A 56,571-nucleotide genomic window follows, 5' to 3' on the forward strand; every position below is an offset into this window, starting at 1 on the left:
GGACAGCTCGCGGACGTTCAAGCCGTGTGGTCCTGGCGCCCCGAAGCTGGCGCCAAGCCTCGCGCGATGCGATCCGTGACAGGACGTGTCGCCGCGGTGACGGGGGCAAACAAGCCGGTCCCCGGGGAGAGCACGGAGCAGACGTCAACCCATCGCGCAGGGAGGGCCGGGATGTCCCGGCTGAACCTGTGGTGACCGCCGCGTGCATTCTCTTTCGCACGCGGGCCATGGGAGCAGCCAGCTCCCGGCCTTCCCTGCGCCCTCGGCAAGTTCAGAGGGTTCTGTTTTGATCAACTCGGGCGCGACGGCGCTGCGGGCGTGTTGGTGCGCATCATGATGAGCTCGCCGAGCGGACCCCCACCCCCGACCCCTCCCCGCAAGGGGGAGGGGAGAAGAGAGAGCGAGCCTCTTGCCACGATTGCGCGCAGACGGGCGGAGAAGCTGGGATTCGACTAACAAAGCGGCCCAGGGTTGGCCCTTCCCCCTTGCGGGCAGGGGGCGGGGGGTGGGGGTCCACGATGCACACCGTCGACGATGCGCGCTACTACAAAAAGTCCCGACCCAGGCGTCAACGCGTGAGCTCAGAATCCTCAGATCTTCAGCTCACGTCCCGTCACCCGACGGAACGCCTCGAGATAGCGCTGGCTGGTCGCATCGACCACGCTCTGCGGCAGCGGGGGCGGCGGGGCGTCGCCGTTCCAGCGGCCGGCCTTGCGCTCGGCATCGAGATAGTCGCGCAGCGGCTGTTTGTCGAAGCTCGGCTGCGGCTGGCCCGGCTGATAGGCGTCGACGGCCCAGAAGCGCGAGCTGTCGGGCGTCATCACCTCGTCGATCAGGATGATGTTGCCGTCCTTGTCGCGACCGAACTCGAACTTGGTATCGGCGATGATGATGCCCTGCTCGCGGGCGAGCGTCTCGCCGAGCGTATAGACCGCGCGCGTCATGCTCTCCAGCGTATAGGCCGTATCGTCGCCGACCACCTCGCGCATCCGGGCGATGGTGATGTTCTCGTCATGGCCGGTCTCGGCCTTGGTCGCCGGGCTGAAGATCGCGGGCTCCAGCTTCTGGCTCTCCACGAGGCCTGCCGGCAACGGCTCACCGGCGAGCGTTCCGCTGGCGGCATATTCCTTCCAGGCCGAGCCGGAGAGATAGCCGCGGATCACGCATTCGATCGGAAACACGGTGGTGCGCTTGCACAGCATCGCGCGTCCCAGAATCTCCTCGCGATGCGGCTTCAGCTCGGGCACCGCGGCAATGATCTCATCGGTATCGGCCGAGATCATGTGGTGATGCACGACGCCCTCGAGCGCGTTGAACCAATAGGCCGAGATCTGCGTCAGCACCGCGCCCTTCACCGGGATGGTCTCGTTCATCACGACGTCGAACGCCGAGATCCGGTCGGTGGTCAGCAGCAGCACGCGGTCGTCGCCGACGGCATAGATGTCGCGGACCTTGCCGCGGCCGATCTTCGGGAGCGGCAGATTGCTGGCGAGAAGCGTGGTCATAGCAGATCTTTCGAAGATAGATGTCTTGTCGCGTCGGAGTGCGATGGCTGTTGCAAAATCCCGGTGGCAGCCGGAATCTCGACCTCACCTCTCCCCATCGGGGAGAGGTCGATCGCGAAGCGATCGGGTGAGGGGGCTTGGCGCGATCGAACGACCGCAACCCCTCACCCGGATTGCATCTGTCGATGCAATCCGACCTCTCCCTTCGGAAGAGGTGGACCGCCCGCGTCGCGCCAGAGCGACCTCGTTGAGGGAAATTGTAGCCTATTCCGGCAGCGGAATGAACTCGTGCTCCTGGGGAACGGCGGCGAACCGGCCGGTTTTCCAGTCCTGCTTGGCCTGCTCGATGCGCTCCTTGCTGGAGGAGACGAAATTCCACCAGACATGGCGCGGCCCTTCCAGCGCGTCGCCGCCGAGGAACATCATCCGGGTCGGCTTCACCGTACGGACGCTGATGGCGTCGCCCGGGCGGAAGATCAGCAGCCGCGGCCCCTCGTGGCGCTCGCGCGCGATCTCGACCTCGCCGTCGACGATGTAGATCGCCCGCTCTTCGTGATCGGGATCGAGCGGCACCACCGTGCCGGCCTGCGCCGTGACCTCGACATAGAACCAGGGCGAGACCATCGTCACCGGAGAGGCCTTGCCGAACGCCTTGCCGGCAATGATGCGCGCCGAAAAACCGGTGTCGCTGACCGTCGGCAGCGCGCCTGCCGCATAATGCTGGAAGCTTGGCGCGATCTCCTCGGATTCGACCGGCAGCGCGATCCAGCTCTGCAGGCCGAGCATCTGCTGGCCATTCTGCCGCTGCAAGTCGGGCGTGCGCTCGGAATGCGCGATGCCGCGGCCGGCGGTCATCAGGTTCATCGCGCCGGGCTGGATCTCCTGGACGTTGCCCTCGCTGTCCCGATGCATGATGGCGCCGTCGAACAGATAGGTGACGGTGGCAAGGCCGATATGCGGATGCGGCCGCACATCCATGCCCTTGCCGGAGACGAACTGCACCGGGCCGAAATGATCGAAGAAGATGAACGGGCCGACCATCTGTCGGCGGCCATGCGGCAGCGCGCGCCGCACGGCGAAGCCGTCGCCGAGGTCGCGGGTGCGCGGCACGATGACATGCTCCAGCGCATCGCAGGAGGTGGGATCGCCGAATTCCGGATCGATCGATGGCTGCCAGCTCATGGGAGGCTCCTGCGATATGGAAGCCCGAGCTTAGCAGCTTTGCCGAGGCGACGGCAGGGCACGAGGTCGCGGTGTCCCGGTGATTTGAATGGAGGCGCGGTCCGGCCTAGAGTTCCGGCGCCGACAATGGACCCGTGATGATGCCGCTCGAAAGCCTCGATCTCGCACTCCGCGCCGCCGCCATCGCGCTGCTTGCCGTGCTGGCAGCGTCGTTGTGGCGGGAGCTCAACACGCAGACGGTCGGGCGGCTTGCGATCGCGCTGGCGGTCGGCTCGGCCGCGCATGCGGCGACGTTCAACATCGGCGGCAGCGCGGCGCCGTCGCTGGCATTCGCGCCGCTGATTGCGGTCGCGACGGCTGACGTCGTCGTGCTCTGGCTGTTCTGCCGCGCGCTGTTCGATGACGGCTTCAAGCCGCGCTGGTTGCATGGCCTGATCTGGCTCGCGGTGTTCGGGTTCAGCCTGCTGAGCTGCCTCTTGCTCGGTCCCGCCGGGCATGCGAAGCTCGTCATCGTCGCGAACAATCTGCTGGCGCTCGGCTTCGTCGGCCTGACCCTGGCGCAGACGATCCGCTCGTGGTCGGCCGATCTCGTCGAAGGCCGGCGGCGCGTCCGCGCGTTCGTCGTCGTGGCGGCGCTCGCTTACGGCGGCGTCAACGCGCTGCTGCAGATCGCAAGCGCCGGCGGCGGCCCGTCGGAGCTGGGCAATGTGGTCAATGCGGCGATGTTCCTGGCTGTCGTGGGCGCCGTCGCGCTGATGCTGCTGCGGGTCGGCGCCGGCGACCTGTTTGCTCCCGAGGCGGCGCAGGCCGTGGTGATCAGCGAGGCCGCGCCTGCCGCTATCACGCGCACGGCTGAGACGGCTGCCAATCGCAAGCTGGTCGATGCGCTGATGCGGCTGATGGCGGATGAACGGATCTACCGCCAGGAGAACGTCACCATCGGCATGCTGGCGAACCGGTTGGGCATTCCCGAGTACCGGCTGCGGCGGCTGATCAATGGCGAGCTCGGCTACCGCAACTTCAACAGCTTCCTGAACAACCACCGCATCGAGGAGGCCAAGGCCGCGCTCGCCGATCCCGCCCAGGCCGAGGTGCCCGTCATCACCATCGCGCTGGACGCCGGGTTCCAGTCGCTCGGCCCGTTCAACCGCGCCTTCAAGGCGGTCACCGGGGTGACGCCGACGGAGTATCGGCGTACCAGGCGGTCCGCGGCGTGAGCGGTTTGACGTTGAGATCAAAGGAGAATTCCGAAATCGGCAAGGGTGTTGCGAATTCCAGCTGGGGTCCATTTCGAAATCGGCGAGCGCTGCGGCCGGAGCTGCGGTCTGGTCGAGCAGGTCCATCTGCCGGAGATTCCCATGACCCGCCGCCGCCTGCTGCTCGTCCTCCTCGCGTCTACCACGCTCACCGCCCTGGCGGTCGGCGCCGCCCGTGCCCGTGATGTGCCCGAGGTCGCGACCGGGTTCATTGCCAGCACGGTGTGCTCGGAGACCTTCGTCTCGAACCAAGACCCGGACCGCGTGCTGTCCGAGACGCGGGCGGCAATGCCAGGGGCCGGCCTGCTCACCTGGGCAATGGACGTCCGGGTGGATCGCGCCGCCAGGGACGTCACCGTGAGCCTGCTCGGGCTCGGCCGCAGCCATGCCGTGTATCGCGACGGGCTCGGCTGCCATATGGACCATGGCGAAGCGCAGGACTGGCCGACGTTCCGGCCTTCTCCTCCGCAGCCCGCTTTGCTGCCCGAGATCGCCGCGAAGCGCGTCGTGGCGCCGGCTACGCCGGAACTGGCTGCGGCGCTCGACCGGGCCTTCGCCGAGCCGGACACGCCGCCGTTCCGGCGGACGCATGCCGTCGTCGTGCTCAAGGACGGCAAGGTGATCGCCGAACGTTATGCGCCGGGCTTCACGCTCGACACGCCCTTGCTCGGCTTCTCCGCGACCAAGTCGATGACCGCGACCCTGATCGGCATCCTCGTCCGCCAGGGCAAGCTCGCGCTGCATGCGCCCGCGCCGGTGGCGGCGTGGCGGGACGACAAGGATCCGCGCCATGCCATCACCGTCGATCACCTGCTGCGCCACACCGCCGGGCTCGCGCTCGGCAGCTCGCTGCAGGCCTCGCTGCTGTCGGCGCTCGAGCCGGTCAACCGCATGAAGTTCGTCGAGTCCGACCGCGCGGCGTTTGCCGAATCGATGCCGCTCGAGACCGCGCCGGGCGCGGTCAGCAACTATCACGACGGCAACACCGTCATCCTCTCTCATCTCATCCGCGACGCTGCCGGCGGCAGTGCCGCGGATGTGCTGCGCTTTGCGCAGCGCGAGCTGTTCGATCCGCTCGGCATGCGCAACGTCACCATCGAGTTCGATGCCGCCGGCACGCCGGAGGGCTCGAGCCAGATGCTGGCCACGGCGCGCGACTGGGCGCGGCTCGGGCAGCTCTATCTCGACGACGGCGTCGTCGCTGGCCGCCGCATCCTGCCGGCCGGCTGGGTCGATTACGTCGCCACGCCGACCCCCGGCGCCTTCGTCGGCCTCGGCGCCGGGTTCTGGACCAATCGCGGCGACAGCTTCGGCGCCAACTACCGCATCTCGCATGGCTGGCCGCGCGACGCCTTCTTCGCCAAGGGCACGCTCGGCCAATATGTCGTCATGATCCCGTCCGAACGCCTGGTGATCGCGCGCTTCGGCCGCACCGTGAACTGGCCGCCGGAGATCGACGGCGTGGCACAGCTCGTCAGCGACGTGATGGCGGCAACGCGAGGGGAGTGACGCATGCGCTACGCTCTCCCCAATGCGGTGGCCTGCTCAACGCGATCGAACCGCTCCAGCGACAGGATCGCGTCCGCAAAGCTCTGCGCACGGCTGCTCAGTACAGGGCGCGCGAGGGTGATGAACTTGTCGCTCATCGCCTGCGCTGTCGGGAACGAGGTCGGCTCACCCGACGGATCGTCGTGCAGCCGTTCGTGCACGCCGTCCTCCGTGGTGATCGTCACGCGCGCGCCGAACGGATGGCTGCGGCCGACCTCGAGTTTGTCGTCCTGCACGACGTCGAACTTGTCGGCCAGCGCATTGATCGCGCTGTCTCCCAGGCGCGTGTAGTCGTCCCAGCCGAAGCGGCCCTGATCGAGCGCCAGTGCGCCGGTGAAGAACATCGAGAACTGGCCGCCGACGATCGAGGTCGGGTGACGCTTGGTCGCGGCATCGCCGGTGAGCGTAATGCCATTGCGATGCAGGCCGACCTCGACGCGCTTGACCTGGTCCGGCGTCAGATTGTGCTCGCGGCGCAGCGCGATGATGGCGTCGATCGCGGCGTGCGTGTAGCGGCAGCTCGGATACGGCTTCACGCCGATCTTCATCGTCTCATAGGTGCTGCCAAGCCCCGCAACCGCCTTCTCATGATGCGGCGTGTCGGTGTAGCCGACCAGCAGGCCGTGCTTGCCTTCGACGGACTCGATCGCCCCGACGAAATCATTCTTGGCGAGCGTCGCCGCGATCACGCCGTTCATCGCGGACGCGCCGACCTGATAGCGCTTGTTCCAGGCGCCGTTGACGAGAAATTGCAGCGAGCCGGCGGCCTGGCTGCCGGAGACGCCGAAGGCGTAGATGAGCTGCTGCTCCGACAGGCCGAACAGCTTGCCGGCCGCAGCGGCTGCGCCATACGTGCCAGCCGTCGCGGTGGGATGGAAGCCGCGGGCGTAATGTGAGGTCGGGTCGAGCGCATTGCCGAGCCGGCAGCATACCTCGTAGCCGGCAACGATCGCGGTCAGCACCTCGCGCCCGGACGCGCCGACCATTTCGCCGACGGCGAAAGCCGCGGGCACCACGGGCGCGCTCGGATGCAACGAGGAATCGGCGTGCGTATCGTCGAAGTCGAGCGAATGGCCCATCGTGCCGTTGAGCAGCGCCGCCACGGCCGGCGTCCACGTGCGGGAATCGCCGAAGACGGTGGCCTCTCCCGCCGCATCCAGCTTCAGCGCCGCCAGCATCTTGACCACCGAGGGCGTCGATTCCGCCTCGCGCCGGGCGCGGATGGCGCTGCCGAGAAAGTCGAGCGTCAGCACCTTGGCGCGGTCGAGCACCTCGGGCGGGATATCGTCGTATTTCAGCTCAGCGACATAGGCGGCGAGCGTTGCGGTTTCCTGGGCCATCGTGTTTCCTCAGCGTTGTTGCAGGCAGCCTAGGCAGACTGATTCCGCCTTTCAAGCCGGTCGGCCCCGGTGGGGACCAGCCATGCCAGCCGCGCTGGTCCGTTCGAGGTGAGTGACTGATGGCATCGTTCAAGGAGCTGTTCGGCCGGGTGCGCGCCCGCAAGGCGCAGATGTCGCTGGCCGTCCGCGGCACCGTCGCGGCGACGCTGGCCTTCGCCATCGCCACCGCCTTCCAGCTCAAGCTGCCGCTGTGGGCGGTGCTGACCTCGCTGATCGTGACGCAGGGCAGCGTCGGACGCTCGCTGAAGGCGACGCGCGACTACATGTTCGGTACGATCGGCGGCGCGATCTATGGCGGCGCCATCACCGTGTTCATTCCGCATTCCGGCGAGCTGCAGCTGCTGGGCATGCTGATCCTGGCGGTGACGCCGCTCGCCTTCATCGCGGCGATCAATCCCAGCCTGAACGCGGCGACGGTGACCGCGGTCATCGTGCTGCTGGTGCCGACAATGGGGCATCTCGATCCGCTGGGCTCGGCGATCGACCGGGTGTTCGAGGTCGCCGTCGGCGCGCTCACCGGTCTTGCCGTGTCGTTCCTCGTGCTGCCCTCGCGCGCGCATGTGCAGATGCGCAGCGCCGCCGGGCGGCTGCTCGAGCTGATCGCCGCCGCTTTCACCGAGTTGCTGGCCGGCCTGTCGCGCGGCCGAGACAACGACGCGCTGCATCGGATCCAGGATGGCATCGGCGCGGCGCTGACCGAGTTGAATGCGACGGGCGCCGAAGCCGAGCGCGAGCGCTCGGCGCGGTTGTCGTCGGGCGCCGACACCGGGCCGATGCTGCGCACGATCCTGCGGCTGCGCCATGATGTCGTGATGATCGGCCGCGCCAGCGTGGTGCCGCTGCCCTCGGAGCTGCAGGCGCGTTTGTCGGCACCTGTCAGCCGCGTCAGCGACGCCATTGCCGGCTATCTGCGCGGCTGCGCCGGCGCCATCCGCAACGGCTCTGGTCCGCCGGCGATCTGGCCTGTCCATGTCGCGCTCAAGGCCTATGCCGAGGCGGTCGCCGCGGTGCGCAGCGACGGTCTGACACGAGGCCTGCCGGGCGATGCCGCCGAACGGTTCTTCGCGCTCGGCTTCTCGCTGGACCAGATGCGGCAGAACCTGATCGACCTCGAGCGCGTGGTGGCCGAATGGGCCGGCGCATCGACCGGCAAGCCGCACCGGCCGGAGCCCGAGGAAACGTCGGATACGGCCGGCGCGTGAGCTCATCGTGACAGCCTGAGAAAGCGCAGCACCAGCAGCGCCGCGTAGATGCCGGTGCCGATCGACAGCCCGATCCAGATTCCGGTCGCGCCGAGCGCGGTGTGGAGACCGAGGATGTACGAGGCGGGAAAGCCGATCAGCCAATAGCCGAGCACGGCGAGCAGCAGCGGGATGCGCGTATCCTTGATGCCGCGCAGCGCGCCGACCGTGATGGTCTGCAGCGCGTCGGTGATGAAGAAGGTGGTGCCGACCAGCAGCAGCGTCGCCGCCAGCGTTGCCGTCGCTTGCGCATCGGCAAGGCCGGAGCCGAGGAATAGCTGCACGATCTCGAACCGCGCGAGGATGATGCCGAGCGTGAACAGCACCGCGAGGCCAAGGCCGAGCAACAGGGCCATCAGGCCGGCGCGGCGCCCGCCGTGTGCATCATTGCGCCCGGCTGCGTGACCGACGCGGACCGTCGCGGCCATGCTGATGCCGAACGGCACCATGAACAGGATGGCCGTGATCTGCAGCGCGATCTGATGCGCGGCCAGCGCCGGCGTGCTGATCAGGCCCATCAGGATCGCCGCCGCGGAGAACAAGCCGTATTCGAGCAGGAACGACAGCGAGATCGGCGCGCCGATGACGAGAAGCTGCCGCATCAGCCGCCAATCGAGGCGTCCGAGCTGCGAGAGCACATGGTAGTCGCGGAACGGTGGGCGGAACGCCGCGAACCACAGCCCGGCGAGAAAGGTGCCCAGATTGACGGTCGATGTCGCAACGCCAACGCCGGTCAGGCCAAGCTGCGGAAATCCCCATTGGCCGTACAGCAGCGGGTAGACCAGCAGCGCGTTGAGCGGGATCGCGCCCAGCGTGATCCAGAGCACCGGCTCGGGCCGGTTGACCGCGCCCATGAAGCTGCGCAGCGCCAGAAACCACAGCATCGGCGCAATGCCCCAGGCGAGCCCGGACAGATAGTGTTGCGCGAGATGCGCCACCCCCGGGGCCTGGCCGAGCGCGAGCAGGATGGCCTCGCCGTTCAGCGCGATCAGCATGATCGGCAGCGCGATGAACAGTCCGGCCCACAGCCCGACGCGCAGCGCGCGCCGCACCAGCGCCGTATCGGATGCGCCGAACGCCTGCGCCGCGAGCGGCGCGACCGCGGACATCAGGCCCATGCCGAAGGTCGAGCCGACGAAATACACGGTGCCCGCCAGGGCCGCCGCTGCGACGGCGTCGCCGCCGACACGTCCGATGAAGGCGAGATCCGTCGACATCATCGCGATCTGCGACAGCTGCGTCAGCGCCATCGGCGCGGCGAGGCGGATGGTGTCCCAGAGTTCGAGCGTGAGAGAGGGTGGTGTTGGCGGCGCGTGGCCGGTTGCCGTTGAGGAGCTCATGCGCGCGGCTATAGCAGTCCCCGTGATGGCATGCACATCATGCGGGCAGGTTCCGTCCCGGGGATGTGCGGCGTAGGAGCGCAGACCGACGAAGCAGAAGTTCATCCAGGGCGTGACGCGCTTCGGCATTGCACAGATGCTGCGTTCGTGAGTCCGCAATCTCGCGACGCATTGCGCCCGAGCTTTGCTCGATCGACGGCCCTCGGAACTGAGAGGGCGCAGGGAAGGCCGGGTGCTTGACCACACCCATGGCCCGCCTGCAAAAGAAGTAGCAGGCGGCAGTCACCACAGGTGGGCCGCGCATCCGGCCTTCCCTGCGCAATGGTTGGAACGGCTTATACGTACTCTCCCCGGTGCGCCGGGCTTGTTGGCCACCGTCGCCGGCGGATCGCCCGCCGGCTTGACCTCAGCGTCGGGAGGCCAGGACCATACGATTTCGCCGTACACGGCCGCTCATTCGTCCACGTGCCAGCCTCGAGCGGAGCCCGAGTGCACGCTGTGAGCCGCCGTACCCATCGCATCCCCGCCCTCCACGGTCCGTGACGATCGCGAAGCGTCCCTCTCATGAGGACGGGATGCGCGCATTGTTTCCGATTTTCGGAATCAAAGCAAGCAGATTTTTCGGGTAAACCGATCTTGCTTGAGGCATGTCGCTGCGCCGGCTGACGAATTTCGTCTATTCTCGCACGTAAAATTCAGCCTGCCTGCCGTTTGCCTGGAGCTATCTTCGTCGCAGGTTGGTGCGGGAGGCGCAGCGTGAGTCGCCGTCCCTCATCCGCGTGGAGCCTTGCGTCGGCGCCGTCGGGACGGCCATTGCCGCATGGAGTGAGTTGACCATGGCCATCGTGCTTGTACCGATCCTGGATGAGCTGCCCGCTGATTTCGCAAGGCTCGAGCTGGACGCAGCGGCCGATGGTCATGCCAACATGGCGCGGCTCTCGGTCGAGTTCGCCCGGACGCCAGCCATGTTTCACCACGTGATCGCCGCTCATGTCGGCGGGGCGCTGGCCGGAATTGGCGCGATCACCGACGAGCCGGCAGCGGCGGAGCACCCGGCGTGGCGCATGCGGCGGCTTTACGTGCGACGGGACTTCAGGCGGCGCCGAGTGGCGCAGACCATCGTCGCAGATTTGCTGCGCGCGGCCGCCAGCAAGGTCGTGCTCGTGACGGTCCATACGGGCAGCAACGTCTCGGCGCGCTTCTGGGAGGCGATGGGCTTTGATCCCGTTGCGGATCGCGGCTGGTCGCATCAACGGCGACCATGAGCGTCGAATGGCGCAAGCTGCAGCGGCAAGGCGCGGCGCGCCTTCAAGTCCAGCCGAATGTCGTCAGCACGTCGCGCGCCTGATGGTCGAGCTCTTCCTGTCGTTCGCTCTCCGTCGGCGCATGACAGAGGCGCGCCAGCTCCGGGCGGAATTGCGCGGCGACATCCTCCGGAAGCGACGGCATGATCCAGCCGAGGATCCAATACTTCCACACCTCATCGTCCGTTCTCAGGACATGCCAGATGTGCGGCGCCATCGGTGCGCCGATCGCGGCGAGAAAGGGCGCGAGAATGTGAGCCACGGGCCAATTGCCGTCCTGCAGCCATGCCGTCAGCTGCGGCAGGATCGGCGCAACGGTGGGATAGCCGGCCTGGACGGCCGCGCGGGCGCGATCGAGGTCATGCTTGCTGCGCGGAATGAGATCGTGGACGTCCTGCATGGGGACCTCGGCTAGCGGCGCTCTGTGCCGACGGAATCGGAATTGTCGTCATCCGAGCGACGCGCGCGGAGCGTGGTGATGGCCTTCTCCGCCGCCTTGCGAACATGGCCGTCGCGATCGGCGCACAGCGCGTCCATGATGGGAATCGTCGTCGGGCCGCCGAACGCGGCGGCCAGTTCGCACGCCCATGCGCGATGCCGAGGCAGGTCGTCGCCGCGCAAGTCCTCGAACAGCTGCCGCCAATCGGCGGCCGTGGCCTGTGCGCGCAACACCCATGCGGCCTCGCGCTTCACGGCCAGAACGGCATCGCAATTGTAGATGCGACGGACCGCTTCAAAGTCCGTTGGCCGCCAGATCTTGCCCAGCGCTCGGATGGCGACTTGTCGCGTGGCTGGGGACGGGCTGCGCAGCAAGCGCGCCACGGCGTCGTGGGCCTCGTTCCATGCCCTGTCCTTGATGACCTCGCAGCTCGCGCGCACGACATAGTCGGACGTGTCGGTGAGTGCGGTCAAGACGACGTCGCGCAGGCCCTGCCCGTTCGGGTGCCGGCCGATGATCTCGATCGCGGTCCGACGGATGAACTGGTCGGCGTCGGCTGCGGCTGTGCGCAAGGTCGCCAGCGACGCGGCGTCGTCGCGCGTAACCAGCGCGCGGAGCGCGTCGTGTGTGAACGAAGCTGAACGGGCACCTGTCATGATCTTGCAGAGAGTGGATGACGTCGACACGACGATACCCGCTGATCGCGGCGCAAGGCAGGCTGTTTGTGCTAGAGTCAGGTGTCAAAACCAGGGGGATGAGCGTGCGCGGCGCGAAGGGGGGCAAGTCCGGGCTCGGGGACGCGGAGCCGTCTCGGCCCGATCTCAACGCCTGGATCGAGGCGCTCGGTGCCGCGCCGGGTGGCACTGTGACCGAGGATCAGATCCTCGCCTGGGTCGAGGGGCCGCTGCGGCGGTTCTTTCCGTTTCAGCGCTTTCTCGGCGCCTATGGCCGGCTCGTCGGCGGCCGCATCCGGATGCGCAACCTGGTGACGTCAGGCTATCCCCATGGCTTCGTGGCGGGCCTTGAGGAGAGCTTCGATCTCGGCGCGCGCGGCTGCTTCGCATGGTGGGTACAGAACCGCGCGGCCTTCATCCTCGATCCCGCCGATCCGCCGCCCTTCGCGACGGCGCGCGAGCTCGACGAGATCAAGGAGCTGTCGCTCGGCGTGGTCGCCGGCCACGGCGTGATCGATCCGTTCGCCAATGCCGGCACCTATCTCAGCTTCGCCGGCGTCGCGGCCGATCAGAAGCAGCATTTGCGGATGTCGCTGAACCTGATCGCGCCGGTGTTGCACGCGCTGTTCCTCGCGACCGAGCAGGTGGCGGCGCAGGGGATCGACCTGGGAAAGCTCACGGAGCGGCAGCGCGAGCTGGTCGATCTCGCGCTGATGGGCCTGCCCGACAAGACCATCGCATCGCGCCTCGGCATCTCCGAGCACACCGTCGGCAATCATTTCCGCGTCATCTATGAGCGGCTCGGCATCAGCAAGCGCAGCCAGCTGATCGCGGCCCTGAAATGATCGCAGCCGCGGCAGCCGTGAGCGGCCTAGTACGTCCGTGTCATCGACCTGGGCGGCCTGCGGTGCTGTCGTAGCGGCACCATGAGCAGGCCCGGTGAGCGGGTCTGCAAGCCCAGGTGATCCGCTCATGACCCCGCTCGTGATTCCTCCGCTGTTGACCGTGGCCAGTGCCGCCGCCTTCATGATCCTGGAGCGGATCGCTCCGGGCCGCGAACTGCCCAATTCGCCCGGATGGTATGGTCGCGTCCTCATCGTGATCCTGTCGCAGCTCGCCATCACACTCCTGACCGGCAGGCTGTGGATGCAACTGCTCGACGGCGCGTCGCTGCTCCAACTGGGGCGGCTCCATTCGCCGGCGCTGCAGGGGTTTGTTGCGTGGCTGGTCGGCACCTTCTTCTTCTACTGGTGGCATCGCATCCGCCATCTGAACGGCTGGTGGCTGCTGTTTCATCAGGTCCATCATTCACCGCGACGCATCGAGACCATCACGGCGTTCTATAAGCATCCGATCGAGATGCTGGCCGATAGCGCGCTCGCCGCGTTGATCCTGTTTCCGCTGCTCGGCTGCTCGCCTGCCGGCGCGCTATGGTTCAATCTGTTCGCGGCGACCGGCGAGTTCCTCTATCACGCCAATTACAAATCGCCGCGCTGGCTGAAATATCTGGTGCAGACCCCGGAGCTGCATTCGCTGCACCACGAGCTCGATGTGCATGCCGGCAACTACGGCGATCTGCCGATCTGGGACCGGCTGTTCGGGACCTATCGCGATGCCGATGAGTTCGCGACGCGGTGCGGGTTTCCCGGCGACAGCGAGCGGCATCTTGGGCGCATGCTGATGTTCCGCGACGTGTATGGAGATTCGCAAGGTGGGTAAATGCGCGCCGCGCTCTGTCGGCCTGCGTGCGATGACGCTCGCGCCGTGCCCATCAAGATGAGGTCGTGCGCCGCCTCATGGTGGGCACGAGTCTGCTGTCGGCGGCGCTTTGCCCATCCTGCCGCTGCGTTATTGTCGGGACAACCGTTCGAGATCATGACGGAGGAGGGAGCAGGGTCGGGCGAGATCAGGTGGTCACCGCGACCTGCCGCAGCGTGGCCTTCACCACGAGGCGGTGAAACGGTGTGATGACGGTGAGATAGATGCGGCCGAGCGCGTTGTGGGTCTGGACCAACGTCGTCGCCGTCACCTGCGAGCTCGCGCCGACCGTCGCAACGTCGACCAGAACGCGGAAGTCCAGATGCTTGTCGTCGAAGCCGAGCACGAGTTGTCGTGGCGTTTCGTTGATCACCGGGAAGATCCCGATCATGGGACGCGGACGGCGTGCGTCCGCGCCCGAGGTCTTCAAGCCGAACGGCCGGACGAGCGCATTGCGGAGTTTCAGGAGCGCCGCCATCCACCAGGGCGTATGGCCCAGCATTCGTTCGGCCGCGTTGCGGGCATTGAGGGCCGCGCCGTCGATGGTGATGCGAAAGGCGTCGGCGAAGTCCGCACCGGCGAGCCATCGATCACGGTCGACATCGGGCGTGATCTCGCTGATGGTCATGTGCCCTGAGCCTCACGTATCGTGTTTGGTTCTCGATGCATCAGCGCTAGCAATGACGCGGAGAGAGCAAAGCGAACGTCTACCGCCCGCGCTCCGGCACGCGGGTGATCTTCGCGCCGAGCGCGTTCAGGCGCTCGTCGATGCGCTCGTAGCCGCGTTCGATCTGGTCGGCGTTGTCGATGATGGAGGTGCCCTCGGCACACAGTGCGGCGAGCAGCATGGCCATGCCGGCGCGGATGTCGGGGGAGACGACGCGGGCGCCGCGCAGGCGGCTGGGGCCGGCGACGATGGCGCGGTGCGGGTCGCACAGCACGATGCGGGCGCCCATCGAGATCAGCTTGTCGACGAAGAACATCCGCGACTCGAACATCTTCTCGAACATCAGGATCACGCCCTCGCATTGCGTGGCGGTGACGATCGCGATCGACATCACATCGGCCGGGAAGGCCGGCCAGGGCTGGTCCTCCAGCTTCGGCACGTGGCCGCCGAAATCGTCCTTGATCTTCATGGTCTGGTCGGAGGGCACGATGAGATCGTCGCCGGCGACCTCGCAGACGATGCCGAGCCGCTCGAAGCCCATGCGGATCGAGCGCAGATGCTCGGTGCCCGCACGCACGATGCGCAGCGGCGAGCGCGTCACAGCGGCCAAGCCTATCAGCGAGCCGACCTCGATGTGATCCGGCTGGATCGCGTAGGACGCCTGGCCGAGCGTGCTGGCGCCGTGGATCACCATGGTGTTGGTGCCGATGCCTTCGATGTTGGCGCCGAGCGCGACGAGGAAATGCGCGAGATCCTGGACGTGCGGCTCGGAGGCGGCGTTGCGCAGGTATGTCGTGCCATGCGCGGCGACGGCCGCGACCAGTGCGTTCTCGGTCGCGGTGACGCTGGGCTCATCGAGGAAGACGTCGGCGCCCTTCAGGCCGGAGGCGCGCAGCTCGATTTTATCGCTCGCGGTGACGGTGGCGCCGAGCTGCTCGAAGGCGAGGAAATGCGTGTCCAGGCGACGGCGGCCGATGACGTCGCCGCCGGGTGGCGGCAGCGCCACCTCGCCGCAGCGGGCCAGCAGGGGACCTGCGAGCAGGATCGAGGCGCGGATGCGCGCGCACAGGTCCGGATCGAGATCGGCGGCGCGGATCTCCTTGGCGTGGATCGCGAGCCGGTTCCGGCCGCGCCATTCGGCTGACGCGCCGACCGAGCGGATCAGCTCGACCAGCGTCTCGGTGTCACGGATGCGCGGCACGTTGTCGAGCGTCACGGGGTGGTCGGTCAGCAGCGCCGCGGCGATGATCGGCAGCGCGGCATTCTTGTTGCCCGACGGCTCGATCGCGCCCTTGAGCCGGTGACCGCCCTCGACGATGTATTGAATGGGCGCCATGCGGTGATGATCCGTTGTCGAAGCGTGTGGCCGCTGCCCTTGCCGGCTTCGCGACGGCGTTCGGGCACAAGGTGTCCAGCGGGATCAACCCGTTCCGCAATCCGGCGACCGCGAACCTGGTTCACAGCCCGCCGGGGTCCTCATGAGACCGACTCCTAGCGCCAATTCCAAAGCGGAATCAATGCCGGAAAATCGCGGCGGGCCACTTTGCCACGGCGGCGCGGCGGAGGCCCGCGGAACGCGCCATGTTCTTGACGGCCGGTTTGGCGCGGCCGATGGTCGGCTCCCGCCGCTGCGGCAGGAATGGAGACACGCTGGAATGGCCGATGATCAAGCTGATGTCTGGACCTGCTCGCCGCAGCGACTGGCGCGCGCCAACATCCGCCGCTATCTCGACTGGCTCGCTTCGCGGGGCCGCAGCTTTTCCGGCTATCACGATCTCTGGCAGTGGTCAGTCGACGACATCGCCGGGTTCTGGCGTTCGATCTGGGACTATTTCGAGATCATGGCCGACGGCGAGATCGGCGAGGTCGTCTCGCGCGATCCGATGCCGCGCACGCGCTGGTTCACGGGGACGCGGCTGAACTTCGCCGAGCACGTGCTGCGCCACGAGTTGAGCGGCAACCCCGATCGGCCGATGCTGCATCACGGCTCGGAGCTGCGTCCGCTGACGACGGCGAGTTGGAGCGAGATCGCGGGCCGCGTGCGGCGGCTCGCCACGTCGCTGCGCGAGATGGGAATCGGCGAGGGCGACCGGGTCGTCGCCTACATGCCGAACATTCCAGAGGCCGTCATCGCGATGCTGGCGACCACCGCGATCGGCGCTGTCTGGTCCTCGGCGGCGCCGGAATTCGGCGCGCAGACGGTGATCGACCGCTTCTCGCAGATCGCGCCGAAGCTCGTCTTCGCCGTCAACGGCTATCGTTATGGCGGGAAGGATTTCGACCGCATCGGCGATCTCGAGGTCATCCTCGCGGCGCTGCCAAGCGCCGAGATGCTGGTCATGCTCGACTATCATCCGGCCGCCCGCAAGGCGACGGAGTTTCGTGGCCGCATCCGGGCGTGGCCCGACCTGCTCGACGGCCCGGCGATCGCGCGCGGCGCATTCCACTTCACGCGCGTCGCGTCGGATCATCCGCTGTGGGTGCTGTTCACCTCGGGAACGACCGGCCTGCCGAAGCCGATCGTGCACAATCACCACGGCATCGTGCTCGAGCACTACAAATCGGCAGCGTTCCATTTCGAGATCGAGGCGCAGGGCACGCTGTTCTTCTACTCGACGACCGGCTGGATGGTCTGGAACACGCTGATGTGGGGGCCGCTGATGAACGGCTCCTCTGTGCTCTATGACGGCCATCCGAGCCATCCGGATGCACGCCTGGTGTGGCGCCTCGTGGAAGCGGCCGGCGTGACCGTGCTCGGCATCAGCCCGAGCTACATCCAGCTGGTGCGGCAGCAGGGCGTCGTCCCGGGCCGCGAGTTCAATCTGGAGCGGCTGCAGTCGGTGATGCTGGTCGGCTCGCCGTCGACGCCGGAGGTGTTTCGCTGGGTGCACGAGGCGGTCAAGCCCGACGTCTGGGCCTCGTCGCAATCCGGCGGAACGGAATTCTGCTCCGGCCTGCTGGCCGGCTCGCCGCTGCTGCCGACCCATGCCGGCGAGATCCAGGCGCCGGCACTCGGTGTGGCCGCGGTCGCGTTCGATGATGGGGGCGAAGAGATCATCGACGAACCCGGCGAGCTTGTCGTGCGCGCGCCGATGCCGTCGATGCCGCTCTGCTTCTGGGGCGATGCCGATTTCGCCCGCTATACGGACAGCTATTTCGGCGTCTATCCCGGAGTCTGGCGCCATGGCGACCGGGTGCGCTTCAATGCGGGAGGCGGCTGCCAGGTGCTGGGCCGCTCCGACGCCACGCTGAACCGTCATGGCGTGCGGATCGGCTCGGCGGAGATCTATCGGACGATGGAGGCGATCCCCGGCATCGCCGACAGCCTCGTCATCTGCATCGAGCAGCCGGACGGCGGCTTCTACATGCCGCTGTTCGTGCAACTCGCCGAGGGCATCGCGCTGACGGACGCGCTGCAGGGCGAGATCCGGCAGCGGCTGCGTCACGAGCGCAGCCCGCGGCACGTCCCGGACGTCATCATCGCCGTGCCGGAGATTCCGATGACCCTGACCGGCAAGAAGATGGAGGTGCCGGTCCGCAGGCTGCTGCTCGGCGACGCTCCTGACAAGGTCGCAAGCAAGGATGCCACTCGCAATCCGGCGGCGCTTGACTGGTTCACGCAGTTCGCGGCGGCCCGGCGAGGCGGATGACAGGGGCGAGCGTCACTCCTGAAGAGAAACAGGCCCGACGTTGGAGCGTCCCCGCGCCTACACGTCCACGTTTGCGGACAGCGAATTGTCCTGGATGAATTCGCGGCGCGGCTCGACGACGTCGCCCATCAGCTTGGTGAAGATGTCGTCGGCCTCGTCGACCTCCTTGACCTTCACCTGGAGAAGCGTGCGCGCCTCGGTGTCGAGCGTGGTTTCCCACAGCTGCTGCGGGTTCATCTCGCCCAGCCCTTTGTAGCGCTGCATCGCGATGCCCTTGCGGCCGGAATCGGTGACCGCCTCGAACAGGTCGACCGGCCCATGGATGACGGTCTGCGTATCGCCGCGGCGGAGCGAGCCCGGCTTGGCATAGGCGTCCTGCAGGCGGGCGGCGTAGTCGTCGAGCTTGCGCGCGTCGGCCGAGGCCAGCAGCGCGTCGTCGATGACCGCCACGTCCTTGACGCCGCGCACAGTGCGCTCGAACGTAAAGCCCTGGCCCTCGACGAAGTGGCCGATCCAGCCGCGCTCGACCTCGTCCGCCAGCACGTCCAGCCGTTTGGCGATGTATTCGGCGGCGGCGTCGGCGGTGGCGATGTCGCGCGTGATGTCCGCGCGCAAGACGCCGGCGATCGCCGCCTGCTCGACGACCTTGCGGTCGTAGCGGCTGTGCAAATTGCGCAGGATGTTGCGCACGAGGCGCGCCTCCTCGACCAGCGCCAGCAGGTCGCGGCCCTTGCGCTCCTCGCCCTCGGCGGTCCTGAACACGCAATCGTCGAGGCCGGTGCCGATCAGATAGTCCTCGAGCGCGCGCTCGTCCTTCAGATACTGCTCGGACTTGCCGCGCGTCACTTTGTAGAGCGGCGGCTGCGCGATGTAGAGATGGCCGCGGTCGATGATCTGGCGCATCTGCCGGTAGAAGAACGTCAAGAGCAGGGTGCGGATGTGGGCGCCGTCGACGTCGGCGTCGGTCATCACGATGATTTTGTGATAGCGCAGCTTGTCGATCGAGAAGTCGTCGCTGATGCCGGTGCCGAGCGCGGTGATCAGGGTGCCGATCTGCTCGCTCGACAGCATCTTGTCGGGACGGACGCGCTCGACATTGAGGATCTTGCCGCGCAGCGGCAGCACCGCCTGGAACTCGCGGTTGCGGCCCTGCTTGGCGCTGCCGCCGGCCGAGTCACCCTCGACGATGAACAGCTCGGACTTGGCCGGATCCTTCTCCTGGCAGTCGGCGAGCTTGCCGGGCAGCGAGGCGATGTTGTTGAGCGGGTTCTTGCGCGTCAGCTCGCGCGCTTTTCGCGCGGCCTCTCGGGCAGCCGCCGCCTGGATCACCTTGCCGACGACGGTCTTGGCCTCCGACGGATGCTCCTCGAACCACGCCGACAGCGCCTCGTTGATGACGTTCTCGACCACGGGACGCACTTCCGAGGACACCAGCTTGTCCTTGGTCTGCGATGAGAATTTCGGATCCGGCACCTTCACCGACAGCACCGCGGTGAGGCCCTCGCGGCAGTCGTCACCGGTCAGCGCGATCTTTTCCTTCTTCGCATTGGCCTCGGCATAGCCGTTGACCTGGCGCGTCAGCGCGCCGCGGAAGCCGGCGAGATGGGTGCCGCCGTCACGCTGCGGGATGTTGTTGGTGAAGCACAGCACGTTCTCATGGTAGCTGTCGTTCCACCACAGCGCCGCCTCGACGGTGATGCCGTTGGCCTCCGAGCGCACCATGATCGGATTGGGAACGATCGCCTTCTTGTTGCGGTCGAGATATTTGACGAACTCCTCGACGCCGCCGGAATAGAACATCTCCTCGCGCTTCTCGACCGCATGCCGCATGTCGGAGAGGATGATGTGGACGCCGGAGTTGAGGAAGGCGAGCTCGCGCAGGCGGTGCTCGAGCGTCGCGTAGTCGTATTCGACGATCTTGAAGGTGTCGGTCGAGGCGAGGAACGTCACCTCGGTGCCGCGCTTGCCTTGCGCCTCGCCGACCACGCTGAGCGGCGCCACGGCGTCGCCATGGGCGAACTCGATCAGGTGCTCCTTGTCGTCGCGCCAGATGCGCAGCTCGAGCTTGCTCGACAGCGCGTTGACCACGGAGACGCCGACGCCGTGCAGACCGCCGGAGACCTTGTAGGAGTTCTGGTCGAACTTTCCGCCGGCGTGCAGCTGGGTCATGATGACCTCGGCGGCCGAGACGCCCTCGCCCTTGTGGATGTCGACCGGAATGCCGCGGCCGTCGTCGCGCACGGTGACCGAATTGTCGGCGTTGAGCACGACCTCGACACGGCTGGCATAACCGGCCAGCGCCTCGTCGATCGCGTTGTCGACGACCTCGTAGACCATGTGATGCAGGCCGGAGCCGTCATCGGTGTCGCCGATATACATGCCCGGGCGCTTGCGCACGGCATCCAGGCCCTTCAACACCCGGATCGATTCTGCGCCGTATTCGTTCGCGGTTGCAGGCTCGTTGTCGGCGATGGTTTGCCGGGCGGGTTCGGTCATGTGAGGCCTTTGAAGGGGTCCCGAAGGGCGATGTCGCGCTGGGGTGCTGGGAGCGCTATTTGTGCCATGAAAGACGAGGCGCGCCTAGCGCAAAAAGGCGTGCCTTAAGATATTGAAGAGATGGGTTTTTTTAACGGTTTTTCAAGCCGTTCGAGGGCCCTCTTCGGGGCGTGCGAAACCCCGATTCGGCACGCCTTTGGCCGGGCCTCGGAAGGGGTGTCGAAAGCGCGCTCCGGGCGGCGTTCCAGCGGCATCAGGCCGCCCGTGGGGGCGGCCTGAGAGTGGCATCTCAATCGCTGCGAGAGAGCGTTCGCAAGCTCAGTAGAGCGGCAGCGGCAGGGCCTGGCCGGTCGGGCCGACCATGAGGCCCCAGGCGTCGCCGGCGCCGAGCTCGATCGTGTCGCTGATCGCTGCGCGGCCGGCGATCTTGATCTCGTAGCGGTACTTGCCCGCCGGCAGATCGAGCAGCGGTCCCTTCGGCGTCTTCGGGCTGCCGGTGCCGGCCGCGATCCTGACCGTCTGCTTGTTGATCGTGAGCACGGCATCGGCCTCGCCGACATTGCCCAGCATGAGCTTGGCCAGTCCCGGCTTCGGCAGGATGTCGGCCTTGGCCGCGGCGTCCGCGTTCTTCTGGACCAGCCTGATCGAGGTCTCGCCTCTGGCGCGGCCGAGCGTCAGCACGGCCGGTCCCTGCGGCGAGTTGAAGGCGAGACGGGCCTTGTCGGCGCCGATCTGTGCCGCCTCGGCCTTCTCCTGCCAGCCAAGCCTGGTCAGCTCGGCGCGGTAGAACGCCAGCACGGCATTGAGATCGGCGGGCACGCTGGCCTCGAGCTCGAGACGCACCGGCGTATCGAAGCCCGGCGGCTTGGAGGTCGCCAGCGAGGTCGCGCTGCGCTCCCTGGGCACCGGCAGCGCGGAGGACGGATCGGCCTCGAGCGGGGCCGCATCCTTGGCCGGCTGCGTCGCAGCCTGGGCGGTGGCCGGCTTGGCGACCGCGATCAGGCCGGTGCCGTCGGCTGTCACGTTCACCTTCGGGCCCATCTGCATGATCGTGAAGCTGACCGACTTGCCCTTCGCCGAGAACTCCAGATGCGCCATGGTCGCGTTGTCGATCACGGTCGGCGCTTCCCTATAGCCGGCCGTCTTCAGGGTCGAGCGGAAGAAGCCGGCGAGTGCCTTCACCGATGAGCTGGACTTGAACTCCAGCCGGCCCTGGCTGCCGTCGAACTCCACCGCCTCGGCGGTCTCGGGCAGCGCGATCGAGGCGGGATTGTCGGCCAGCGCCTTCACCGGCGCATCCGACATGGCGCCGGCCTGCTGCGCGCGGCGGAGCTCGTCGGCGGCGATGACCTGCTTGGCCATCGCGGCGGCGTCCGCCATGAACTTGTCGTCGGCGTCCTTCTTGGCCCTGGCACGCGCGGCGAGCGCCGCCTCGGTGGCGCGCATCGACAGCTCCACCATGGTCAGATCATAGCTGCGCGACAGCTTCAGCGTTCCGGTCTCTTCTGATGAGGTGACCTTGAGCGTCACGTCATCGGGCGTGCCCGGCGCGGCCGCCTCGATCCGGAAGCCGCGCGCCGGCAGCTCGCTTGTGTAGAAGGCGAGCACCGCCGACAATTCGGCGATCACGGCGCCCTTGGCCTGCCGGGTCGGCGAGGTCGCGCTGCCCAAGCTCTGCGACGATTTGGTCGGCTTGGGCATCGGCAGGCCGGCGCGGTCGTCGCCGGCTTCGAGCTGGGCTGGAAGTGCGAATGGCGCGACGCGGATCTCGACCTGGGTCTTACCGTCGGCGCGCCGGGTCAGCGTCAGCATGACAGGATTCTGGCGGCGTGGCCCGTCATTGGTGACGCGGTCGTAGAAGGTACGCACGCCGCTCGGCGTGGTCGCGCCGAGATCGGCATTCGGCCAGCGCGTCGCGGCTTCAGCCGTGAGCGGCTGCCAGCCGATCGCGGTCATTTCCTTGGCGAAAGTCGCCTGCGTCGCCTCGAGCGCCGACGGCACGACGCAGGACAGATAAGGCCGGGTTTCGTCGAACACGATGTCCGCGGCGCCGTCGGGGAACGGCAGATCGGCGTAGATCCGCTGCGGCGAGTAGCTCACCTCGGATAGATCCATTCGGCCACCGCTGCCGGTGAAGGAGACGGAGAGGCCCTGCTTGCCCTTCTTGTAGTTGAGCGTCGTATTGCGCTCCTCGAGCGGACGGACATAGCGCACCCAGCCGTCGGCACTCAGCAGCTGCTGCGTGGCCGCATTCGTTGCGGCCGGCGGCGTCGGCAGACGGTAGATGGCGCGGTAGCGATCGGAGCGCGAGGTATCCTCGACGGCGCCCTCGAGCCGCGGCAGCGCATGCACGTCGACGATGGCGTCATCGGCACGGGCCGTTGCGCAGCTCGCCAGCAGCAACAGCCCGCATGCGAACAGCCGCAGTCGCGGCGCGGCGGTGGCCTGCGGCCTGAGCTTTAACATGACAGATCTCCAGGAATTCGATGGAAGGCGCTTGGCCTGCGGGACGCTGTCGGACGCGGCCGACACCGTCACGCCGTCCAACGACAGCTAGTCGGGTCTGGGAACTGATAGGTTCAATGCCGGAATGAGTTACCGCCGTGCGGTGATGCGGCCGCCTTCGACGTCGAAAATCTCGCCGAGCTCGCGCAGCTCAGCGAAGGCGGCGGGATCGGCGCCCGTGAGCCACACCTGGGCACCGAGCGTGCCGAGCTCGGCGAACAAGGCGGTGCGGCGGCCGGGATCGAGGTGGGCGACGATCTCATCGAGCAGCAGCATCGGCACGATGCCGGTGGTCTCGGCGACCAGCGTCGCATGCGCGAGGATGAGACCGATCAAAAGCGCCTTCTGCTCACCGGTCGAGGCGTCGCGCGCCGGCATGCTCTTCGGCGCGTAGACGACGTGCAGATCGGTGAGATGCGGGCCGTCGAGCGTGCGGCCCGCGGCGGCATCGCGCGCGCGGTTGTCACGCAGCAGCGCGCGATAGCGGTCCTCGACCGCAAGCGCGGGCTCGGTCAGCAGCGCATTCTCCATCCAGCCGTCGAGCGCGATCTCGGCGGACGGGAAGGCCGAAGCCGCGCCACGCTGGCGCAGCATCGCCGCGAGCTTGACCGCGGTCTGGCCGCGGCTCGCCGCCACGGCAACCGCAAGCTCCGCGGTCTCCCGCTCGATCGCGTCACACCAATGGTCGTCGAAATTGCGCACCTCGAGCAGCCGGTTGCGTGAGCGCAACGAACGCTCCAGCGCCGAGACGCGGCTGGAATGCTCGCTGTCGATCGCCAGCACCAGCCGGTCGAAGAACCGCCGCCGCTCGGACGCCGCGCCCATGAACAGCCCGTCCATCGCCGGCGTCAGCCACACCATGCGGATGTGGTCGCCGAATGCGGCCGCGGAGCCGACCGGCTCGCGATCGATGCGGCAGCGCCGCGTCGTGCTGGCGTCGCTGCGCGGCGGCTCGATGCCGGTGCCGAAGGTCGCGAGCCCCAGCGCGCCCTCGATCTCCGCCGAGATCGCCCAGGAGCCGTCGCCCTGGTTGTCGGCGACGTCTTCCAGCGTGGCGCGACGCAGGCCGCGCCCCGGCGCGAAGAACGAGATCGCCTCCAGGCAATTGGTCTTGCCCGCGCCATTGGCCCCGACCAGCGCCACCATGTCCGCCTGCACGCTGACGCTTGCCGCGCGATAGCTGCGGAAATGCGTCAGAGCGAGACGGTTGATGCGGGAGGGGGTCATCGAAAGGAGTTACAAGCCCAGTTCTGTCATTGCCGGGCTTGACCCGGCAATCCATCGTCCGCGTCAGCGGACTATTTCATCATAGAGATCGCGCCAATCCGGATTGTTCCCGACGATCAGATCGATCTTCCATTCGCGCGACCAGTGCTTGATGTTCTTCTCACGCTGCAATGCTCCGGCGGTCGTTTCATGCGCCTCGAAGTAGACCAGCCGCTTGACGCCGTAGCGTTTTGTGAAGCTCTCTGCGTGGTCTTCGCGATGCTCGTAGACTCGTCGAACGAGATCGTTGGTCACGCCGACATAGAGCGTGCCGCCGGGCTTGCTGGCGAGAATGTACACCCAGTAGGCCATGTTTTGAGATGGATGGCCCGGTCAAGCCCGGCCATGACGAGTTTACTTAATTCTCTCGCGAACTGCCTCACACCCGCATCGGCATCAGCACGTACAGCGCGTTCCTGTTGTCGCGGTCCTGGATCAAAGTCGGCGAGCCCGGATCGGCGAGCCTGAGCACCGCGACCTCGCCTTCGATCTGGGCGGCGATGTCGAGCAGATAGCGCGAGTTGAAGCCGATATCGAGCGCGTCGGACGCGTATTCGACCTCGAGCTCTTCCGTCGCGCTGCCGGAGTCCGGATTGGTCACCGACAGCACCAGCTTGCCGGCTGAGAGCGCGAGCTTCACCGCGCGGCCGCGCTCGCTGGAGATGGTGGAGACGCGGTCGACGGCGGCGGCGAAGTCGGCCTTGTCGACGACGAGCTCCTTGTCGTTGTTCTGCGGAATGACGCGGCCGTAATCGGGGAAGGTGCCGTCGATCAGCTTCGAGGTCAGCACCACCTGTCCCAGGGTGAAGCGGATCTTGCCCTGCGACAGCTCGATCTTGATCTCGCTGTCATTGTCCTCGATCAGCCGCTGCACCTCGCCGACGGTCTTGCGCGGCACGATCACGCCGGGCATCTCGGCCGCGCCCGCGGGCTGCGGCAGGTCGACCTGCGCCAGACGGTGGCCGTCGGTGGCGACCGCGCGCAAGGTCGGCTGCTTGGCCGTGCCGCCGGCGTGGAGATAGATGCCGTTGAGATAATACCGCGTCTCCTCGGTGGAGATCGCGAACTGCGTGCGGTCGATCAGGCTCTTGATGTCCTTGGCGGGAACGCCAAACGCGTGCGTCATTTCGCCGGCCGCGAGATCCGGGAAGTCGCTCTCCGGCAGCGTCTGCAGGGTGAACTTGGAGCGGCCGGCGCGGATCGCCAGCACCGCGCGCTCGCCGTCGCTTTCCAGCACGATCTGCGAGCCATCCGGCAGCTTGCGCACGATGTCATAGAACATGTGCGCCGGGACGGTGGTGGAGCCCGCGGTAGCGGTCTCCGCCGCCAGCGTCTCCGTCACTTCGAGATCGAGGTCGGTGGCGCGCAGCGACAGCCGGGCGTTCTCGGCGCGCACCAGCACGTTGCCGAGGATCGGGATCGTGTTCCTCCGCTCGACCACGCGATGGACGTGGCCCAGCGACTTCAGGAGCTGCGCGCGTTCGACGGTTACTTTCATTGCACTACCCGCCCGTTCCCAACTGAGCTTGTCCTGGAATGCCGGCGGGCTGGAACAGCGCCGCGGCCGATGGCACCTCGCGCCCGAACGGCGCTTTTCTCAGCGTCCAGGAGCGTGAAGGGGAGGCGTAAAGTGGCGCGGATAGGGCCCAAGCGCAAGGGAGCGCGGGCCGGATTTCCCATGTTTCGGCAGGCGTTTCCGCGATCCGGCGGCCCCGCTTCGACTGTCCGTCTAAAGGTGGATGGCCGCGGCTGGGGCCGGACCTTCTGTCCGCGCCCCTGGCCGATCGGGCTGGCCGTGCCGTGAGCTAGTCCTGCAGCTGGCGCTTGAGCGACTCGACCTCGTCGTTCAGCGCGACGTCCTTGCCGACCAGCGCCTCGATCTTGCGCACGGCGTGCAGCACGGTGGTGTGGTCGCGTCCGCCGAAGCGGCGGCCGATCTCGGGGAGGGAGCGCAGGGTCAGCGTCTTGGCCAGGTACATCGCCACCTGGCGGGGGCGGACGACGTTGGCGGTGCGGCGCGACGACAAAAGGTCGGAGCGGCTGACATTGTACTGCCGTGCGACGACGCGCTGGATGTCCTCAATCTTGATCCGCTTCGGCTCCTGCGGCCGGACGAGGTCGCGGACCTCGCGCTCGGCCATGTCGAGCGTGACCGGCTGGTTGTTCAGCTTGGAGTGCGCCAGCAGGCGGTTGATGGCGCCTTCGAGGTCGCGGCCGTTATGGGTGATGGAGCGGGCGAGATAGTCGAGCACCGGCTCCGGCACGTCGAAGCTCGCATGATGCGCGCGGGCTGCGGCAACGCGCGACTTGAGAATGCCGAGGCGCAGATCCTCGCCGAGCGTCGCCATCTCGACGACGAGGCCGCCGGCGAGCCGCGAGCGGACGCGGTCATCGAGGCTCTCGAGATCCGACGGCGGCCGGTCGGCGGCGATCACCACCTGGCGGCCGGCGTCGATCAGCGCGTTCAGCGTGTGGCAGAACTCCGCCTGCGTCGACTTGCCCTGCAGGAACTGCAGGTCGTCGATGACGAGCACGTCGATGCCCCGCAGCGCTTCCTTGAAGGCCAGCGCGGTCTGCGATTTCAGCGCCGCAACGAAGCCGTACATGAACTTCTCGGCGGTGAGATACAGCACCTTGCGCTCGCCGCCGGCATTGCCAGCCCAGGTGACGGCCTGCAGCAGATGCGTCTTGCCGAGGCCGACGCCGGCATGAATGTAGAGCGGATTGAACATGACAGGGTCGCCGCGGCGGCCATCGGCCACCTGACGCGCGGCGGCATGCGCCAACGTGTTGGCACGACCGACGACGAAGCTGGCAAAGGTCAGGCGCGGATCGAGCGGCGAGCCGCCGAGGGCGTCGTGGCTGGCTGCGACCGGCGTCATGAGCGGGGCGCGGGTGTCGGCGGCCGGCTTGGCGTCGCTGCGCTCGGGGCGCCGCGCCTCGACCGGCGCAGGCGCTTCCTTGGCGGGGGCCGCGCAACGCATCGCGGTGCGAACCGACAGGTCAATGCGATGAACCTCTGGCATCTCAGCCTGCCACGCCGACAGCACGCGCTCGGCGTAATGCGCCTGGATCCAGCTCTTCAGAAAGCGCGTCGGCACCGACAGATGGACGCTTTCGTCCTGAACGGCTTCGAGGTCCATGCGGGCAAACCAGCTCGTATAGACGTCCTCGCCGACGGTCGAGCGCAGGCGACCCTTCACGCGAGACCAGCGTTCCTGTTCCGAATTTGTCATGGCAGTCGCAACTTTTCGAATTGAGTGGTGGTGTCGTGTGATCGCCGTGCAGATGTCCCGTCGAAGGACGGATCTGCCGGGCGAGACCTCGAGCGGAGGCTCAACTCCAGGCAAAGCTTCGCCATCCGGCGCGCACGCCGTTGGGCAGATCGATGCTGGTCGAGGGTGTTCTCTGCGAGGTCAGCGCATACTCTGATGCGCGAGGAGGGGAGGACCGATGGCGGCGCTGACGGTGTTGACCGCTAAGGTGGCGTGATCCGGAACCAGCTCTTGATGTCTAGCAGCGATGTGTCCGTAAAGCATGCAACCTCCCCGCCTCACCGCGATTGCTCACGGCAAGTTGTCATCTCGCACATGTCCCATAGGCACCTGCGTCCGAACCCCAAGATTCAGCCGCAACGCCGTACATCCCGTCCATTGTCCACTCACTGAGCGCCGCCGTCGTAAGCTTCAGCCGGTCCGAGCGTCGTCGTATTTCTCTTGTTCAAAACGGCGCAACGATGATGTTGTGCCCGAGAAATTTCGACAAAGTTCTTCCGTTCCCCATATTGCTATGGGGTACCATTCCGGCCATCGCTTTTGAAAGCGTCGCCAACGCGCACACCGCCGCCGATTTGCACGTCCGCCCCGTTTCTAAAACCGCGCTGGTCTCAAGATCGTGGGCGCCGCGAGTGGATTTAAGAAATACACGATGCGCCGGGACTCGCAATCCATTTGATAGGTGCACGCCTGACGAGTCTTTGCAGCGCTTGCCGCGCGGTGCTCGGCGTTAAGAAAGCAAGGTTTTGAATCATCGCGAGGAATCTCGGATGTGACAAACAACATGGTCTGCCCAAAATTTCTTCATAATTTTTTTACGTTCCGACCAAGCCTGGCCGCTTTTCCAAACACTTGGTCGCGCTATGCGCTTAAGTCATTTTCGAGCCGATGTTTTTCGCGATTACTTCACGCGGGTAACTCCCGTCGCATCGCGTGCGCGAAGTGAACCGAGGATCGTGCGCTCTTGACAGCGATGCGCATGCTGTCGCGCGCAGATTCGCTGCTGTTTCCGGTGAGACAAAATTGTCACCGCGTAAAATTACGGAACGTCACGTAGGAGTACGGAGCGTGTCAGGCGGGCGCGACACCGGATGTGTTCCGACACGCGCGAAGATCGTGCGGTACTGTGATGTCACCGTGAGATAGAAGCGGAGAGAGCAGCAGCAAGGTGCAAGAGAGTCGCGTCAATGCGACGACAGCGCAACAAGACCAGCGCAAAAAGAAAAGCCCGGCGTGAGCCGGGCTGTTTGCATCTTGGTAGTTCGTCAGTCGATCGGTCGCGTTACTTCGCGGCGAGCTTGGCGATCTGATGGACGAGGCGCGACACTTTGCGGCTGGCGTTGTTCTTGTGAATGATGTTGCGCTGCGCGGCGCGCATCAGCTGCGGCTCGGCATTGGCCATCGCCTTCAGCGCGGCCTCGCGGTCGCCCTTCTTGATCGCGTCCTCGACGGAACGGACGGCACCGCGCATCTGGGTGCGGCGCGACTTGTTGATGATGGTGCGGCGGGCAATCTTGCGCGTCGCCTTCTTCGCGGAGGTCGTGTTGGCCATGCTCTCAAATATCCTTCGACGGCGAGCAGTCGCCGCAATCTGCGGGTACGCGCGCGGCCCGCTTGACGCGGCCCCATCGACGCGGTGGGTTGTTCGGACGCCTCTCTGAGAATGCCATGACCGGAGCGGGTGTGCTCGGCGGATCGGCGCTGCTCAAAGAACAGCGGCGGCGGGATCGCGCCCACCGCCTTTGGCGACCTTATAGGGGCAGGGGGCGCGAGCGTCAACGGTCTCGGAAGCCGCAGGGAGCCGCCAGAGGCCGCGAAGCGAGGTTCTAAGCCCCTGACGAGGTTGAATTTCCAAGGAGCCCCCGCTATGGCCTTGCTGCCCGTCCGGGCGAGCAAAGAGGGCAGGTGAGGCATGATCCGCGGTTTTTTCCGCCTGGTGGGACTGTTGCTGCTGGCCGGAAGCTTCATCTTCCTGGTGTATGACGGGGCGCGCTGGGTGGCCGACCAGGCCCTGCAGTTCACCCGGTTCGGCCAGCTCTGGAACGACGTCCACCAGTCGAGTCAGGCCGCCTTCAAGGCCTGGGTCGAGGCCAAGGCTCCGTTCCTCTGGGAGTGGATCGTCAAGGCCTTCCTGGATCAGCCGGTGTTCGCCGTCCTGGGTCTGGTCGGGATCCTGCTGATGCTGCTGTTCCGTCCGCGCCGGCCGCTGATCGGCTACGGCCGCGACTGATGTGCGCGGCGTAACAGCGCTGCGGTTCCGGGCGTAGAGACCTATATAATTCCAGATTAGAGGTCATCGCGCCGCCGGACCGTTCCGGCGGGCGAATGCCATGCCCGGAGACAGCCGATGTTCTTCATGCGCAAGCCCACCGCCATGCCGAGCGCCGCCGAGGCGCTGCCCGGCCGTGCCCAGCCGATCCCCACGGCCACGAAGCATTTCGTCAACGGCCGCGCGCTGCTGCCGCCCTATCCCGCCGGCCTCGAGCAGGCCGTGTTCGGGCTCGGCTGCTTCTGGGGCGCGGAACGCAAGTTCTGGCAGCTCGGGGATGGCGTCCACGTCACGGCGGTCGGCTATGCCGGCGGCCATACGCCGAACCCGACCTATGAGGAGGTGTGCTCGGGTCTGACCGCGCACACCGAGGTCGTGCTGGTGGTGTTCGATCCCAAGCTCATCTCCTATGAGCGTCTCTTGAAGACGTTCTGGGAGAGTCACGACCCGACCCAGGGCATGCGCCAGGGCAACGATGTCGGCACGCAATATCGCTCGGCGGTCTACACCTTCAGCGAGGCCCAGCGCGAGACGGCCGAGGCCTCGAAGCAGGCCTATGAGCAGGCGTTGCGCGCCAAGGGCCTCGGCGTCATCACCACCGAGATCGCCCCGGCGGGGCCGTTCTACTTCGCCGAGGATTATCACCAGCAGTATCTGGCCAAGAATCCGGCCGGCTATTGCGGCCTCGGCGGCACCGGTGTCGCCTGCCCGATCGGCGTCGGCGTGAACGCGTAGGTCCGCTACATTGGTTGCTTTGGCTTGAACATCAGAGCCCTCTCCCACGCCGCGGGAGAGGGTCTTTTCTTTGGCAGGCTCCGCATCGGTGCACGCTTGCGCGCCTTGCCAACTACACGCGCCAACGGTTTGTTAACCTTAACCGCGCATGACTAGGGCACATCCTCATTCAGGGATTGTTCGAGTGCGCGCGTATTTCCTTCCGGTCATTGCCATCCTTTCCACGGTCCTGCTGTCGGGCTGCATCACGGCGTCCCCCGTCGCCGTCGGCCAGCCGCAGAGCGATCTCGATGCCATGGCCTATGGGACTCCTTCGACCGGCCCGGTTGCCGCCACCGGGCAGGGCGGAGCGATTCCCGCGTTGCGCAACTCGTTCGCCGCCGCCCCGCGTGGCGCCGCTGTCATGCCCGTCGGCTATGCGCCGGCGCGCCATGACTCCGCGTACCATCTCGATGCCGGCGACAAGCTGCGCGTCGTCGTCTACGGCCAGGAGGGTCTGACCAACACCTATGCGATCGATGCGTCCGGCTCGATCACGATGCCGCTGATCGGCAGCGTGCCGGCGCGTGGCCGCACCACCGCCGGCCTTGCCGCCGAGATCACCGCCAAGCTGCGCAACGGCTACATCCGCGAGCCGTCAGTGGCGGTCGAGATCGAGGCCTATCGCCCGTTCTTCATCCTCGGCGAGGTGCAGGCGCCCGGCCAATATCCTTACGTGCCCAACATGACGGTCGAGAGCGCCATCGCCATCGCCGGCGGCTTCTCGCCGCGGGCCCGGCGCGACATCGTGACCTTGACGCACACGGACGCTGCGGGCGCAGCGCGCTACGAGGTCCCGCTCGGGACGTCGCTGAAGCCGGGTGATACGATCCAGGTCGGCGAGCGCTGGTTCTGATCGTCCGGCTGTTGAGACCGATCGCCACGCGATAGCGCGATGCTACATCCGCCGTCATTGCGAGCGAAGCGAAGCAATCCAGGGCTGCGCGCGCGGTCCTGGATTGCTTCGTCGCTTCGCTCCTCGCAATGACGGTGGTGTTGTTCAGCGCAGATGCTGCGCGAAGAACGCGAGGCTGCGCGTCCAGGCCAGATCGGAGCTCGGCTTGTCGTAGCTGGCGCGCTCGTCGCAGCCGAAGCCGTGCTGGGCGCCGGGATAGACGAAGATCTCGACGTCGGGCCGCTTGGCCCTGATCGTCTCCACATCGGCCAGCGGAATGCCGGTGTCCTTCTCGCCGAAATGCAACTGTGTCGGCACGGTCGGCTTGTCCTCCGCAAAGCGGACGATGGCACCGCCGTAATAGCCGACGGCGGCCTTCAGCCCGGTGAGCTTGGTCGCGGCCGCGTAGGCGATGCTGCCGCCGAGACAGAAGCCGATGATGCCGACCGCTCCCACATCCTTCACCGCATCGATCGCGGCCTGGGTGTCGCGCAGCATGGCCGGCCAATCGGGATTGGCGACGAATTTCCGCGCGACGGCGATTTCATCCGGCGAGTAGCCCGAGGTGAAGTCGGGCTCGACGCGATCGAAGATCGCGGGCGCGATCGCGACGTAGCCTTCGGCGGCGAGACGGTCGCAGACGTTGCGGATGTGATGGTTGACGCCGAAGATCTCCTGGATCACCACCAGGGCGCCCTTGGGCGTCGCCGTCGGATCGGCGCGATAGGCGCCGAGCTGAAAGCCGTCCGATGCGGTGAGCTTGATGTCCTGTCCCACGTTCACTCCTTAAACTTGCCGATCCCTGCGAGATCGCGGGCGGCTATCGCCACATCCAATTGGTGCCGTAGTCCTCTTTCCAGCCGGTCAGCCGTCCCTTGCGGAACTTGAGGAACAGGCGGTGATGGTGCGGGACCAGTCCGCTGCCGCCGAGATTGCGCAAGGCGAGAAAGGTCTCGTTGCCGGGCGAGCCATTGAGATAGACCAGCGGCTGCGCCAGCACGCGCGATGTCTCCTCGACATCCATGCCGAAGGCAAGCGGCGACACGTTGGATAACGTCGCTGTGAAAGGAGCATGGCCAGCGACGAACGGCGCGGCCTGGTGGGCTCCGATATCGCCTGCAATCAGCGGGCCAGCAAGCAGCATGGACGGAATAGCCGCGGCGAGAGCGCTTCCGTACGCAGGTATTGTCATCAGCTGAACTCCTTCGCTGGCGGGCGACAGCTTGTATGTCTCTTAGCCCGTGCAGCGCCCTCATCCCAGGGCTTCTGCGCCGCACAACGCAAAATGCCGCTTCATTTCGCACGTGGTCGTTCCAAATCCCGTTGCGTCCCCGCGCCAACACGATCATTCTTTGCATCGGCTGGCATCGAACCGGTGGATGTCAGCATTCGAACAAACCGAACTTCGCCGTAAGCGAAGTCGTAACACCGGGCGGGGAAGAAACCAGATGCCCAATCTCACCATCAACGGGCGGACCATGTCCGTCGACGCGGCGAACGACACGCCGCTGCTATGGGTCATCCGCGAGCAGTTGCAGATGACCGGCACCAAGTTCGGCTGCGGCGCCGGGCTGTGCGGCGCCTGCACCGTGCACGTCAACGGCGAGGCGGTGCGCTCGTGCCAGACCATGGTCGGCGACGTCAAGGACAAGAAGATCACCACCATCGAAGGCCTGTCGCAGAAGGGCGATCATCCGCTGCAGAAGGCGTGGATCGCCGAGCAAGTGCCGCAATGCGGCTACTGCCAGTCCGGCCAGATCATGCAGGCGGCTTCGCTGCTCGCCAAGACGACGAGCCCGACCAAGGAGGAGATCGTCGCGCATATGGACGGCAATCTCTGCCGCTGCATGACCTATTCGCGGATCCAGAAGGCGATCCAGCGCGCGGCATCCGAGATGCGCACCGCCTCGAACCCCAGCGACCGGAGGGCGACATGAACCAGCACGTGAAAGCAGCGCCCACCATGGCCACCGATCTCAGCCGCCGCTCCTTCCTGGTCGGCACCGCCGCGACCGGCCTTGTGCTCGGCTATGCCGGCCTCGCCGATTCCGCGCTCGCCGCGACGACGCCCTCAGCCTTCGAGCCCAGCGTGTGGTACTCGATCGCCCCGGATGGCCTGGTCACCGTGACCTGCGGCAAGGCCGACATGGGCCAGCACATCGCCTCCACGATGGCGCAGATCGTCTGCGAGGAGCTCGGCGCGGCCTGGAAGGACATGCGCGTCCAGCTCGCCTCCAACGATCCGAAGTTCAACGACCCCGTGCTCGGCGCCCAGATCACCGGCGGCAGCTGGAGCACGATGATGAACTTCGACGCCATGAGCCGGGCCGGCGCCGCCGGGCGTATTGCGTTGACGGAGGCTGCCGCGACCGCGATGGGCGTGCCGGCCAAGGAGCTCGTGGTGCGCGACGGCGTCGTGATGCATCCGAAGTCCAAGAAGCAGATGAGCTATGCCGAGATCGTCAAGAGCGGCAAGATCACCAAGAGCTTCACGCCTGACGAGCTGAAGGCGATTACGCTGAAGACCCCCGATCAGTACACGATGATCGGCGTGTCGGTGCCGCAGATCGACATCCCATCGAAGACCAACGGCACGGCGAAATACGGCATCGATACGATGCTGCCGGGGATGGTCTACGGCAAGGTGGTCACGCCGCCGGTGCGCTTCGGCGCCACCGTCAAGTCGGTGGATGACTCGGAGGCCAAGAAGGTCCCCGGATTCATCAAGGCGGTCGTGCTCGACGACAAGACCGGCTCGACCTCGGGATGGGTGGTCGCGGTGGCCTCGACCTTCGCCAACGCCAAGAAGGCGGCGGATGCGCTGAAGATCAGCTACGACAAGGGCCCCTACGCCAATGTCAGCACCGACACCATCATCACCGAGGCGATGCGGCTGCAGGCGCAGGACGATTCCGGGCAGTTCTTCGTCAAGGACGGCGATGCCAATGCGGCGCTGGCTGGCGCGGTCAAGGTGCTGGAGGCGGAGTACACCACCAGCATCAACATCCACGCGCCGATGGAGCCGATGAACGCGACGGCCGAGTTCAAGGGCGACATCCTGCACATCTATTCGGGCAATCAGTTCGCGACCCGCTCCGGCGCAATTGCGGCCGGTGCGGCCGGGATCGATCCCAAGTATGTCGTGATGCACCAGGCCTGGCTCGGCGGCGGCTTCGGCCGCAGGCTCGATGCCGACATGATGGTGCCGGCGGTGCAGGCGGCGAAGGCCGTCGGCAAGCCAGTCAAGGTGATCTACTCCCGCGAGAACGACATGACGATGGACTACTCGCGGCCGCTCACCTACCAGAAGGTCAAGGCGGGGCTCGATGCCAGCGGCAAGCTGATCGCGCTCAGCCATGATGTCGTCTCGGCCTGGCCGACGGCGCGCTGGGGCATCCCTGACTTCCTGTCGCCCTCGGTCGACAAGAAGGGGCCGCTCGACTCGTTCACGGTCAACGGTGCCGACTTCTTCTACACCGTGCCCAACCACCATGTGCGCGCGATCAAGAACGAGCTCGCGCATAATGCGACGCCGTCCGGGCAGCTCCGCTCGGTGGCGCCGGGTTGGACGTTCTGGGCGGTCGAGAGCATGATCGACGAGATCGCGGCGGCGGCCGGCCAGGACCCGGCGCAGTTCCGCATCGCGCTGCTCGACGGCAAGGGCAAGAACGATGGCGGCGCGCAGCGGCTGCGCAACACGCTGCTCGCGGCGATGGGCCTGTCCGGCTACGGCGCGAAGAAGCTGCCGAAGGGCGAGGGCATGGGCGTCGCCTGCGTGTCGTCGCAGGAGCGGGCGACCGCGAGCTGGACGGCGTGCGTCGCCCATGTCGCGGTGGCCGATAGCGGCGCGGTCACGGTGAAGAAGCTCACCGTGGCGACCGACGTCGGCACCCAGGTGCATCCCGACAACATCCGCGCCCAGGTCGAGGGCGCGGCGCTGTGGGGACTGTCGCTGGCGATGTACGAGAAGGCGACGATGAAGGATGGCGGCATCGAGCAGACCAACTTCGACAGCTACACGCCGCTGCGGATGAGCCAGGTGCCGGAGGTCGCGATCGCCGTGATCGCCAATGGCGAGAAGGCGACCGGCGTCGGCGAGCCCGCGGTGACGGTGGTCGCGCCGGCGCTCGGCAACGCCATCTACAATGCCTGCGGCGCGCGGCTGCGTTCGCTGCCGATCACCGCGCAGGCGGTGAAGGCGGCGATGAAGGCCTGACGCCAACCTGCCTCCAACAAAGACTGGACCGCCGGAGAGATCCTCTCCGGCGGTTTTCATTTGGTCCGGGCAGGCTCCCAGCGTCACACAATTTGAACGATCATCTTAACCCTTCGCTCACCCGAACGCAGACAGCTTGAACGTTCCGATTAATCCGCGTCGAACCCGTATCTGAGTAACTTGCCAGGGCAGCAAACCGCAGGGGCGAGCACGTATGAGCGCGACAGCCAAGCAGACCGTGACCCAGACCGCGACCAGGCGTCATCTCCTGCTCGCGTCCGATCGCGGCGACCAGAGCAGCGAGCTGGCGCGCATCCTGCGCTCCGTCGGCGACGTCGACCTGATGCCGACCACCGAGATTCCCGAGAACCCCGGCAACCGCTTCTCCGGCGTCATCGTCGACATCAACCTGCGCTCGCCCGAAAGCGTGCAGCGGGTGCGCAAGAAGCTGTCGTCGCGCGCCTACAGCGACGTGCCGCGGCTGTTCGTGCTGGCCGAGGCGCTGCACCACGCCACAATGCAGGCCTGGGCGCTGGGCGCGACCGACACCATCGCGCGCCCGTTCAGCGCCGCCGACGTGCTGCAGCGGGTCCGTTCGGCGCTGCCGGCCGACGACGGCTATGACGAGACCGATCGCGGCAAGCTGCTCAACCGGGGCATCGAGGCCGCGCAGGCCGTGATGGCCAAGATCTTCGAGAAGCTGCCGGAGGGCATCCCGCTGACGATGGAGGACATCGTCGCGGCCGAGAACAAGATCCTCAAGGCGATCAAGCATTCGTCCTTGCGCGAGTGGATGACCGTGGTCGGCTGCCACCACAACGACACCTATCGGCACTGCCTGTTCGTGACCGGCCTTGCGGTCGGGTTCTCGATCCATCTCGGCATGCGCGAGGACGACCAGCGCCGGCTGGTCCGCGCGTCGCTGCTGCACGACGTCGGCAAGGCCTTCATCCCGGTCGCGGTTCTGGACAAGCAGGGCAAGCTGACCGCCGAGGAGATCGCGCTGCTGCGCCAGCATCCGCGCCGCGGCTACGAGGCGCTGTCGCGGCAGGGCGGCTTCCCGCCCGAGATGCTCGACGTGATCCTGCATCACCACGAATTTCTCGACGGCTCCGGCTATCCGGACGCGCTGCACAGCGAGCAGATCAGCGACATCGTGCGCCTGACCACGATCGTCGACATCTATGCCGCGTTGATCGAGAACCGCGCCTACCGGCCGGCCTTCACCCATGCGCGTGCGTTCCAGATCATGGAGAACATGGGCTCGAAGCTCGACCAGCAGCTGCTGCAGGCGTTCCGCCCGGTCGCGATGGGCGCGCATTGAGACGCACGCGCTGAGACGGCGGCTAGCTGCTGGACGCAAGTGCCTGCCCGCGCGGGCGCACTATCCTACCCGCACTCGACGGAGCAGGCGGGGGGATCGGCATGAGCGCGGGGCTGGCTGACGAGGTCATTCCGGGACATATCGCGGCCACGCTGGTCGATCCGGCCTGCTACGCCGACCACCGCATCCATGACGCCTATCGCTGGCTGCGCGCCAACAATCCGCTCGGGCGGGCCGAACTCGAGACCTTCGATCCGTTCTGGGTGGTGACCCGGCACGCCGACATTCTCAACATCAGCCGGCAGAACGACCTGTTCCACAACGCCGACCGCGCCACGACCCTGACCAACAGAGCGGTGCTGGAGCGCGTCCACAGGATCACCGGCCAGCCGAACCTGGTGCGCTCGCTAGTGCAGATGGATGCGCCGGATCATCCGAAGTATCGCGCGCTGACGCAGGGCTGGTTCATGCCCGCCAACATCGCCAAGTTCGAGCCGCGGATCCGCGAGATCGCGCGGGCGACCGTCGACCGCATGGCGGCGAAAGCTGCGGCCAATGGCGGCGCCTGCGATTTCGTCGCAGACGTCGCGCTCGGCTATCCCTTGCACGTGATCATGGAGATCCTCGGCGTGCCCGAGAAAGACGAGCCGCGCATGCTCAAGCTGACGCAGGAGCTGTTCGGTCCGCAGGATCCCGACACGGCGCGGGTGCGCGAGGCGCTGTCGGCGGAGGTGTTCGCGGCGATGCTGCAGGCGGTGGTCGCCGATTTCGCCGCCTACTTCGAGCGCATCACGGCGGACCGCCGGGCCCATCCGCGCGACGACCTCGCGACCGTCATTGCGAATGCACGGATCAATGGCGATGAGATGCCGCTGCACGATCGCACCAGCTACTACATGATCGTCGCCACCGCAGGTCACGACACAACGTCGTCGTCGACAGCCGGTGCAATCTGGGCGCTCGCGCAAGATCCCGCGCAGTTCGCGCGCGTGAAGGCCGATCCCGAGCTGATACCGGGACTCGTCGACGAGGCCATTCGCTGGATGACGCCGGTCAAGCACTTCATGCGCAGCGCCACCGCTGACACCGAGCTCGGCGGCCGCCGGATCGCGAAGGGCGACTGGCTGATGCTGTGTTACGCCTCGGGCAATCGCGACGAGGCCGTGTTCGACGACCCCGATACGTTCCGCAGCGACCGCAAGCCGAACCGCCATGTCGCGTTCGGCTACGGCGCGCATCTGTGTCTCGGCCAGCACCTCGCCAAGCTCGAGATGCGCATCCTGTTCGAGGAGCTGCTGCCGCGCCTGGCGTCGCTGTCGCTCGACGGCCCGGTGAAAATGACGCAGGCGACGTTCGTGAACGGGCCGACGACGCTGCCGGTGCGCGTGACGATGCGCTGAGCGCCGCCGCCCGCAGCCTCAATCAAGCAGCTTGCGCAGCTCGGCCTTGGCGACCTTCTCGAGCGTCGAGCGCGGCATCTCGTCGACCAGCTTCACCTCGCGCGGCACCTTGAAGTCGGCGAGGCCGGCGCGGCAGGCGGCCAGCACCTTCTCAGGCAATTCCTCGCGCGCCACGCCGGCCTGCGGAATGACGAACGCCACCGGAACCTCGTCGAGCATCGGATGTTTCTTGGCGACGACGGCGGTTTCGCGCACGCCGGGGACGGTGATGATCACCTGCTCGATCTCGGACGCCGCGACGTTCTCGCCGCCGACCTTCAGCATGTCCTTGGTGCGGTCGCCGAACTTGATGAAGCCGTTTGCAAGCCGCGTGACGCGGTCGCCGGTGAGGAAGAAGCCGTCGGCGTCGAAGCTCGTCCGTGTCGCCTCCTCGTTGTAGAGATATTCCGAGAACAGCGAGAGACCCGGGACTCCCTTGATGGCGAGAGTCCCGGTGTCGCCGACGGCGGTCGGCCGGCCATCATCATCGGTGATGCGGATGGTGTATTCCGGCGCAGCGCGGCCGATCGACATCGGCGTGTTCGGCTGGTCGACGTCGCCGACGATGCCGTGGGTGATCGTCTCCGTCATGCCCCACCAGCCGATGATCTTGATGCCGAACTTGGCGAAGGCCGGCGGCTCCGACGCCGCGGTGCCCCACAGCCGGAATCGATGGTCCTTCGGCACGTCCTGGTCGAGCAGCGCCTTGATGCAGAACGGGATGGTCGAGGTCCAGGTGCAGCCATGCTCCAGCGCGACGCTCCAGAAGCGGCTCGCCGAGAAGCGCGGCTGGATCACGCAGGTGGCGCCGACCCACAACGAGGCCAGCATCGAATAGGCCAGCGCGTTGGTGTGGAACAGCGGCAGATAGGTCTGGTGCACGTCGCCCTGGTGCAGGTCCTCGTGCACGGCATTGACCTTGGCACCCCATAGCGCGTTGGCGTGGGTCCACAGCACGGCCTTCGGCCGCGACGTCGTTCCCGACGTGTATTGCACGCTGCATGGCGCGAGCGGATCGGTGGCGCGCCGCGGCCGATCGGCGCTGTCGGCAAACAGCGTCTCGAACCGATCGCCCACGCCAACCGCCGTGGTGTTCGGCTGCCCCGGATCATGCGAGATCACGGCAAGCCAGCGGATATTGCGGCAATGCGTCGAGATCATCTCGGCATAGGCAGGCTGGGTGATCGCAGCCACCGCGCGGCAGTGATCGGCGAAATAGCTCATCTCGGCGGCCGCCGAGCGCGTGTTGGTGGTGACCGCGAGCGCGCCGAGCTCCACGCAGGCGAACCAGGCGAGCATCGCCTCGATACAATTGTCGAGATGGATCAGCACCGCGTCGCCCGGCTTGATGCCACGCTTGACGAGACCGGCCGCGAGCGCGCCGACGCGCTCGTGAAACTCGCCATAGCTCCACCGCCGCGCGGGGGCGTCGAACGGCGCCCAGATCAGGAACGGATGATCGCGTCGTGTCTCGCTGCGCAGCTTCAACAGCCAAGGCACGTCCATGCCGTCGAACGGCGTCACCGTGCCGGGCGCGATCGTCAGTCCGTTCATGTTCACTCCCGTTTGTTCTTGTCTGCGGCCCGTCCCGGCCGCTTCGTCGGATGTTGCTCCACCTTTTGCCATCCGCCGTCGCCGCGAGCAAATCAGGATTGAACCCGCTGCTTCCGGCGCGCGACCAATGGCGCGGCAAAACACGCCCGGAGGTTCGATGCAGGCCCTGGCACCACCATGGCGGCTGCCCGATGCCCGCTATTTCCAGATCGCGGCATTGGCCACGCTGCTGGCGATCAATTTCGCACTGATCGATTTCGGCGCGCGCCCTGCTGCAAGCGTGATCGCGGTCACGACGGCCCTGGTCACGCAGGTCATCGGGTGCCGCCTCACCGGGGCGCCGCTCGATTTCAGGTCGCCGCTGATCACGGGGCTGTCGCTCAGCCTGCTGTTACGGGCGGATGCGCTGTGGCTGCATGCGGCGGCCTCCGTCATCGCGATCGGATCGAAATTCGTGCTGCGCATCCACGGCGAGCACGTCTTCAATCCCGCCGGCCTTGCGATCGTCGTGCTGCTGTTCACGTCTGGTGGCGTATGGATCTCTCCCGGTCAGTGGGGAACGGAAGTCTGGTTCGCAAGTCTTGCCGGCCTCTTCGCCATCCTCGTGCTCAGTGCGTCCCGGCGCGTGGATATTGCGCTCTATTTCTTCGCCAGCCATGCCGCGCTGCTGCTCCTGCGCGCCTTGTGGCTCGGCGATCCCCTGGTGATCCCGCTGCATCAACTGCAGAGCGGCTCGCTGTTGATCTTCACCTTCTTCATGATCTCCGATCCGCGCACGACGCCGGACTCGCGCGCCGGCCGGCTGTTGTTCGCGATCGTCGTCGCGGTGACCGCGCATTACCTGACCTTCGTCATGTAGATGCGCCCGGCGCTCTATGTGGCGCTGATCGCGCTGTCGCCGCTCACATTGGTGCTCGACCGACTGATCCCGGACGCTCGCTTTTCCTGGCGCTCGCCTGTTCCTGAAGGAGTACCGACATGACCCTGCGCTTCGGCCAAATCGCCCGCACCTCGGTAGCGGCTGCCGCGATCCTGTCCCAGACGGCGATGGTGCCGGCCCAGGCGTTCTGCGGCTTCTATGTCGCGCAGGCGGATTCCAAGCTGTTCAACCAGTCCTCGAAGGTCGTGCTGTCGCGCGACGGCCAGCAGACCGCAATCACGATGGCCAGCGATTTCGAGGGCGACGTCAAGGAATTCGCCGTCGTCGTTCCCGTGCCGACCTTCATCGAGCGCAAGCAAATTGGCGTCGTCGAGCCCAAGACGATCGATCATCTCGACAAATACACTGCGCCGCGGCTGGTCGAGTACCACGATGCCGACCCCTGCGCGCCGGTCGTCGTTGCGGCGCGGGCGATGCCGGCGGCGCCAATGATGGCGGGAGATCCGCGCCTCCGATACAAGCAGGATTACGGCGTCACCATCGAGGCCAGCTACGACGTCGGCGAATATGACGTGCTGATCCTGTCGGCGCAGGAAAGCGATGGCCTGACGCGCTGGCTGACCGACAACCACTATCGCATTCCACAAGGCGCGGAAGCTGTGCTCGGCAGCTACATCAAGCAGGGCATGCGGTTCTTCGTCGCCAAGGTCAATGTCGAGCGGATGAAGGACATCGGGAATAATACTCTGAGGCCACTGCAGGTGCGCTACCAGAGCGCCAAGTTCATGGTTCCGCTGCGGCTCGGCACGGTCAACGCCAAGGGACCGCAAGACCTGATCATCTACGCGCTGACCAGGAGCGGTCGCATCGAATCCGTCAACTATCGGACCGTCAAGATTCCCTCCGACATCGATGTGCCGCTCTACATCAAGGATGAGTTCGGTCCGTTCTACAAGGCGCTGTTCGAGCGCGCGGTTGCGCGCGAGAACATGCAGGCGGTGTTCGTCGAATATTGCCTGGGACATGGCGTGGTGCGATCCTTGCGCCGCCGATCCGATGAGCAACAAGGAGCTGGTCGAACTCGGGGCGCGCTGGATCGGCAGCGACGATGCCACGGCCTTCGGCGCCGGTCGCCGCGGCGGCGGTTCCGACGTCTACGTGACCCGGCTGCATGTGCGCTATGACGCGAAGTCCTTTCCGGAGGACATCGTCTTCACCGAGACCAGGGACCGCGGCAACTTCCAGGGCCGCTACGTCCAGCACCATCCCTGGCGCGGCGAGGCGAAGTGCGATGCTGTGAAGACCTATCAGGAGAGCCTGTCGGCGCGCTTCGCCAAGGAGGCGACCGATCTCGCTGCACTGACCGGTTGGCCGCGCAGCGAGATCGTCGCGAAGATGGCGCAGAGCGGCGAGACCACCACGAAATAGCGCGTGGCGAAAGGCTCAGTCCCGGTACGACGAGATCTCGATCAGGCTGCCATCGGGATCGCGGCAATACACCGAGCGCAGGGTGCCGCGGGCGCCCTGCTTGTCGACCGGGCCTTCCTCGATCGCGATGCCCAGCGCCTGAAGGTGTGCGACGACCTCGTCCGGCGTGCTACTCGTCAGGAAGCAGAGGTCGTCGCTGCCCGCCGCGACGTGATCCGCCGTGAACCAGTCGACCTTGTCCGCGTCCTTCGGTCGCACATTGATTTTCTGGTGCCCGAACAGCAGCGACGTGCGCCTGGCGCGTCCCGGGCCGAGGTCGGAGACCTGCAGCGTCATGCCCAGGACCGTCTGGTACCAGGCGGTCGTGCGGTCCACATCGGCGACGTTGATGACCAGATGATCGAGTGCATCGACCTTGACCGGCATGAAGTCATTCCTCCTGATCGAGACATCGACCTCGCGACAACCGCGTGATTGGGCTACAATCGACATCGGCAGTTCATTAACGAACGCTCAACGATATACCCGAGGAAACGCATGATTTCACGTCGTACCGCGCTTGGTCTGATCGCGTCTGCCGTCCCGTCCGTCGCCGCCATTCGCAGTGTCTCCGCCGCGGACTATCCCGCTCGGCCGGTTCGTTTCGTGGTGGGCTATCCGCCGGGCGGCGCGACCGACATCCTGGCGCGGCTGATCGGCCAGCGGCTGTCGGAAACCCTCGGCCAGCAGTTCGTGGTCGAGAACAAGCCGGGCGCCGGCAACAATATCGGCACCGAATCGGTGGTGAATGCGCAGGCCGACGGCTACACCGTGCTGCTGGTCAATCCGGCCAACTACATCAATGCCAGCCTCTACACCAATCTGAAGTTCAATTTCGTCCGCGACATCGCGCCGGTCGCCTCGTTCAACCGCGTGCCCAACGTGATGACGGTCAATAGCGACGTCAAGGCGAAGACGGTGGCCGAGTTCATTGCCTATCTCAAGGAGAACCCGGGCAAGGTGAACATGGCGTCGTCCGGCAACGGCACCTCGGTGCACCTGTCGGGTGAGATGTTCATGGCGATGACCGGCACCAAGATGCAGCACGTGCCCTATCGCGGTGCCGCCCCCGCGATCACCGACATGCTGGGCGGCCAGGTTCAGGTGATCTTCGACAACATGCCTTCGATCATCCAGCATATCCGCTCCGGCTCGCTGCGCGCCCTCGGCGTCACCACCCAGGAGCGCTCGGCGCAATTGCCCGACGTGCAGGCGATCGCCGAAACCGTGCCCGGCTACGAGGCGAGCGCGCTGTTCGGTATCGGTGCGCCGAAGAACACGCCCAAGGAGATCATCGAGAAGCTCAACAAGCAGGTCAACGCCATCCTCGCCGAGCCGGACATCAAGAAGCGGCTGGTCGATCTCGGCGGTGATCCCCTGATCCAGACCCCTGAGCAGTTCGGCGCGCAGATCGCCGCCGAGACCGAGAAGTGGAAGAAGGTGGTCGAGTTCGCCGGCCTGAAGCTCGATTGAGGCGGAGCGACCGCAAGCGTCCAAGGCGATGACTTGCCGCAGCTGCGACACGTCATCGCCTTGCTTGGTGATCCAGTCCGCCAGTTTGTCGTTATTTGACCATGCGAGCGTGATGCAACCTTTCCGCCAGAAGAGGAACAGATCATGCGCAAGGTTTTGATGATGGCAGCCGGCCTCGTCGGCGTTGCACTCGTCTGCGGCGGCAGTGCCACTCCGGCCGCAGCCGGAGGCTACGATTATCCCTGGTGCGTGCAGGGCAGGGGTGTCGGTTATCCCGGTGACTGCTCCTATCAGACCTTCGAGCAGTGCCGGGCCAGCGCCTCCGGGCGCAACGCCGGATGCGGCATCAACCCGCGCGTGGCCTTCGATCCGGCCCGCCGCGGGCCGACGGTCTATGTCGACATGCCGCCGCCGCGGCGCGTGCATCGCTACAACTACTACTGAGCTTTGTTGACGGCCCGGAAGGCCGGCTAGAGCAGCCGGGCCGCCGCGGTGAACCGTCTTGCATCGACTTTGCATTCGTGTATACTTTGTATCGCAAAGTTAATTGGCCGGACTCACGTCAGACATGCGCGACCTCGACAAGGCGCTGGCGGACATCATCGCCATCCGCAGCCAGCTCGCGGCCGGAACCGCGTTTCGCGGCTACGGCCCGGCGACGATGGCTGGGACCGCAGCCGTCGCCTTGATCACCGCTTTTGTCCAACAGCTCGTGCTGCGCGATCCGACCGCCGAGCCGCTGGCTTTCCTGCTCGGCTGGGCCGCCGCCGCCTGCGTCTCTTCCACGATGATCTGGGTCGAAATGCGCGCCCGCTCGCAGCGGCATCATTCCGGCCTCGCCGATGCGATGATCCATCAGGCGGTCGAGCAATTCCTCCCCGCCGCAATCGCGGGTGTGCTGCTCGCGGTGCTGCTCTGGAAGTTCGCACCCGAAGCGCTGTGGATGCTGCCCGGCTTGTGGCAGATCCTGATGTCGCTCGGCGTGTTTGCCTCGGTGCGCTCGCTGCCGCGCTCGGTCGCGCTGGCCGGCGCGTTCTACTTCCTCGCCGGCTTCGCCGTGCTTCTGCTCGGCAGCCTCACCCACGAGCTGTCGCCATGGACCATGGGGCTGCCCTTCGCGGCCGGCCAGGCGCTGATGGCGGGCATTTTGTACTTTGCGACCGGAGACTCCGATGTCGAAGACTGACGGCAGCGCGCCGTTTTCCTATGACGGGCTCGACCGTGTCATTCACGAGAAGGCCCGCCTCGGCCTGCTCACCTCGCTGATGGCGCATCCGAAGGGGCTCGCCTTCGCTGATCTCAAGCAGCTCTGCGGGCTGACCGACGGCAACCTGTCGCGTCATCTGCAGGTGCTGCAGGAAGCCGGACTTGTCGAGGTGACCAAGGGCTATGAGGGCAACCGGCCTCACACCAGCTGCCGTCTGACCAAGGCCGGACGCCACCGCTTCCTCGATTATCTCGCCGTGCTCGAGCGACTGGTCCGCGACGCGGCCGCCGCGGCCGGCAAGGAGCCCGCGCCGTCCTCGGCCGGCCTCATCCCCGGCCGCGCCTGACCGTCTCATCGGATTTTTTTGACCTGGAGCTTTGCAATGCAAAGTAGTCTGCAACCGAAATCGCCTGCTGTGATCGATGGCCTGCATGTCGGCATCATCATGGACGGCAATGGCCGATGGGCGACGCGCAAGGGCATGTCGCGGCTGCGCGGCCACGAGGCTGGCGTCGAGGCGATCCGGCGGATCGTCGAGGCCGCGCCGGATCAGGGCGTCGGCACGCTGACACTGTACGCGTTCTCCAGCGACAATTGGCGGCGTCCGCGCGCAGAGGTCGCCGGATTGATGGCGCTGCTGCGCGTCTATCTCGCCAGCGAGGTGGAATCGCTGGTGCGCAACGGCGTTCGTCTCACCGTGATCGGTCGGCGCGATCGGCTGCCGGGCGGCATCGCCGACGCCATCGGCCGCGCCGAGCAAGCGACCCGCGATGGCCGTACCCTGCATCTGCGCATCGCCGTCGACTACTCGGCGCGCGACGCGATCCTCAATGCCGCCGCCAAGGCCGGCAATATCGAGGGGCTGAGCCGGCAGATTTTTTCCGACCTCGTGACCGGAGAAGCGGGTCTGCGCGACGTCGACCTGATCATCCGCACGTCCGGCGAGCAGCGGCTGTCGGATTTCCTGCTGTGGGAAGGCGCCTATGCGGAGCTGCACTTCACCGACCGCATGTGGCCCGATTTCGATGCGGCTGATCTCGCCCAGGCGCTGGCCTCGTTCCGCGGCCGCGAGCGTCGCTTCGGCGGGCTGGAGGCCGTGCCGCTCGCACCGGCTCCGGTGTCTTGACCGCTGGCCCCACGCGCTCCGCAGCGGCACAATCTTTCCGCGCATCCGGGAATCATCTACCGCTCGTGTCACGAGCGCAGAGATTTTTCGATGAAGCACAAGCCGCGCCGGTCCGCCGGCAAATCTCCGGTCAAATCCGGATCGCCGGCCCGCGGTGATACGGCGGAAGCGCTGTGTGAGGCGGCGTTGCGGCTGTTGCGCGCCGGCCTGCTGACGCAGGCCGAGGAGACCTGCCGGCGCGCGCTGACGTTGGACGCAGCCTCGGTCGATGCGCTGCAGGCGATGGGACGGGTCTGCCTCGCGCTCAAGCGGTTCGACGATGCGATCGAATGGTTTGCCCGCGCGATCCGGCAGGACATCTCCGTTCCGGACTCCTTCGTCGGCCTCGCCCAGGCGCTGCAGCTTGCAGGCCGGCGCGACGAAGCCATCAAGGCTTACGACCGAGCGCTGCAGTTGCAGCCGGATGCCGTGGACAGCTGGGACGCACTCGGCGAGCTCCTGCAGTTGACCGGCCGCCATGCCGAGGCGGCGCTGGCATGCGACCGGCTGCTGCAACTGGCGCCTGACCGCGCCGTGACGTGGTTTCGTCTCGGCGAGGTGCTGGAGGCCCAGGGCCGCCGCGACGAGGCGGCGCTGGCGTTCGAGCAGGTGCTCAAGCTGCAGCCGGATCGCGTCGATGCGGCCAACAAGGCCGGCGCTGTCCATTTCGATGCCGGGCGCTATGACGAGGCGATCGCGCGGTTCGATCAGTCGTTGCGGCAGCAGCCGGATCAAGCCGGTGTGCTGTGCCTGAAAGGCATCTCGTTGCGCCGGCTGCGCCGCTATGACGAGGCGCAGCCCGTCGGCCAGCGCGCACATGCGCTGGCGCCGCACGATCCCGACATCGCCAACAGCTACGGCTGCATCCTGCAGAATCTCGGCCGGCACGACGAGGCCGTCGCCGTGTTCGACAAGGCGATTGCGATCCGGCCGCAGACCGCGGACTTCCACAATCACCGCGGCACGTCGCTGGCGGAGCTGCACCGCTTCGAGGAGGCGTTCGCGAGCTTCGACCGCGCCATCGCGCTGCGGCCCGATTTCGCCGACGCGCATTGGAATGCGGCGCTGTTCCGGTTGCTGACCGGTGATTTCGAGGGCGGCTGGGCCGCGCGCGAATGGGGCCGCCAATGCCGCGCCGTCGGCTTCGTCGAGCGCAGCTTCGACGCGCCGATGTGGACCGGTGATGCGCCGCTCGAGGGGCGGACCATCCTGCTCCATAGCGACGAGGGATTGGGCGATACGATCCAGTTCGCGCGCTACGCAACCATGGCCGCCGCGCAGGGCGCGCGCGTGCTGCTCGAGGTCGATGCGGTGCTGCAGCCGTTGCTCTCAGGCTTGGCCGGTGTTGCGCAGTGCCTTGCTCGCGGTGCCGATGCGGTGCCTTCGATCGATGCGCACTGCCCGCTGTCGAGCCTGCCGCTCGCCTTCGCGACGCGCATCGACACCATCCCCGCTGCGCAGTGCTATCTGCCGCCCCCGCCCGCCGAGCGCTGCGCCATCTGGCAGCAGCGCCTCGGGCCGCGTCACCGCCGGCGTGTCGGACTTGTCTGGTCCGGCAACCCCGCGCATTTGAACGACCACAACCGCTCGATGCCGCTGGCGATGCTCGCGCCGCTGCTCGACCTCGATGTGCAATTCGTCAGCCTGCAGAAGGGGATTCGGCCTGCTGACAAGGCGGTGCTCGCCGAACGCGGTGACATCGTCGATCTCACCGCCGAGATCATCGACTTCGTCGAGACCGCCGCCCTGATCGACAATCTCGATCTCGTCGTCACCGTCGACACCAGCGTGGCGCATCTCTCCGGCGCCATGGGCAAGCCGACCTGGGTCATGCTGCCCTACACGCCGGACTATCGCTGGCTGCTCGATCGCGACGACAGCCCCTGGTATCCGAGCGTGCGGCTGTTCCGCCAGGATCGGCGTCGCGACTACGTTCCGGTTGTCGCACGCGTTCGCGAGGCGCTTGCGCAGCTGGCCGGCAGCGTCGCTTAGAGGTAAGCGATCTGTCAGCTGTCCCGAAGCCGGACCGAGATCTCGTGGACGCGCCGCGTCAACTCGGCGACGCTGCGCCATCCCGTCTTCTCGCGCGTGCGCTTCAAATGCGTATAGACGGTCGTCACTTTGACGCCGCGGTGCGCGGCATATTCGACCGCCGTCATGCCCGTGCTCAAGGCGCAGGCCAGCTGAGCTTCGGCCCTGGTCAGGCCATGCAGATCCTGAAGCAGATGCGTCGCCGCGCCCTCCTGCAGCGGGTCATGGACCAGCATCATCACGACGGCATCCGGAGCATCGGATCGCGGCCACCGATGGCGCAGCGCCCGCAGCGAGATCGTGCAAGGCGGCAGCCCGCCGGGACGCGGCGCCAGGAAGTCGATCGCTGCATCCGCGTCGCTGAGACCCTCGCCGTGCGCCAACGCGCCGAACGCACGTGCATAGCGGTTGCGCAGACCGGACGCGCCGAAGTGAATGCCGCGCGAGTCGATCCGGAACAGCCCCGTCTCGATTGAGATCGTCCGCAAGCTCGGATTGGCGTGGACGATCTCGCCCTTGAGATCGAGCAAGGCGACGCCATCCTTCAGGAGGTCGAGAACCTTGATGCCGATGCCGTCGCGCTGAGCTGCGACCATGCTGCTTCTCATCCCATAGGCGCGCTGCAGATGCGGCGTCATACGTTGCAGCAGCGCGATCTCGGTTGTCCCGACATGGCCCTGTCGCGGCGATCGCTGCAACGTGACGGCGACGAGCCGCTGCGGAGATTGGTCCAGCACCACCGAGAGAAAATAGCGAAGCCCGGCGCGCGGCAGGAACTCGGCATAGAACGGATCGCGCCTCATGGCGCTCTCGTCCATGACCTGATAGTCCCAGCTCAATCCGCCGCGCGCCTGGCGCAGCGCCACCGTGAGGCGTGGATTGCGTGGCGCGAAGTGAGCGAGATAGTCATCGCCCTCGGCAGAGGCGGCGCCGCTGCTGTGAAAGATCACGGGCCGACGCACGGCCGTGTCGATCACTTCGAACGTCGCGCCTTCGGCTGCTATCAGCTTGCGGATCGACGCCAGCGCGTCGGTGATGCCATCGGGCTCCGCGAAGCCGTGATAGACGGCATCGAGCGCCTGAGCATAGCGTTCGCTCTCCACGATCACCTCTCTGCGATGGCCATCGGGGCTCGTCGCGCCGATCCGCACGGTCAAACACCGATCGGCGGACGATATTCCCCTTCATGGGTCGTCACGGAGAGTGCGAGGTTCACGGCGGGGCCGATCAAGCGCGCAGCTACTCCGCGATGATGTCGCCGGAGCCGCCGAACTCGCGAGGAAAATCCTTGAGCTTCGGCAGCCCGTCGCGCATCGGCAGCACGGTCTCCGCATAGTTCACGTGGACACCGGGCTGGAAAGCTAGATCGGGGAGGGTGGCCGCGAAGACGTCGACCAGCCCGAGCGGCGGGTGATTGGTCATCAGGTGGCCGCCGCATTTGGCGCAATACTGACGCTGGCTGAGTGGCGTCTTCTGAAACATCGCCAGATGGTCGGCGCCCGACGTGACCTTCACCGCGTCGGGCTTCCAAAGGCTGAACGCGTTGACCGGCCCTCCCGACCATGATCGGCAGGAGCGGCAGTGACAATAGCCCATCGCTTCCGGTGTGCCGGATGCCTCGATTTCAACGGCGCCGCAGAAGCATCGTCCAGAGAGTTTCATCCTCGTCCTCATGAGTTGTGAGACCGGCACAGGGCATCATTTCCCGCCTTGTTTCGTCTTGGTGTCCCACGACCATCGTCGGGGCTGTCACGACCAGACGTGATCCAGTTCACATCCGCAGATCGCCGACGCGGGCAGGTCCCCTGATCGGAGGACGCCGGCCAATCGCCGACGGGGCTATCGATCGCGGCCTCTGAGCGAAACTTCAGGTGTCAGTTGTCGAAGTCTCAGGTGATCTCATGTCGGATCTCAATTCTCGCATTGTCGAATTCTCAACCGATCACATTCCGGAGCGGGAGCGCGCGGCATTCTGGCGCGAGCACTTCGGCCGCGTCATGCTGCGCGTCGATTTCGAACCGGCCCCTGACGTGGCGTTCAAGGCGCGCAATCGCGCGCTGACATTGCCCGGCCTGCAGCTTTTCGATGCCTGGGCGACGCCGGCGCGCATCTCGCGATCCGGGTCCTATCTCGCCGACGGCGCCGACAATGTGATGCTTGCGATCAACCGCGAGGGCAGGGCGTCCGTTGAGGGAGGCGGGCAGATCCGCGAGCTGCGACCTGGCGAGGCGGTGGTGCTGAGCGGCGCGGATGCGTGCGCCTTTCACCGGGAAAGCGTCGGCCGCTCGTTCACGCTGCTGATGCCGCGTGTGATGATCGAAGCCGCTGACGTGAGCGTCGAGGACGCGGTCATGCGGCCGATCCCGGTGGATCAGGGCGCGCTGCAATTGCTCGACCATTACGCGAGCTGGCTGATGAGCCGCGACGCCGCGGTCGATGCGCAGCTGCTCAATCTGTCGGTCCGTCACATCCAGGATCTGCTGGCGCTGGCGATCGGGCCGGCCGCGGGTCTCGCCGAGACGATGCGCGCGAGGGGGTTGCGTGCGGCACGGCTGAAGCTCGCGAAGTCCTTCCTCGTCGCGAACAGCTGGCGTCGCGACATCTCGGTGGCGATGGTTGCGACGAAGCTGAATGTCACGCCGCGCTATGTGCAGCGCCTGTTCGAGATCGACGGCACCACGTTCTCCGCGTTCCTGTCCGGCGTGCGGCTTTCGAATGCGCATCGCATGCTGTGCGATCCGGCTCACGGTCGGCTGGCGATCGCCAGCATCGCCTACGATGTCGGCTTCGGCGATCTCTCGCATTTCAATCGTTCGTTCCGCCGGCACTACGGACTGACGCCGCGCGAGGTGCGCGGAGATCGCGGTCGCGATCTCCCGGTGACATGCCTCTCGCGGGAGGGCGCACCATGACGAGCAAGACGATTGCACTGCGGATCCTCGACAGCATCTTCGTGTCGGCAACGATCTCTCTCCTGCTGATCGTGGCTGGCGTCCCGATCGACGGGCTGCTGGCTCTGGTCGACATGTCGCTGCGCGAATTCCAGGCCTTCGCGCTGTTCGTCATTTTCAGCAGCCTGCTGCTCATCCATGCGATCGCGACGTCCGATTCCGCGCCGTAACTCAAACGTGATCCCTTGTTACGGTCCGATTGCCGACGATTGAGCTGGGTCAACGGATTTCTGGAGGCCTGTGGCAAACGACACGCCTGCTTCAGTGAAGAAGGCGTCTCGGTATGGATCCACAGGACACGCAGGTCATCGGCGACGAACGGCCCGTTCAGCACGTTCGTGCCGAGGCGGCTGCTCTCGTACCGGCGCCGGTGCTGCCCGCTCCCGTGACACATGCGCCGCGGCCGGCGCGGAAACGATGGCCATTTGTGCTGCTGGCTCTGGTTCTGTGCGCGGCCGGAGGCGGCGGCTATGTGTGGTGGCAGCAGCTGCATCCGCCGCTGCCGCTTGGCATCAGCGTCAGTAACGGCCGCATCGAGGCTGACGAGATCGACATCGCGACCAAATATGCCGGCCGTGTCGCAGAGCTGCGCGTCGATATCGGTGATCTCGTCGAGTCCGGCCAGATCGTCGCGCGGATGGACAGCAAGGAGCTGCAGCAGTCGCTCGCCAAGGCGCAAGCGCAGGCCGAGCAGGCCCAGCACGTGGTCGATCAGGCGCGCGCCAGCCTGGCGCAAATGCAGACGCAGAAAACGCTGGCCGAGCAGGAGATGGAGCGGACGCGCAGCCTGCTGCAGAACGGCTGGACCACGAAGGAGATCGCCGACCAGCGCCAGCAGGCGCTCGATGCCGCCACCGCTGGCCTCGCCGGGTCGCAGGCGCGCATATCCGAGGCGGAGCGGGCGCTCGAAGCCGTTCGTCACGATGTCGCGCTGTACACGGTGCAGATTGCCGACAACTCGCTGATCGCGCCGAAGGCCGGCCGCATCCAATATCGCCTCGCCAATGTCGGCGAGGTGCTTGGTGCGGGGGGCAAGGTCTTCACCATGCTGGACGTCGGCTATGTCTACATGGACGTGTTCCTGTCGACCGAGGAGGTCGGCAAGATCAAGGTCGGCAGCGACGCCCGTATCGTGCTCGACGCCTATCCCGATCGCCCCATTCCGGCCAAGGTGTCGTTCGTCGCGAGCCAGGCGCAGTTCACGCCGAAAACCGTCGAGACGCGCAGCGAGCGCGACAAGCTGATGTTCCGCGTCCGCGTGCGCGTCGATCCGGACAGGCTGACGGCCCACGCCGATGCGGTTCGAAGCGGTTTGCCGGGCGTCGCATATGTCCGGTGGAATTCCGACGTCGCATGGCCGGCCCGCCTGCAACCCGCGCCATGAGCATCGCCGCGCCTCCGGTCGCGGTCGTGAGGCAACTCTCCCAGCACTATCGCGACGTCACCGCGCTCGACGACGTCTCGATCGAGATTCCCAGCGGCTGTGTCATCGGCCTGATCGGGCCCGACGGCGTCGGCAAATCGTCGCTGCTCTCGATCCTGGCCGGCGCACGTGCCATCCAGAGCGGCGAGGTTGTCGTGCTCGGCGCCGACATGTCCGACCGGCGCGCGCGCGAGCAGGTCTGCCCGCGCATCGCCTACATGCCGCAGGGGCTCGGCCGCAATCTCTATCCCGATCTCAGCGTCTACGAGAACATCGCGTTCTTCGCGCGCCTGTTCGGGCAGGCCAGGGCCGAGCGCGACTGGCGCATCGCCGAATTGATGGAGGCGACCGCGCTGGCCGACTTCGCCGACCGACCGGCCAAAAAGCTCTCCGGCGGCATGAAGCAGAAGCTCGGCCTGTGCTGCTCGCTGATCCATGATCCGGACTTCCTGATCCTCGACGAGCCGACCACCGGGGTCGATCCGTTGTCGCGGCGCCAGTTCTGGGACCTGATCGATCGCCTGCGCGCGCGCAGCACAAGCCGCATGAGCGTCATCGTCGCCACCGCCTATATGGAGGAGGCCGCTCGCTTCGACTGGCTGATCGCGATGAATGACGGCCGGATTCTCGCGACCGGCACGCCGGCCGAGCTCAAGGCGCAAACCGGCGCCGCGACGATCGAGGACGCGTTCATCGCACTGCTGCCGCAGGACGCCTCGCGCGACCATGCCGAGATGCCGGCCAAGGATGAGCTCGACGGCAGCCACGAGACGGTCATCGTGGCGCGCGACCTCACCTGTCGCTTCAGCGACTTCACGGCCGTCGATGGCGTCAGCTTCCAGATCCGCAAAAGCGAGATCTTCGGCTTCGTCGGCTCCAACGGCTGTGGCAAAACCACCACGATGAAAATGCTGACCGGGCTGCTGCCGCCGAGCGACGGCGAGGCGCTGATCTTCGGCCGCTCGATGGAGGCTGGCAACCATGAGTCGCGCAGCCGCGTCGGCTACATGTCGCAGGCGTTCTCGCTCTATGGCGAGCTCACCGTGCGGCAGAATCTCGTGCTGCATGCTCGCCTGTTCCATCTGCCGTTGGCCTCGGCCGAGCGGCGGATCGCCGAGCTGATCGATCGCTGCGATCTGGCCGACCATCTCGACGGGCTCGCAGCCGACCTGCCGCTCGGCATCCGGCAGCGGCTGTCGCTCGCGGTGGCGATCGTCCACCGGCCCGACCTGCTGATCCTGGACGAGCCGACGTCGGGCGTCGATCCGGTCGCGCGCAATCAGTTCTGGCGTCTGTTGATCGAGCTGTCGCGCCGGGACGGCATGACGATCTTCGTCTCGACGCACTTCATGAACGAGGCGGCGCGCTGCGATCGGCTGTCGCTGATGCATGAGGGGCGGGTGCTGGCAACGGACACGCCGGATGGGCTGATCCGCGCCAAGGGCGCGCAGACGCTCGAGCAGGCGTTCATCGCGTTCCTTGAGCAGGATGCCGGCGTCGCCGACCCGCCGGTCACGCTGATGCCGGCGCAGTCCGCGCCTCATTCGCAGGGCAAGCCGACCGAGCGCGGCGGCCAGACCGTCTTCAGTCCGCGGCGGCTGCTCGCCTATACGATCCGCGAGGGTCTCGAACTGGTCCGCGATCCGATCCGGCTGATGTTCGCGCTGTTCGGAACCGCGTTCCTGATGATCGTGATCGGCTTCGGCATCTCGACGGACGTCAACAATCTGACCTTCGCCGCGCTCGACCGCGATCAGTCGCCGGAGAGCCGTGCGTATCTCGCCGAGCTCCGCGGCTCGCGCTATTTCGTCGAGAAGCCGCCGCTGGCCGACTATGCCGAGCTGGAGCGGCGGATGAAAAGCGGGGACATCAAGGCGTCGATCGAGATCCCGCCGAATTTCGGCGTCGACATCAAGCGCGGCCGGCCGGCCTTCGTGTCGGCCTGGATCGACGGCGCGATGCCGTTTCGCGCCGAGACCATTCGCGGCTATCTCGAAGGCACGCACCAGCTCTATCTGTCCGATCCGGCGGTCAAGACGACGCGGCCGCAGGCGGCCTCGCCGGTCGGTGTCGAGATCCGCTTCAAATACAACCAGGCCTTCGACAGCATCTATGCGATGGCCCCGAGCACGATCGCGCTGCTGCTGGCGCTGTTCCCGGCGATCCTGATGGCGCTGGCGGTGGTGCGCGAGAAGGAGCTCGGCTCGATCACCAATCTCTACGTCACGCCGGTGACGCGGCTCGAATTCCTGGTCGGCAAGCAGCTGCCCTATATCGCCGTGGCCCTGGTCAATTTCGCGCTGATGTACGTCATGGCGCTGACCCTGTTCCGGGTGCCGATGAAGGGCGACGTTCTGCCATTGCTCGTCGGCACCGTCGTCTATGTGATCACCACGACCGGCTTCGGCATGTTGATCTCGACGTTCTGCCGCACCCAGATCGCGGCCTTGTTCGGCACGGCGATCCTCACCGTGCTGCCGGCCACGCAATTCTCCGGCATGCTGGTGCCGGTGTCGTCGCTGTCCGGCGTGGCGCGCGTCATCGGCATGGGCTTTCCGATGACCTATTATCGTCCGATCACCGTCGGCACCTTCACCAAAGGTCTCGGCTTTGCCGATCTCGGCGCTGACATCCTGATGCTGCTCGTGTTCATCCCGGTCCTGACCGGGCTCAGCCTGCTGATGCTGCCGAAGCAGGAGCGCTGAGCCATGCTGCGCTCGCTTGCCAACATCTTCTGGCTCGGTACCAAGGAGCTGCGCAGCCTGTTCGGCGACGTCGTTCTGATCGGGCTCGTGATCTATTCCTTCACCGTGGCCGTGATCAGCCAGGCGCAGAGCAGCTCGCAGGAGCTGCACCGCGCCTCGATCGCCGTCGTCGACGAGGACAATTCCGAGCTGTCGCGCCGCATCGCGGCGGCGTTCCTGCCGCCCTATTTTCAAAGGCCCGTTTACATCACCCAGCGCGAGGTCGAGCCGCTGATGAACAGCGGCCGCTTCACCTTCGTGCTCGACATTCCGCCGAATTTCCAGCGCGACGTGCTCGCTCGCCGCAAGCCATCGGTGCAGGTCAATGTCGACGCCACGGCGATGATCCAGGCCGGCATCGGCTCGGGCTATGCGCTTCAGATCATCACCACGGAGGTCGGCTGGTTCGTCGCCCGCTCGGACGTCGCGGTGCAGGCGCCAGTCAATCTGGTGACACGTATCGCGTTCAATCCCAATGTGACGACCGCCTGGTTCGAGGGCGTGATGGGCATCATCAACAGCGTCACCATGCTGGCCATCATCCTTGCCGGTGCCGCGCTGGTCCGCGAGCGCGAGCATGGCACGATGGATCACCTGCTGGTGATGCCGCTGTCGCCGTTCGAAATCGCGATGTCGAAAATCTGGGCCAATGCGCTGGTCATCGCGGTCGCCGTCGCGGTGGCGCTATATCTCGTCGTCCGTTGGTATCTGCAGGTGCCGATCATGGGCTCGATCCCGCTGTTTCTCGCCGGCACCGTGCTCTATCTTTTCTTCGCGACCGCCGTCGGGCTGTTCCTCGGCACCATCGCGCGCTCGATGCCGCAGCTCGGCCTGCTCTACATCCTGGTCGCCGTGCCGATCAACATGCTGTCCGGCGGGATGACTCCGGTGGAAAGCCAGCCCGTCTGGCTCGCGACGATCATGAAGGCCTCGCCGTCGACGCACTTCGTCTCGTTCGCGCAGTCGATCCTGTATCGCGGCGCCGGCATCGACGTGGTGTGGCCGCAATTCGTGGCGGTCGCCGCGACCGGTGCGTTGATGCTGGTGCTGACCATCCGGCGCTTTCGGGCAGCGATCGCCGCGGCAGGCGCGTAGGTGCGTGCCCTCAAGCAAAAAGGCCTCAGCGGAGCTGAGGCCTTTGCAAGCAATCGCGGTTGCGATCAGTAGCGGGCGACGACCGGGCCGCCGAACTTGTAGTTCACGCCGACGCGGGCGGTATGGAACGTGAAGTCCTGCGACAGCCGCTCGACGTA

49 protein-coding genes and 2 pseudogenes (1 of these 51 only partly in view) are annotated in these 56,571 nt (G+C 66.4%); 29 read left to right on the forward strand and 22 right to left on the reverse strand.

Going from position 1 to position 56,571, the window contains the following annotated elements; all coding sequences use genetic code 11:
- Positions 1-590: 590 nt before the first annotated feature.
- Together BRAO375_RS32520 and BRAO375_RS32525 are read right to left on the reverse strand one after the other, a co-directional pair.
- Positions 591-1,505, reverse strand: a complete 915-nt coding sequence (locus BRAO375_RS32520; RefSeq protein ID WP_009031684.1) for a phosphoribosylaminoimidazolesuccinocarboxamide synthase — start codon at positions 1,503-1,505, stop codon at positions 591-593.
- Between the two features lie 264 nt (positions 1,506-1,769).
- A complete protein-coding gene (locus BRAO375_RS32525; RefSeq protein ID WP_009031685.1) occupies positions 1,770-2,687 on the reverse strand; it encodes a pirin family protein in 918 nt (305 codons plus the stop codon).
- Positions 2,688-2,827: 140 nt separating this feature from the next.
- On the opposite strand from BRAO375_RS32525, the gene BRAO375_RS32530 reads away from it, so the two are divergent.
- Entirely contained in the window at positions 2,828-3,904 is a 1,077-nt protein-coding gene (locus tag BRAO375_RS32530; protein ID WP_009031686.1) for a helix-turn-helix domain-containing protein, read from the forward strand.
- Between the two features lie 141 nt (positions 3,905-4,045).
- Complete coding sequence (locus tag BRAO375_RS32535) at positions 4,046-5,452, forward strand: serine hydrolase domain-containing protein (RefSeq protein WP_009031687.1); 1,407 nt, start codon at positions 4,046-4,048, stop codon at positions 5,450-5,452.
- An 8-nt stretch (positions 5,453-5,460) separates the two neighbouring features.
- Here BRAO375_RS32535 and BRAO375_RS32540 read toward each other — a convergent pair whose 3' ends face one another.
- On the reverse strand, positions 5,461-6,831 hold the full coding sequence (locus tag BRAO375_RS32540) for an MmgE/PrpD family protein (RefSeq protein WP_009031688.1): 1,371 nt from the start codon (positions 6,829-6,831) through the stop codon (positions 5,461-5,463).
- A 119-nt stretch (positions 6,832-6,950) separates the two neighbouring features.
- On the opposite strand from BRAO375_RS32540, the gene BRAO375_RS32545 reads away from it, so the two are divergent.
- Positions 6,951-8,093 carry an FUSC family protein gene (locus BRAO375_RS32545; protein WP_009031689.1) on the forward strand — a complete coding sequence of 381 codons (1,143 nt, stop codon included), beginning with the start codon at positions 6,951-6,953 and terminating at the stop codon, positions 8,091-8,093.
- A 2-nt stretch (positions 8,094-8,095) separates the two neighbouring features.
- Here BRAO375_RS32545 and BRAO375_RS32550 read toward each other — a convergent pair whose 3' ends face one another.
- Positions 8,096-9,472 carry an MATE family efflux transporter gene (locus BRAO375_RS32550; protein WP_009031690.1) on the reverse strand — a complete coding sequence of 459 codons (1,377 nt, stop codon included), beginning with the start codon at positions 9,470-9,472 and terminating at the stop codon, positions 8,096-8,098.
- An 836-nt stretch (positions 9,473-10,308) separates the two neighbouring features.
- On the opposite strand from BRAO375_RS32550, the gene BRAO375_RS32555 reads away from it, so the two are divergent.
- Positions 10,309-10,737 carry a GNAT family N-acetyltransferase gene (locus tag BRAO375_RS32555; RefSeq protein WP_009031691.1) on the forward strand — a complete coding sequence of 143 codons (429 nt, stop codon included), beginning with the start codon at positions 10,309-10,311 and terminating at the stop codon, positions 10,735-10,737.
- A gap of 43 nt (positions 10,738-10,780) precedes the next feature.
- Here the strand turns inward: BRAO375_RS32555 and BRAO375_RS32560 are convergent, their stop codons facing one another.
- Both BRAO375_RS32560 and BRAO375_RS32565 read right to left on the reverse strand, forming a co-directional pair.
- Positions 10,781-11,176: a DUF5071 domain-containing protein gene (locus BRAO375_RS32560; RefSeq protein WP_009031692.1), complete on the reverse strand. Its 396-nt coding sequence runs from the start codon at positions 11,174-11,176 to the stop codon at positions 10,781-10,783.
- A gap of 11 nt (positions 11,177-11,187) precedes the next feature.
- The gene (locus BRAO375_RS32565; protein WP_139031524.1) at positions 11,188-11,901 is read right to left on the reverse strand and encodes a HEAT repeat domain-containing protein; all 714 of its coding nucleotides are present in this window, start codon (positions 11,899-11,901) and stop codon (positions 11,188-11,190) included.
- Positions 11,902-11,969: 68 nt separating this feature from the next.
- Between BRAO375_RS32565 and BRAO375_RS32570 the strand changes: the two genes are divergently transcribed.
- Positions 11,970-12,734, forward strand: coding sequence for a LuxR family transcriptional regulator (locus tag BRAO375_RS32570; protein ID WP_052536182.1), 765 nt, complete (start codon positions 11,970-11,972; stop codon positions 12,732-12,734).
- A 127-nt stretch (positions 12,735-12,861) separates the two neighbouring features.
- The gene (locus BRAO375_RS32575) at positions 12,862-13,608 is read left to right on the forward strand and encodes a sterol desaturase family protein (RefSeq protein ID WP_009031695.1); all 747 of its coding nucleotides are present in this window, start codon (positions 12,862-12,864) and stop codon (positions 13,606-13,608) included.
- A 187-nt stretch (positions 13,609-13,795) separates the two neighbouring features.
- On the opposite strand, the gene BRAO375_RS32580 is transcribed toward BRAO375_RS32575, so the two are convergent.
- Together BRAO375_RS32580 and murA are read right to left on the reverse strand one after the other, a co-directional pair.
- A complete protein-coding gene (locus tag BRAO375_RS32580) occupies positions 13,796-14,275 on the reverse strand; it encodes a DUF2867 domain-containing protein (RefSeq protein ID WP_009031696.1) in 480 nt (159 codons plus the stop codon).
- A 79-nt stretch (positions 14,276-14,354) separates the two neighbouring features.
- Complete coding sequence (gene murA, locus BRAO375_RS32585) at positions 14,355-15,650, reverse strand: UDP-N-acetylglucosamine 1-carboxyvinyltransferase (RefSeq protein WP_009031697.1); 1,296 nt, start codon at positions 15,648-15,650, stop codon at positions 14,355-14,357.
- A gap of 319 nt (positions 15,651-15,969) precedes the next feature.
- Between murA and BRAO375_RS32590 the strand changes: the two genes are divergently transcribed.
- Entirely contained in the window at positions 15,970-17,964 is a 1,995-nt protein-coding gene (locus BRAO375_RS32590) for an acetoacetate--CoA ligase (RefSeq protein ID WP_009031698.1), read from the forward strand.
- 57 nt (positions 17,965-18,021) lie between these two features.
- On the opposite strand, the gene gyrB is transcribed toward BRAO375_RS32590, so the two are convergent.
- The 7 genes from gyrB to rpsT all read right to left on the reverse strand — a co-directional run bounded on the left by gyrB (position 18,022) and on the right by rpsT (position 29,058).
- Positions 18,022-20,460 (reverse strand): DNA topoisomerase (ATP-hydrolyzing) subunit B, encoded by a 2,439-nt coding sequence (gene gyrB, locus BRAO375_RS32595; RefSeq protein WP_009031699.1) that lies wholly within the window; start codon positions 20,458-20,460, stop codon positions 18,022-18,024.
- A 318-nt stretch (positions 20,461-20,778) separates the two neighbouring features.
- Positions 20,779-22,926: a hypothetical protein gene (locus BRAO375_RS32600; protein ID WP_009031700.1), complete on the reverse strand. Its 2,148-nt coding sequence runs from the start codon at positions 22,924-22,926 to the stop codon at positions 20,779-20,781.
- Between the two features lie 129 nt (positions 22,927-23,055).
- Complete coding sequence (recF, locus tag BRAO375_RS32605; RefSeq protein ID WP_009031701.1) at positions 23,056-24,192, reverse strand: DNA replication/repair protein RecF; 1,137 nt, start codon at positions 24,190-24,192, stop codon at positions 23,056-23,058.
- Positions 24,193-24,255: 63 nt separating this feature from the next.
- Entirely contained in the window at positions 24,256-24,543 is a 288-nt protein-coding gene (locus BRAO375_RS32610; RefSeq protein ID WP_009031702.1) for a GIY-YIG nuclease family protein, read from the reverse strand.
- A 67-nt stretch (positions 24,544-24,610) separates the two neighbouring features.
- Positions 24,611-25,729 (reverse strand): DNA polymerase III subunit beta, encoded by a 1,119-nt coding sequence (gene dnaN, locus BRAO375_RS32615; protein WP_009031703.1) that lies wholly within the window; start codon positions 25,727-25,729, stop codon positions 24,611-24,613.
- Between the two features lie 307 nt (positions 25,730-26,036).
- Positions 26,037-27,467 carry a chromosomal replication initiator protein DnaA gene (dnaA, locus tag BRAO375_RS32620; protein ID WP_009031704.1) on the reverse strand — a complete coding sequence of 477 codons (1,431 nt, stop codon included), beginning with the start codon at positions 27,465-27,467 and terminating at the stop codon, positions 26,037-26,039.
- A 1,321-nt stretch (positions 27,468-28,788) separates the two neighbouring features.
- The gene (gene rpsT, locus BRAO375_RS32625; protein WP_009031705.1) at positions 28,789-29,058 is read right to left on the reverse strand and encodes a 30S ribosomal protein S20; all 270 of its coding nucleotides are present in this window, start codon (positions 29,056-29,058) and stop codon (positions 28,789-28,791) included.
- 360 nt (positions 29,059-29,418) lie between these two features.
- Between rpsT and BRAO375_RS32630 the strand changes: the two genes are divergently transcribed.
- The 3 genes from BRAO375_RS32630 (at position 29,419) to BRAO375_RS32640 (ending at position 31,405) form a co-directional block, all read left to right on the forward strand.
- The gene (locus tag BRAO375_RS32630) at positions 29,419-29,736 is read left to right on the forward strand and encodes a hypothetical protein (RefSeq protein ID WP_009031706.1); all 318 of its coding nucleotides are present in this window, start codon (positions 29,419-29,421) and stop codon (positions 29,734-29,736) included.
- Between the two features lie 117 nt (positions 29,737-29,853).
- Complete coding sequence (msrA, locus tag BRAO375_RS32635; protein ID WP_009031707.1) at positions 29,854-30,510, forward strand: peptide-methionine (S)-S-oxide reductase MsrA; 657 nt, start codon at positions 29,854-29,856, stop codon at positions 30,508-30,510.
- Between the two features lie 184 nt (positions 30,511-30,694).
- Positions 30,695-31,405, forward strand: coding sequence for a polysaccharide biosynthesis/export family protein (locus tag BRAO375_RS32640; RefSeq protein ID WP_009031708.1), 711 nt, complete (start codon positions 30,695-30,697; stop codon positions 31,403-31,405).
- Positions 31,406-31,549: 144 nt separating this feature from the next.
- Here the strand turns inward: BRAO375_RS32640 and BRAO375_RS32645 are convergent, their stop codons facing one another.
- On the reverse strand, positions 31,550-32,221 hold the full coding sequence (locus BRAO375_RS32645; protein WP_009031709.1) for a dienelactone hydrolase family protein: 672 nt from the start codon (positions 32,219-32,221) through the stop codon (positions 31,550-31,552).
- A gap of 43 nt (positions 32,222-32,264) precedes the next feature.
- Entirely contained in the window at positions 32,265-32,588 is a 324-nt protein-coding gene (locus tag BRAO375_RS32650; protein ID WP_009031710.1) for a hypothetical protein, read from the reverse strand.
- 304 nt (positions 32,589-32,892) lie between these two features.
- Between BRAO375_RS32650 and BRAO375_RS32655 the strand changes: the two genes are divergently transcribed.
- From BRAO375_RS32655 to BRAO375_RS32670, 4 genes are all read left to right on the forward strand, one after another.
- Positions 32,893-33,381 carry a (2Fe-2S)-binding protein gene (locus BRAO375_RS32655; RefSeq protein WP_009031711.1) on the forward strand — a complete coding sequence of 163 codons (489 nt, stop codon included), beginning with the start codon at positions 32,893-32,895 and terminating at the stop codon, positions 33,379-33,381.
- On the forward strand, positions 33,378-35,660 hold the full coding sequence (locus BRAO375_RS32660) for a xanthine dehydrogenase family protein molybdopterin-binding subunit (RefSeq protein WP_009031713.1): 2,283 nt from the start codon (positions 33,378-33,380) through the stop codon (positions 35,658-35,660). The genes BRAO375_RS32655 and BRAO375_RS32660 overlap by 4 nt, the downstream gene beginning before the upstream one ends.
- A gap of 214 nt (positions 35,661-35,874) precedes the next feature.
- A complete protein-coding gene (locus BRAO375_RS32665; protein WP_009031714.1) occupies positions 35,875-36,984 on the forward strand; it encodes an HD-GYP domain-containing protein in 1,110 nt (369 codons plus the stop codon).
- Between the two features lie 101 nt (positions 36,985-37,085).
- Positions 37,086-38,384 carry a cytochrome P450 gene (locus BRAO375_RS32670; RefSeq protein ID WP_009031715.1) on the forward strand — a complete coding sequence of 433 codons (1,299 nt, stop codon included), beginning with the start codon at positions 37,086-37,088 and terminating at the stop codon, positions 38,382-38,384.
- Between the two features lie 18 nt (positions 38,385-38,402).
- Here the strand turns inward: BRAO375_RS32670 and BRAO375_RS32675 are convergent, their stop codons facing one another.
- The gene (locus BRAO375_RS32675) at positions 38,403-39,977 is read right to left on the reverse strand and encodes an AMP-binding protein (RefSeq protein ID WP_009031716.1); all 1,575 of its coding nucleotides are present in this window, start codon (positions 39,975-39,977) and stop codon (positions 38,403-38,405) included.
- A 157-nt stretch (positions 39,978-40,134) separates the two neighbouring features.
- On the opposite strand from BRAO375_RS32675, the gene BRAO375_RS32680 reads away from it, so the two are divergent.
- From BRAO375_RS32680 to BRAO375_RS38785, 4 genes and pseudogenes are all read left to right on the forward strand, one after another.
- Positions 40,135-40,836 carry an RnfABCDGE type electron transport complex subunit D gene (locus tag BRAO375_RS32680; RefSeq protein WP_009031717.1) on the forward strand — a complete coding sequence of 234 codons (702 nt, stop codon included), beginning with the start codon at positions 40,135-40,137 and terminating at the stop codon, positions 40,834-40,836.
- Between the two features lie 188 nt (positions 40,837-41,024).
- A pseudogene (locus BRAO375_RS32685) lies at positions 41,025-41,783 on the forward strand (DUF2330 domain-containing protein); the annotation flags it as partial.
- 97 nt (positions 41,784-41,880) lie between these two features.
- Positions 41,881-42,015, forward strand: a pseudogene (locus BRAO375_RS38930) (DUF2330 domain-containing protein); the annotation flags it as partial.
- On the forward strand, positions 42,016-42,285 hold the full coding sequence (locus BRAO375_RS38785; RefSeq protein WP_244423402.1) for a hypothetical protein: 270 nt from the start codon (positions 42,016-42,018) through the stop codon (positions 42,283-42,285).
- A 15-nt stretch (positions 42,286-42,300) separates the two neighbouring features.
- On the opposite strand, the gene BRAO375_RS32690 is transcribed toward BRAO375_RS38785, so the two are convergent.
- Positions 42,301-42,711 carry a VOC family protein gene (locus BRAO375_RS32690; RefSeq protein ID WP_009031720.1) on the reverse strand — a complete coding sequence of 137 codons (411 nt, stop codon included), beginning with the start codon at positions 42,709-42,711 and terminating at the stop codon, positions 42,301-42,303.
- A gap of 111 nt (positions 42,712-42,822) precedes the next feature.
- Here BRAO375_RS32690 and BRAO375_RS32695 point away from each other — a divergent pair, with 111 nt between their 5' ends.
- From BRAO375_RS32695 to BRAO375_RS32720, 6 genes are all read left to right on the forward strand, one after another.
- Positions 42,823-43,797: a Bug family tripartite tricarboxylate transporter substrate binding protein gene (locus tag BRAO375_RS32695; RefSeq protein WP_009031721.1), complete on the forward strand. Its 975-nt coding sequence runs from the start codon at positions 42,823-42,825 to the stop codon at positions 43,795-43,797.
- Positions 43,798-43,941: 144 nt separating this feature from the next.
- Positions 43,942-44,241, forward strand: a complete 300-nt coding sequence (locus BRAO375_RS32700; RefSeq protein WP_009031722.1) for a DUF3551 domain-containing protein — start codon at positions 43,942-43,944, stop codon at positions 44,239-44,241.
- Positions 44,242-44,365: 124 nt separating this feature from the next.
- The gene (locus tag BRAO375_RS32705; RefSeq protein WP_009031723.1) at positions 44,366-44,983 is read left to right on the forward strand and encodes a hypothetical protein; all 618 of its coding nucleotides are present in this window, start codon (positions 44,366-44,368) and stop codon (positions 44,981-44,983) included.
- Complete coding sequence (locus BRAO375_RS32710) at positions 44,970-45,350, forward strand: winged helix-turn-helix domain-containing protein (protein WP_009031724.1); 381 nt, start codon at positions 44,970-44,972, stop codon at positions 45,348-45,350. Before BRAO375_RS32705 ends, BRAO375_RS32710 begins: the two co-directional genes overlap by 14 nt.
- Before the next feature lie 36 nt (positions 45,351-45,386).
- Complete coding sequence (locus BRAO375_RS32715; RefSeq protein ID WP_009031725.1) at positions 45,387-46,130, forward strand: di-trans,poly-cis-decaprenylcistransferase; 744 nt, start codon at positions 45,387-45,389, stop codon at positions 46,128-46,130.
- Between the two features lie 90 nt (positions 46,131-46,220).
- Positions 46,221-48,161 carry a tetratricopeptide repeat protein gene (locus BRAO375_RS32720; protein WP_009031726.1) on the forward strand — a complete coding sequence of 647 codons (1,941 nt, stop codon included), beginning with the start codon at positions 46,221-46,223 and terminating at the stop codon, positions 48,159-48,161.
- A 14-nt stretch (positions 48,162-48,175) separates the two neighbouring features.
- Here the strand turns inward: BRAO375_RS32720 and BRAO375_RS32725 are convergent, their stop codons facing one another.
- Positions 48,176-49,351: a helix-turn-helix transcriptional regulator gene (locus BRAO375_RS32725; RefSeq protein ID WP_244423404.1), complete on the reverse strand. Its 1,176-nt coding sequence runs from the start codon at positions 49,349-49,351 to the stop codon at positions 48,176-48,178.
- Positions 49,352-49,439: 88 nt separating this feature from the next.
- A complete protein-coding gene (locus BRAO375_RS32730; RefSeq protein ID WP_035643358.1) occupies positions 49,440-49,862 on the reverse strand; it encodes a GFA family protein in 423 nt (140 codons plus the stop codon).
- 239 nt (positions 49,863-50,101) lie between these two features.
- Here BRAO375_RS32730 and BRAO375_RS32735 point away from each other — a divergent pair, with 239 nt between their 5' ends.
- The 5 genes from BRAO375_RS32735 to BRAO375_RS32755 all read left to right on the forward strand — a co-directional run bounded on the left by BRAO375_RS32735 (position 50,102) and on the right by BRAO375_RS32755 (position 56,413).
- Positions 50,102-51,112, forward strand: a complete 1,011-nt coding sequence (locus tag BRAO375_RS32735) for a helix-turn-helix transcriptional regulator (protein WP_009031729.1) — start codon at positions 50,102-50,104, stop codon at positions 51,110-51,112.
- Entirely contained in the window at positions 51,109-51,321 is a 213-nt protein-coding gene (locus BRAO375_RS32740) for a hypothetical protein (protein ID WP_035643360.1), read from the forward strand. The genes BRAO375_RS32735 and BRAO375_RS32740 overlap by 4 nt, the downstream gene beginning before the upstream one ends.
- A gap of 113 nt (positions 51,322-51,434) precedes the next feature.
- Entirely contained in the window at positions 51,435-52,535 is a 1,101-nt protein-coding gene (locus tag BRAO375_RS32745) for an HlyD family secretion protein (protein ID WP_009031731.1), read from the forward strand.
- Complete coding sequence (rbbA, locus tag BRAO375_RS32750) at positions 52,532-55,279, forward strand: ribosome-associated ATPase/putative transporter RbbA (RefSeq protein WP_009031732.1); 2,748 nt, start codon at positions 52,532-52,534, stop codon at positions 55,277-55,279. The genes BRAO375_RS32745 and rbbA overlap by 4 nt, the downstream gene beginning before the upstream one ends.
- Before the next feature lie 3 nt (positions 55,280-55,282).
- A complete protein-coding gene (locus BRAO375_RS32755) occupies positions 55,283-56,413 on the forward strand; it encodes an ABC transporter permease (RefSeq protein WP_009031733.1) in 1,131 nt (376 codons plus the stop codon).
- Between the two features lie 65 nt (positions 56,414-56,478).
- Here the strand turns inward: BRAO375_RS32755 and BRAO375_RS32760 are convergent, their stop codons facing one another.
- Positions 56,479-56,571: the final stretch of an outer membrane protein gene (locus BRAO375_RS32760; RefSeq protein ID WP_009031734.1), read on the reverse strand. The gene runs 729 nt beyond the window's last position; only the last 93 of its 822 coding nucleotides appear in the window; its start codon lies beyond the right edge, outside the window; its stop codon occupies positions 56,479-56,481.

This window comes from Bradyrhizobium sp. ORS 375, assembly GCF_000239775.1.
GTDB lineage: Bacteria > Pseudomonadota > Alphaproteobacteria > Rhizobiales > Xanthobacteraceae > Bradyrhizobium.

Bases quoted from the DNA above. Each gene is read 5' to 3' on its own strand.
- BRAO375_RS32665 (WP_009031714.1), top strand. From the start codon at position 35,875: ATGAGCGCGACAGCCAAGCAGACCGTGACCCAGACCGCGACCAGGCGT.
- BRAO375_RS32655 (WP_009031711.1), top strand. From the start codon at position 32,893: ATGCCCAATCTCACCATCAACGGGCGGACCATGTCCGTCGACGCGGCG.
- BRAO375_RS32520 (WP_009031684.1), bottom strand. From the start codon at position 1,505: ATGACCACGCTTCTCGCCAGCAATCTGCCGCTCCCGAAGATCGGCCGC.
- msrA (WP_009031707.1), top strand. From the start codon at position 29,854: ATGTTCTTCATGCGCAAGCCCACCGCCATGCCGAGCGCCGCCGAGGCG.
- BRAO375_RS32630 (WP_009031706.1), top strand. From the start codon at position 29,419: ATGATCCGCGGTTTTTTCCGCCTGGTGGGACTGTTGCTGCTGGCCGGA.
- BRAO375_RS32690 (WP_009031720.1), bottom strand. From the start codon at position 42,711: ATGCCGGTCAAGGTCGATGCACTCGATCATCTGGTCATCAACGTCGCC.
- BRAO375_RS32710 (WP_009031724.1), top strand. From the start codon at position 44,970: ATGTCGAAGACTGACGGCAGCGCGCCGTTTTCCTATGACGGGCTCGAC.
- recF (WP_009031701.1), bottom strand. From the start codon at position 24,192: ATGACCCCCTCCCGCATCAACCGTCTCGCTCTGACGCATTTCCGCAGC.
- BRAO375_RS32715 (WP_009031725.1), top strand. From the start codon at position 45,387: ATGCAAAGTAGTCTGCAACCGAAATCGCCTGCTGTGATCGATGGCCTG.
- gyrB (WP_009031699.1), bottom strand. From the start codon at position 20,460: ATGACCGAACCCGCCCGGCAAACCATCGCCGACAACGAGCCTGCAACC.
- BRAO375_RS32740 (WP_035643360.1), top strand. From the start codon at position 51,109: ATGACGAGCAAGACGATTGCACTGCGGATCCTCGACAGCATCTTCGTG.
- BRAO375_RS32575 (WP_009031695.1), top strand. From the start codon at position 12,862: ATGACCCCGCTCGTGATTCCTCCGCTGTTGACCGTGGCCAGTGCCGCC.
- BRAO375_RS32705 (WP_009031723.1), top strand. From the start codon at position 44,366: ATGCGCGACCTCGACAAGGCGCTGGCGGACATCATCGCCATCCGCAGC.
- BRAO375_RS32570 (WP_052536182.1), top strand. From the start codon at position 11,970: ATGAGCGTGCGCGGCGCGAAGGGGGGCAAGTCCGGGCTCGGGGACGCG.
- BRAO375_RS32730 (WP_035643358.1), bottom strand. From the start codon at position 49,862: ATGAAACTCTCTGGACGATGCTTCTGCGGCGCCGTTGAAATCGAGGCA.
- rbbA (WP_009031732.1), top strand. From the start codon at position 52,532: ATGAGCATCGCCGCGCCTCCGGTCGCGGTCGTGAGGCAACTCTCCCAG.
- BRAO375_RS32755 (WP_009031733.1), top strand. From the start codon at position 55,283: ATGCTGCGCTCGCTTGCCAACATCTTCTGGCTCGGTACCAAGGAGCTG.
- BRAO375_RS32700 (WP_009031722.1), top strand. From the start codon at position 43,942: ATGCGCAAGGTTTTGATGATGGCAGCCGGCCTCGTCGGCGTTGCACTC.
- BRAO375_RS32660 (WP_009031713.1), top strand. From the start codon at position 33,378: ATGAACCAGCACGTGAAAGCAGCGCCCACCATGGCCACCGATCTCAGC.
- BRAO375_RS32560 (WP_009031692.1), bottom strand. From the start codon at position 11,176: ATGCAGGACGTCCACGATCTCATTCCGCGCAGCAAGCATGACCTCGAT.
- BRAO375_RS32610 (WP_009031702.1), bottom strand. From the start codon at position 24,543: ATGGCCTACTGGGTGTACATTCTCGCCAGCAAGCCCGGCGGCACGCTC.
- BRAO375_RS32745 (WP_009031731.1), top strand. From the start codon at position 51,435: ATGGATCCACAGGACACGCAGGTCATCGGCGACGAACGGCCCGTTCAG.
- dnaN (WP_009031703.1), bottom strand. From the start codon at position 25,729: ATGAAAGTAACCGTCGAACGCGCGCAGCTCCTGAAGTCGCTGGGCCAC.
- BRAO375_RS32530 (WP_009031686.1), top strand. From the start codon at position 2,828: ATGCCGCTCGAAAGCCTCGATCTCGCACTCCGCGCCGCCGCCATCGCG.
- murA (WP_009031697.1), bottom strand. From the start codon at position 15,650: ATGGCGCCCATTCAATACATCGTCGAGGGCGGTCACCGGCTCAAGGGC.
- BRAO375_RS32550 (WP_009031690.1), bottom strand. From the start codon at position 9,472: ATGAGCTCCTCAACGGCAACCGGCCACGCGCCGCCAACACCACCCTCT.
- BRAO375_RS32735 (WP_009031729.1), top strand. From the start codon at position 50,102: ATGTCGGATCTCAATTCTCGCATTGTCGAATTCTCAACCGATCACATT.
- BRAO375_RS32580 (WP_009031696.1), bottom strand. From the start codon at position 14,275: ATGACCATCAGCGAGATCACGCCCGATGTCGACCGTGATCGATGGCTC.
- BRAO375_RS32590 (WP_009031698.1), top strand. From the start codon at position 15,970: ATGGCCGATGATCAAGCTGATGTCTGGACCTGCTCGCCGCAGCGACTG.
- BRAO375_RS32650 (WP_009031710.1), bottom strand. From the start codon at position 32,588: ATGCTGCTTGCTGGCCCGCTGATTGCAGGCGATATCGGAGCCCACCAG.
- BRAO375_RS32540 (WP_009031688.1), bottom strand. From the start codon at position 6,831: ATGGCCCAGGAAACCGCAACGCTCGCCGCCTATGTCGCTGAGCTGAAA.
- rpsT (WP_009031705.1), bottom strand. From the start codon at position 29,058: ATGGCCAACACGACCTCCGCGAAGAAGGCGACGCGCAAGATTGCCCGC.
- BRAO375_RS32555 (WP_009031691.1), top strand. From the start codon at position 10,309: ATGGCCATCGTGCTTGTACCGATCCTGGATGAGCTGCCCGCTGATTTC.
- BRAO375_RS32695 (WP_009031721.1), top strand. From the start codon at position 42,823: ATGATTTCACGTCGTACCGCGCTTGGTCTGATCGCGTCTGCCGTCCCG.
- BRAO375_RS32600 (WP_009031700.1), bottom strand. From the start codon at position 22,926: ATGTTAAAGCTCAGGCCGCAGGCCACCGCCGCGCCGCGACTGCGGCTG.
- BRAO375_RS32670 (WP_009031715.1), top strand. From the start codon at position 37,086: ATGAGCGCGGGGCTGGCTGACGAGGTCATTCCGGGACATATCGCGGCC.
- BRAO375_RS32720 (WP_009031726.1), top strand. From the start codon at position 46,221: ATGAAGCACAAGCCGCGCCGGTCCGCCGGCAAATCTCCGGTCAAATCC.
- BRAO375_RS32675 (WP_009031716.1), bottom strand. From the start codon at position 39,977: ATGAACGGACTGACGATCGCGCCCGGCACGGTGACGCCGTTCGACGGC.
- BRAO375_RS32525 (WP_009031685.1), bottom strand. From the start codon at position 2,687: ATGAGCTGGCAGCCATCGATCGATCCGGAATTCGGCGATCCCACCTCC.
- dnaA (WP_009031704.1), bottom strand. From the start codon at position 27,467: ATGACAAATTCGGAACAGGAACGCTGGTCTCGCGTGAAGGGTCGCCTG.
- BRAO375_RS32680 (WP_009031717.1), top strand. From the start codon at position 40,135: ATGCAGGCCCTGGCACCACCATGGCGGCTGCCCGATGCCCGCTATTTC.
- BRAO375_RS32545 (WP_009031689.1), top strand. From the start codon at position 6,951: ATGGCATCGTTCAAGGAGCTGTTCGGCCGGGTGCGCGCCCGCAAGGCG.
- BRAO375_RS32535 (WP_009031687.1), top strand. From the start codon at position 4,046: ATGACCCGCCGCCGCCTGCTGCTCGTCCTCCTCGCGTCTACCACGCTC.